Annotated in this window: 41 protein-coding genes and 2 pseudogenes (2 of these 43 running past the window's edge); 33 read left to right on the top strand and 10 right to left on the bottom strand. The window is 48.9% G+C overall.

What is annotated here, in order from left to right; translation table 11 throughout:
* Positions 1 to 1525, top strand: partial view of a 3-hydroxyacyl-CoA dehydrogenase NAD-binding domain-containing protein gene (locus SBL51_RS04650; RefSeq protein WP_317929531.1) — the 3' portion only. 617 nt of this gene lie to the left of the window's left edge; only the last 1525 of its 2142 coding nucleotides appear in the window; its start codon lies off the left edge, out of view; the stop codon is at positions 1523 to 1525.
* 81 nt (positions 1526 to 1606) lie between these two features.
* Positions 1607 to 2776 carry an acyl-CoA dehydrogenase family protein gene (locus tag SBL51_RS04645; RefSeq protein WP_317929530.1) on the top strand — a complete coding sequence of 390 codons (1170 nt, stop codon included), beginning with the start codon at positions 1607 to 1609 and terminating at the stop codon, positions 2774 to 2776.
* 363 nt (positions 2777 to 3139) lie between these two features.
* Here SBL51_RS04645 and SBL51_RS04640 read toward each other — a convergent pair whose 3' ends face one another.
* Entirely contained in the window at positions 3140 to 4873 is a 1734-nt protein-coding gene (locus SBL51_RS04640; protein ID WP_317929529.1) for an AMP-binding protein, read from the bottom strand.
* Between the two features lie 482 nt (positions 4874 to 5355).
* Positions 5356 to 6390: a helix-turn-helix transcriptional regulator gene (locus SBL51_RS04635; protein ID WP_317929528.1), complete on the bottom strand. Its 1035-nt coding sequence runs from the start codon at positions 6388 to 6390 to the stop codon at positions 5356 to 5358.
* Positions 6391 to 6965: 575 nt separating this feature from the next.
* Between SBL51_RS04635 and SBL51_RS04630 the strand changes: the two genes are divergently transcribed.
* The 3 genes from SBL51_RS04630 (at position 6966) to SBL51_RS04620 (ending at position 11871) form a co-directional block, all read left to right on the top strand.
* A complete protein-coding gene (locus SBL51_RS04630; protein ID WP_317929526.1) occupies positions 6966 to 8162 on the top strand; it encodes an acyl-CoA dehydrogenase family protein in 1197 nt (398 codons plus the stop codon).
* Between the two features lie 23 nt (positions 8163 to 8185).
* Positions 8186 to 9316 (top strand): acyl-CoA dehydrogenase family protein, encoded by a 1131-nt coding sequence (locus tag SBL51_RS04625; protein ID WP_317929524.1) that lies wholly within the window; start codon positions 8186 to 8188, stop codon positions 9314 to 9316.
* Positions 9317 to 9822: 506 nt separating this feature from the next.
* Complete coding sequence (locus SBL51_RS04620) at positions 9823 to 11871, top strand: TonB-dependent receptor (RefSeq protein ID WP_317929523.1); 2049 nt, start codon at positions 9823 to 9825, stop codon at positions 11869 to 11871.
* Positions 11872 to 12121: 250 nt separating this feature from the next.
* Here SBL51_RS04620 and SBL51_RS04615 read toward each other — a convergent pair whose 3' ends face one another.
* Positions 12122 to 13225, bottom strand: coding sequence for a P1 family peptidase (locus SBL51_RS04615; RefSeq protein ID WP_317929522.1), 1104 nt, complete (start codon positions 13223 to 13225; stop codon positions 12122 to 12124).
* Between the two features lie 484 nt (positions 13226 to 13709).
* Positions 13710 to 14654 (bottom strand): LysR family transcriptional regulator, encoded by a 945-nt coding sequence (locus tag SBL51_RS04610; RefSeq protein ID WP_317929521.1) that lies wholly within the window; start codon positions 14652 to 14654, stop codon positions 13710 to 13712.
* Between the two features lie 640 nt (positions 14655 to 15294).
* On the opposite strand from SBL51_RS04610, the gene SBL51_RS04605 reads away from it, so the two are divergent.
* From SBL51_RS04605 to SBL51_RS04565, 9 genes are all read left to right on the top strand, one after another.
* Positions 15295 to 16362, top strand: a complete 1068-nt coding sequence (locus tag SBL51_RS04605) for an ABC transporter ATP-binding protein (protein WP_317929520.1) — start codon at positions 15295 to 15297, stop codon at positions 16360 to 16362.
* On the top strand, positions 16362 to 17234 hold the full coding sequence (locus SBL51_RS04600) for an ABC transporter permease (protein ID WP_317929519.1): 873 nt from the start codon (positions 16362 to 16364) through the stop codon (positions 17232 to 17234). The genes SBL51_RS04605 and SBL51_RS04600 overlap by 1 nt, the downstream gene beginning before the upstream one ends.
* 1 nt (position 17235) lies before the next feature.
* On the top strand, positions 17236 to 18060 hold the full coding sequence (locus tag SBL51_RS04595; RefSeq protein WP_317929518.1) for an ABC transporter permease: 825 nt from the start codon (positions 17236 to 17238) through the stop codon (positions 18058 to 18060).
* Complete coding sequence (locus SBL51_RS04590; protein ID WP_317929517.1) at positions 18029 to 19114, top strand: extracellular solute-binding protein; 1086 nt, start codon at positions 18029 to 18031, stop codon at positions 19112 to 19114. Before SBL51_RS04595 ends, SBL51_RS04590 begins: the two co-directional genes overlap by 32 nt.
* Before the next feature lie 374 nt (positions 19115 to 19488).
* Positions 19489 to 20748, top strand: coding sequence for an NAD(P)/FAD-dependent oxidoreductase (locus SBL51_RS04585; RefSeq protein ID WP_317929516.1), 1260 nt, complete (start codon positions 19489 to 19491; stop codon positions 20746 to 20748).
* Between the two features lie 79 nt (positions 20749 to 20827).
* Positions 20828 to 21247: a RidA family protein gene (locus tag SBL51_RS04580; protein WP_317929515.1), complete on the top strand. Its 420-nt coding sequence runs from the start codon at positions 20828 to 20830 to the stop codon at positions 21245 to 21247.
* Between the two features lie 11 nt (positions 21248 to 21258).
* The gene (locus tag SBL51_RS04575; RefSeq protein WP_317929514.1) at positions 21259 to 21930 is read left to right on the top strand and encodes a DUF1028 domain-containing protein; all 672 of its coding nucleotides are present in this window, start codon (positions 21259 to 21261) and stop codon (positions 21928 to 21930) included.
* 39 nt (positions 21931 to 21969) lie between these two features.
* Positions 21970 to 23124 carry an acetylornithine deacetylase gene (gene argE / locus SBL51_RS04570; RefSeq protein WP_317929513.1) on the top strand — a complete coding sequence of 385 codons (1155 nt, stop codon included), beginning with the start codon at positions 21970 to 21972 and terminating at the stop codon, positions 23122 to 23124.
* Positions 23125 to 23275: 151 nt separating this feature from the next.
* Positions 23276 to 24676 (top strand): aminotransferase, encoded by a 1401-nt coding sequence (locus tag SBL51_RS04565; protein ID WP_317929512.1) that lies wholly within the window; start codon positions 23276 to 23278, stop codon positions 24674 to 24676.
* Between the two features lie 317 nt (positions 24677 to 24993).
* On the opposite strand, the gene SBL51_RS04560 is transcribed toward SBL51_RS04565, so the two are convergent.
* The gene (locus tag SBL51_RS04560; RefSeq protein WP_317929511.1) at positions 24994 to 26475 is read right to left on the bottom strand and encodes an aldehyde dehydrogenase; all 1482 of its coding nucleotides are present in this window, start codon (positions 26473 to 26475) and stop codon (positions 24994 to 24996) included.
* A 950-nt stretch (positions 26476 to 27425) separates the two neighbouring features.
* On the opposite strand from SBL51_RS04560, the gene SBL51_RS04555 reads away from it, so the two are divergent.
* Positions 27426 to 27791: a cation transporter gene (locus SBL51_RS04555; protein ID WP_317929510.1), complete on the top strand. Its 366-nt coding sequence runs from the start codon at positions 27426 to 27428 to the stop codon at positions 27789 to 27791.
* Between the two features lie 608 nt (positions 27792 to 28399).
* Entirely contained in the window at positions 28400 to 30640 is a 2241-nt protein-coding gene (locus SBL51_RS04550) for a TonB-dependent receptor (protein WP_317929508.1), read from the top strand.
* A 146-nt stretch (positions 30641 to 30786) separates the two neighbouring features.
* On the opposite strand, the gene SBL51_RS04545 is transcribed toward SBL51_RS04550, so the two are convergent.
* Positions 30787 to 31347, bottom strand: a complete 561-nt coding sequence (locus SBL51_RS04545) for a TetR/AcrR family transcriptional regulator (protein WP_317929506.1) — start codon at positions 31345 to 31347, stop codon at positions 30787 to 30789.
* A gap of 159 nt (positions 31348 to 31506) precedes the next feature.
* Here SBL51_RS04545 and SBL51_RS04540 point away from each other — a divergent pair, with 159 nt between their 5' ends.
* From SBL51_RS04540 to SBL51_RS04515, 6 genes are all read left to right on the top strand, one after another.
* On the top strand, positions 31507 to 31818 hold the full coding sequence (locus SBL51_RS04540; RefSeq protein WP_317929504.1) for a 2Fe-2S iron-sulfur cluster-binding protein: 312 nt from the start codon (positions 31507 to 31509) through the stop codon (positions 31816 to 31818).
* A gap of 73 nt (positions 31819 to 31891) precedes the next feature.
* Complete coding sequence (locus tag SBL51_RS04535; RefSeq protein ID WP_317929503.1) at positions 31892 to 33163, top strand: cytochrome P450; 1272 nt, start codon at positions 31892 to 31894, stop codon at positions 33161 to 33163.
* Positions 33164 to 33201: 38 nt separating this feature from the next.
* Positions 33202 to 33963, top strand: a complete 762-nt coding sequence (locus SBL51_RS04530) for an SDR family oxidoreductase (protein ID WP_317929502.1) — start codon at positions 33202 to 33204, stop codon at positions 33961 to 33963.
* Between the two features lie 78 nt (positions 33964 to 34041).
* Complete coding sequence (locus SBL51_RS04525; RefSeq protein ID WP_317929501.1) at positions 34042 to 34488, top strand: hypothetical protein; 447 nt, start codon at positions 34042 to 34044, stop codon at positions 34486 to 34488.
* 135 nt (positions 34489 to 34623) lie between these two features.
* The gene (locus tag SBL51_RS04520) at positions 34624 to 35391 is read left to right on the top strand and encodes an SDR family NAD(P)-dependent oxidoreductase (protein WP_317929500.1); all 768 of its coding nucleotides are present in this window, start codon (positions 34624 to 34626) and stop codon (positions 35389 to 35391) included.
* A gap of 182 nt (positions 35392 to 35573) precedes the next feature.
* The gene (locus SBL51_RS04515) at positions 35574 to 36947 is read left to right on the top strand and encodes an aromatic ring-hydroxylating dioxygenase subunit alpha (protein ID WP_317929499.1); all 1374 of its coding nucleotides are present in this window, start codon (positions 35574 to 35576) and stop codon (positions 36945 to 36947) included.
* 439 nt (positions 36948 to 37386) lie between these two features.
* On the opposite strand, the gene SBL51_RS04510 is transcribed toward SBL51_RS04515, so the two are convergent.
* Positions 37387 to 39576, bottom strand: coding sequence for a TonB-dependent receptor (locus SBL51_RS04510; RefSeq protein ID WP_317929498.1), 2190 nt, complete (start codon positions 39574 to 39576; stop codon positions 37387 to 37389).
* 543 nt (positions 39577 to 40119) lie between these two features.
* On the bottom strand, positions 40120 to 41583 hold the full coding sequence (locus tag SBL51_RS04505) for an aldehyde dehydrogenase family protein (RefSeq protein WP_317929497.1): 1464 nt from the start codon (positions 41581 to 41583) through the stop codon (positions 40120 to 40122).
* A 922-nt stretch (positions 41584 to 42505) separates the two neighbouring features.
* On the opposite strand from SBL51_RS04505, the gene SBL51_RS04500 reads away from it, so the two are divergent.
* From SBL51_RS04500 to SBL51_RS04455, 10 genes are all read left to right on the top strand, one after another.
* On the top strand, positions 42506 to 43747 hold the full coding sequence (locus SBL51_RS04500; RefSeq protein ID WP_317929496.1) for a cytochrome P450: 1242 nt from the start codon (positions 42506 to 42508) through the stop codon (positions 43745 to 43747).
* 63 nt (positions 43748 to 43810) lie between these two features.
* Positions 43811 to 45154 carry an amidohydrolase family protein gene (locus SBL51_RS04495; protein ID WP_317929495.1) on the top strand — a complete coding sequence of 448 codons (1344 nt, stop codon included), beginning with the start codon at positions 43811 to 43813 and terminating at the stop codon, positions 45152 to 45154.
* Between the two features lie 490 nt (positions 45155 to 45644).
* Positions 45645 to 46220: a helix-turn-helix domain-containing protein gene (locus tag SBL51_RS04490; protein WP_317929494.1), complete on the top strand. Its 576-nt coding sequence runs from the start codon at positions 45645 to 45647 to the stop codon at positions 46218 to 46220.
* Positions 46221 to 46708: 488 nt separating this feature from the next.
* Positions 46709 to 47605: an SMP-30/gluconolactonase/LRE family protein gene (locus SBL51_RS04485; RefSeq protein WP_317929493.1), complete on the top strand. Its 897-nt coding sequence runs from the start codon at positions 46709 to 46711 to the stop codon at positions 47603 to 47605.
* A 46-nt stretch (positions 47606 to 47651) separates the two neighbouring features.
* Positions 47652 to 48416, top strand: coding sequence for an SDR family NAD(P)-dependent oxidoreductase (locus tag SBL51_RS04480; protein ID WP_317929492.1), 765 nt, complete (start codon positions 47652 to 47654; stop codon positions 48414 to 48416).
* A 55-nt stretch (positions 48417 to 48471) separates the two neighbouring features.
* Positions 48472 to 49221 (top strand): 3-oxoacyl-ACP reductase family protein, encoded by a 750-nt coding sequence (locus SBL51_RS04475; RefSeq protein ID WP_317929491.1) that lies wholly within the window; start codon positions 48472 to 48474, stop codon positions 49219 to 49221.
* A gap of 27 nt (positions 49222 to 49248) precedes the next feature.
* Complete coding sequence (locus SBL51_RS04470) at positions 49249 to 50463, top strand: cytochrome P450 (protein WP_317929489.1); 1215 nt, start codon at positions 49249 to 49251, stop codon at positions 50461 to 50463.
* A gap of 192 nt (positions 50464 to 50655) precedes the next feature.
* Positions 50656 to 51690: an LLM class flavin-dependent oxidoreductase gene (locus SBL51_RS04465; RefSeq protein ID WP_317929487.1), complete on the top strand. Its 1035-nt coding sequence runs from the start codon at positions 50656 to 50658 to the stop codon at positions 51688 to 51690.
* Between the two features lie 187 nt (positions 51691 to 51877).
* A complete protein-coding gene (locus tag SBL51_RS04460) occupies positions 51878 to 54433 on the top strand; it encodes a TonB-dependent receptor (protein WP_317929485.1) in 2556 nt (851 codons plus the stop codon).
* 40 nt (positions 54434 to 54473) lie between these two features.
* Entirely contained in the window at positions 54474 to 55469 is a 996-nt protein-coding gene (locus SBL51_RS04455) for a hypothetical protein (RefSeq protein ID WP_317929484.1), read from the top strand.
* Between the two features lie 63 nt (positions 55470 to 55532).
* On the opposite strand, the pseudogene SBL51_RS04450 reads toward SBL51_RS04455, so the two are convergent.
* Positions 55533 to 56682 (bottom strand): annotated as a pseudogene (locus SBL51_RS04450) (IS4 family transposase).
* 237 nt (positions 56683 to 56919) lie between these two features.
* On the opposite strand from SBL51_RS04450, the pseudogene tnpA reads away from it, so the two are divergent.
* Positions 56920 to 57364, top strand: a pseudogene (tnpA, locus tag SBL51_RS04445) (IS200/IS605 family transposase).
* A gap of 94 nt (positions 57365 to 57458) precedes the next feature.
* Here the strand turns inward: tnpA and SBL51_RS04440 are convergent.
* Positions 57459 to 57671: the 3' portion of a MaoC family dehydratase N-terminal domain-containing protein gene (locus SBL51_RS04440; protein ID WP_317929483.1), read on the bottom strand. Its footprint extends 954 nt past the window's final position; the window shows 213 of its 1167 coding nt (coding positions 955-1167); its start codon lies beyond the right edge, outside the window; its stop codon occupies positions 57459 to 57461.

Raw genomic sequence — 57671 nt, 5'->3', positions numbered from 1 at the left:
TCCCGCCGCTTGTAACCCCTGGGATGTTAAGGGGTTCAAAATTCCTGGTGGTGACTACCGCAATCCCAAAGTGGCGCAGATGATACAAGCGGGCAACCCGATGATGTTCAAAAAAAGTCGTGGCCTGGTACCTGCACCGCTAAAAATATTGGATGTTATTAACAGCGCAATTCACGTTGATTTTGATACGGCGCTTGATATCGAGTCGCGTGTTTTTACCAGCCTGGTGACCACTGCGCAGGCCAAAAATCTGATGACCTTTTTCCTGCAGATGAACCAGATCGACGGTGGGGTCAGCCGGCCGCAGGGTGTTGAAAAGTCCAAGGTTAAAAAGGTAGGCATACTGGGTGCTGGTATGATGGGCCAGGGGATAGCCTATGTTTCGGCGATGGCCGGTATTGACGTGGTGCTCAAGGACATCAGCCAGGAGGCTGCCGATAAAGGTAAGGCCTACACCGGGCAGTTGCTGCAAAAACGGGTGCAAAAAGGTCGTATGCAACCGGAAGCCGCTGAAGCGGTACTGGCCCGTATTTGTGCTACAGCCGATGCCAATGATCTGCAGGGTTGTGATCTCATTATTGAAGCGGTGTTCGAAAATGTGGATCTGAAGCACCAGATTAACACGGAGCTGGAGCCCCAGTTGGCGGCGCACGGATTTTGGGGGAGCAATACCTCCACTCTGCCAATCACCTTGCTGGCTGAGTCGTCCAGCAAGCCGGAAAACTTTATCGGTATCCACTTCTTTTCACCGGTCGACAAAATGCCGCTGGTGGAGATCATTGTTGGTGCTGCCACTTCAGCCGAGACGCTGGCCCGCGCCTTTGACTACACCAAGCAGATCAAAAAGACCCCCATTGTGGTGAATGATTCGCGCGGCTTTTTCACCTCCCGCGTATTTGCCACCTATCTCGATGAAGGGGCGCTGTTAATTGAGGAGGGTGTCGACCCGGTTGTTATTGAAAACCTGGGTAAAGCCATAGGTATGCCGGTTGGCCCATTGGCGGTGCAGGATGAAGTCAGCCAGCAGTTAACGGTTAAGGCCAACGAAGCCAATTTCGATTTGGATAGACGTCTCGACCAGGCTCACACCAAAGACAACGCTGCCTACCGTTTAGCGAAACGCATGGTGGCCGAGGGGCGCGCCGGTCGATTCCATGGTGGTGGTTACTATGAGTACGGTGCTGGCGAAAAAACCTTGTGGCCGGACATTTACAGCTGGTACTTCAATAGTGATGTCTCGCTGCCTATTGACGATATCAAAGACCGTCTGTTGTTTCGTCAGGTGGTCGAAAGCCTGCGCTGCTTTGATGAGGGGGTTATGAATACGGTCGCCGATGCCAACATTGGCTCGATTATGGGTATCGGTTTTCCGCCCCACACTGGTGGTGTCTTTCAGTTTATCAACACCTACGGTGTGCAGGCCTTCACCGATCGCTTGCAGGCCTTGGCTGAACGCTATGGTGAGCGGTTTGTGCCGCCCAACATTCTGTTGGATAAAGCCGCCAACAACGAACTGTTTATGTGAGCATGCCAACTACTCACACCGATCATTTGGTCAAAATTTATGCCGCTGGTAGCTTACCGGCTGCAACAGAAGGAGTTAGCAATGCTTCCGCGTAATTTCACCGAAGAACAGGTTATGTTCCGGGATGCGTATCGCAAGTTTTTGGAAAAAGAGATCGCGCCTCACGTAGAGCGATGGGAAGAGCAGGGTATTGTCGATCGTGAGGCCTACACCAAGGCTGGTGAGCAGGGATTTCTGATGGTATGGCCAGAGGAAAAATATGGCGGTATGGGCGATAAAGATTTTCGCTTTGAACAGATCATCATTGAAGAGACGGCCAATATCTTTGCCGGTGACTGGACCAACACGCTGCACAGCCGCTTGGTTGGCCCCTATCTCACACGCTTTGGCAACGAAGAGCAGCTCGATCGCTTCCTGCCAAAATGTGTTACCGGTGAGTGCATACTGGCGGTGGCTATGACCGAGCCGGATGCCGGCTCGGACCTGGCCGGTATTCGTTCAACCGCCAGGGATATGGGTGATTACTGGTTGTTAAACGGTACCAAGACCTACATCAGCAACGGCATCAACGCCGACCTGGTTATTGTCGCAGCCAAAACTGACCCGGAAAATCCACGGGCAATGGGTCTCTTCCTGGTGGAGCGGGGTATGGAGGGGTTCGAGCGGGGCCGCAACCTCAAAAAAATGGGGATGAAAGCCCAGGATACCGCCGAACTCTTTTTTACCGACGTGCGCGTGCCGAAAGCCAATGTATTGGGTGACCCGAAAAAAGGTTTTCACTATCTGATGGAAGGGTTAGCGGAAGAGCGTTTGATCGCCGCTTGTGGTTACATTGCCAGTGCCCAAAAAGCGTTTGAAATTACCCGTGAGTTTGCCCTGGATCGTAAATTGTTTGGTAAGCAGTTAGCCAACTTCCAAAACACTCAGTTTAAGCTGGCCGAGCTGCGTACGGAAATCGATATTGCCCAAACCTTTGTCGATGCCTGTGTGGCCTCTTTCAATGCCGATAAATTAACCTCGGAGGATGCCGCGCGAGCTAAGTTGTACACCAGCGAGGTACTCTGCCGCATGGTGGATGAAGGTGTCCAGCTGCACGGTGGTGCCGGTTACATGGATGAGTATCGTATTTCGAAAATGTACACCAGCGCTCGTATCACCCGGATTTTTGCCGGTTCTTCCGAGGTAATGAAGTTAATTATCAGCCGTGAGATATTTTCTGACGCCTTTGTCAGCTACGTGGATCGAAACTAGTTGACTTAATGGTTACTGGCGTTGGTTAAATATTTCTGAATCCTATCTCTACTCTCTTGTGACCTAGGCCGGCTCTTTTGAGGCCGGCCTTAATCTGTTTTCCCTCCCCAACACGCTTACCACTTTAATTATCTTAAATAATTTGTCTATCTGTCGTTGGGTGGGTTAAATCCCAGAGCTCAGACGCCTGCACTGTTGCACTGAAGTGCTGGTCACATCAGCTCAGAAAGCTGACTTGGCAAGTGGGCCAATAGCGCATAGAGAATCTGCTTAGGTGGAAATAAATTAAGCTAGAAATAGGCAGGGGAAAGAACAGCGATAGCCCGACCAGCTTGAGTGTAGCTTAGGGTCGGGCAGTGTTGATTATTCCCAAACGACGGGTTTCTTAGCGGCAAACCACTGGCCGATTTTGGGCTCGTAATATTCATCGATACAGTCGCGTTTTACCTTCAAGGTAGGGGTGACCAATCCCAGCTCCACGGTCCAGGGTGTGCTGCCGATGGCGATAAAGCTTAACTGCTCGTGATCTTCCAGGTGGGCGTTGGTATGCTCAAGTAGCATTGCCAGGTCAGATTCAATAGCCGTACGTTCCGCTTCACTGCTGTGCTGCACTTCGGGCGATAGGGTAACCAGCGCAAAAGGCTGAGGATGACCGCGGCCGGTAACGCAGACGGTTTCTATACCCTGGTGAGCCCCCAGCTCATTTTCAATCGGTACCGGAGCAACAAATTTACCTTTGGCCGTTTTGAAGAGGTCTTTTACCCGCCCGGTTATTTTGAGCTGTTTTGTTTTGCCATCGATAACACCCTTGTCACCGGTTCTGAAAAAGCCGTCGTCGGTTAAACAGGCGGCGGTCATCTCCGGCTGGCGGTAGTAGCCCAGCATTTGGCCGGGGCTCTTGACCAGAATCTCACCGCTATCATCTAACCGGCACTCAACCCCCGGATGCGGAAAGCCAACAAATCCCGGGGTAATCTGCCCTACGCGTGTACCGTGGGAGGTGGCTGCATTTTCGGTCATGCCGAAGAGTTCTATCAGTTCCAGTCCCAGACTTCGATACCAGCTGACAATTTCGGCGGCCAGGGGAGCGGCGGCGGTCATGCCCAGACGGGCGTGATCTAACCCCATGCCTTCCAATATTTTCTTTTTGATCCTTTTAGAGATAAAGGGCAGAGCAAAAAGAATGCGTTGTTTCCAGGGCGGTAACTTGGCGTTAACAGCCTGATAAAACTTGGTCCACAGACGGGGTACCGAAAAGAATGAGGTGGGGCGCGCTCGCTTCAGGTCGGCCGGAAAGGTGGCCAGTGAATAGTTGAAATAGATTTGAAACCCAAAATAGAGCGAGGGTATCTCCACGGCAACGCGTTCACCAATATGGGCGAGCGGCAAATAGGAGAGCACACGGTCGTCGCTTGAAGAGGGAAGGTAGACTTCAGGGAATTCACAAGGGGCGCAGATTGAGCGGAAGCAGTGCATAACCCCCTTGGGTTCACCGGTGGTGCCAGAGGTGTAGACAATGGTGGCCAGGGCCTCCCGGTCGCGCAGATGGATATCCGCAATGGGTTGGTAATCTGTTTGTATCTGTTGCCACTGTATTGCACCCTGCAACGGTTTGATATGGGGAGCGTCGGGCAGACAAAATATAGCAGTATCGGAGGCTATCGCCTCAGCAACTTCCTGGAAGCTTGCCGAGTTTTCATCCATTCGGCCAATAATCAACAGTTTGGCCGCACTGTGTTGCACTATGTAGCTGAAGCTTTTGCCATTAATGGTGGGGTATATCGGTACCGACACATGGCCACTCATCCAGATGGCCAGGTCGGCAATAATCCACTCCGCCGCATTCTGACCAATCAGCACGATATTGCTCTGTTCCGGTAGCTGTAGCGATTGAATATAGGCGGCGATTTTCCGAGCCATTATTCCAGCTTCTGCCCAGGTGTAGGTAACGACTGTACCGTCGGCTTGTGGTTGGGTTAACCAAACCACGTTGGCCTGCTCTTGTTCCCAGTGTAAGAAGGTATGCAGTGGTGTGGTTGGCGTGGAGTGGGCGGCACCGGCCGGGTTTAAGCGTTGGGGTTCTGTTTTAGAATTCATGGATTAGCTTCGCTGAACGGGTATTTTATTATCTGGATGACCAATTATCGGGGTGACCAGCCGCTCGGTATTGTCAATAGGTATCAGACTTGATCAGTGGTTAATTTTGATAAGCTTTGGCTGCCACCGCGGTAATTCCAGCTCAAGCTGGTGTTGCAATGGGTCCAATCCCGAGCGAATAAATCGTTGTTATAAAAACCAATAGGGTGGCGACTGGCTTGGTTTGTCCACCACCTATGGTAATTGTGCACTGATTAATTGCCAGCCCTGCCATAAGCTATTTGTCTGTTGCTGGCCGGTTCCTGGCGTGCCCAGCAACTGATTTGATTGATGGGACAAATGTGTCGTCGGGTTGGAGCTCGAACCGACTTGCAACAGCAGCTAGTGTGCTGATCACCACAGTCCAGACAGATAGACCTATCTGCCCGGCTGCAGCTATGGAGGGTTTTGACTGCTGAAATGATTAGTGAGTGCAGCGGTAGCTAATGTAGCGCTGATTCACGCATCGAAAGCTGTAATTCGCGAAACTTACCGGGCGTTTGCCCGAACCAGCGTTTGAAGGCTTTGTGGAAGGCGCTCTGATCGTTAAACCCCAGCTCTGAACAGATCTCCAGGAAGCCTTTATTGGGGTCTGCAATTAGGGCTTTGGATTGCTCCATACGTGCCTGGTCCACTAAATATTTAAAGCTTGTGGATATCGCCGTCAGGCGACGTTGCAGTGTTCGCGCAGTCAGACCCATCTCCTCGGCAATGCTCTCCAGCTTGGGTGTGCCGTTACCCAGGTGTTTGCGGATGGAGGCGGTCACATCTTTGATCAAGCGATCTTCCAGTTGCAGTTGTACCAACTCCTGGCGCGCTTCATAGAGCAGTTTTTCGTGGATGGAGGGGTGGGGGTAGTCGGCCGGGCGCTCTAAAAAGTGCGCATCAAACTCCACACAATTGACGTCGCTGCTGTAGCAAACATCGGCTTCCATCCGTTCGGAAAAATCGGAGTGTTGGCCGGGGCTGGGGTAGGTTACGTGGATCACTCGAGCGGCACACCAACGCTGCAGTGCACTTTTGTTTACCTGGTACCAACTGGCAAAAAAGTACTCAACAACATGGCGGGATGGCAACTGCCGCTCTGGTATATCCCACACCAGACGACATTTCCCATCGGCAGTGGATATAAACTCGATATCACCGTGATCGATCAATAGTTTGTGAAATTCGATAACAACTTCTATGGCATCTTTGGTGCTCGCGGCACTCATGCCCAGATAATTAACCAGGCCCCAGGCCCGGCGTGGAGAATGGGTACCGGCATTAGCACCAAAATCCGGATCTTGCAGCAGCCGGCTGCCGGTATCCAATAGAATTTCAAATAGCCGTAGCGAGAGGCGTTTCTGTTCATTGAGGTGATCGGTAAGCGTTAGCCCCAGCACGTTGTTGAGTTTGGCTTCGCTAATACCACGTTTGTCCAAGAAGTCGAGTACATTGCGTACGTACTCTTCGCAGACGGTCGGAGTTCTCATCATTTGCCTCCTGCTGTACTTTTTATTAGCAACTTATTAGCAGCGGATGTTATTGGTTTGCCGGCATTGCTACCGAGCTTCTATCGCTTGTGCATCGCAAGCTAACACAAAGCTATAGATAATTCTATAGATGTAGAATCAAGTAAATGTTAAGCCGCAGATGGGTGCCTGAGAGGCCCCAGTCGAGTTGTAGTGCCCCTTGCTTTCCAAATCGCTTTCCACATCGCTTTCCACATCGGACAGCTTTTGACTGGCTGTGACGCCACTGAACAACGTCTGACGTGGACCGACCTTGTGACCGCTCAGTCGGCTATTCAATAATCCTCCCAACCTTCTTTTACCGTTGAATTGGCTGGAAAATTCTGATTTCCAGCGAGTCAATCGAACATTTGGTGTCTGATAAAAATTAACAATATTCTGAGGCGGAGCTTATCTAATCGGGACAACCAACGGCGCTCATGTGAGTCTGGGTGGGCCTAACGCTGAGCTGATTACGGTAGCGGGCCCTACTGTATTTTTGTTGCTCTAATTTCTGTTGTTCTGTAGCCAAGTAATAGCCTGAAGGGCGGAGAGTTTTAATGGTGAATGATATCGACCTGGAGGCGTTTCGCCAGGAAGTAAAACAATTTTTAGCGGATAACGCCCGACCAGAAATATTAGAGGCTGGGCGTAAAAGTACCAGCGCTTTTGCGCCGTTTAAAGAGGTTATGGCCTGGCAAAAAATATTGGCCGACAAGGGATGGGCGGCACCCTCCTGGCCGAAGGAGTATGGTGGGCCGGGTTGGAATATTTTTCAGCGCTATATTTTTTCGGAGGAGTGCGCCCGGGCACGTATGCCAACCCTGTTGCCGCAAAATGTGCAAATGATTGGGCCGGCCATTATCGGTTATGGCACAGCAGAACAGAAAGCTCAGTATTTACCCCGCATTTTGACGGGCGAAGACTTCTGGTGTCAGGGCTACTCTGAACCGGGTGCCGGTTCCGATTTGGCCAGCCTCAAATGCAAGGCAGAGCGCGAGGGTGATGAGTTTGTGCTCAATGGCTCCAAAACCTGGACCACCTACGCCCACCACGCCAACAAAATGTTTGCCTTGGTGCGCACCGACTCCACAGGTAAGCTTCAACGCGGCATCACTTTTATTCTGTTGGATATGGACTCACCAGGCCTGGAAGTTCGGCCGATGTTGGGGCTGGATGGTGAGTATGAACAGTGTGAGGTCTTCTTTACCGATGTTCGAGTGCCGGTGGCCAATGTTATTGGCCAGATAGACGATGGCTGGAGTGTTGCTAAATATCTGCTCGAGTTTGAACGTGGTGGCAGTGCCTATGGTGCTGCGCTGGTGCCCGCCTTTGAACGACTATTGCAGGTTTGCAATAAAGCGGATAACCGTGGCCGGCGAGCGATGGATAAACCCGGTGTACGCCGGCAGATGAGTGATCTCTACATTCAGCTGCGGGCACTGGAGCACACTGAAAAGGCGGTTAACAGTAAATTGAGCCACGGCGATAACCCAGGGCCGACGGCGTCAATGCTGAAAATTTTGGGCACCGAAGTTATGCAGCTCTTTTCCGAAGTGCAGGTTCGGGTTGCCGGTTTTGATGCTCTGCCATTGCAAACCGAAGCGCTACACGTTGGCTCGCCAGTGGCGGAGATAGGCAGCGGCGATTTTCTCACCGCGATGCCCTACTACCTGAATAGTCGCGCGGCTTCGATCTATGCCGGTACTAATGAGATCCAGCGCTCCTTGCTGGCAAAAGCCATCCTGGCGCAATAGCAACGCTGAAATAAGGTACGTGAATGCACTACAACTACAATAGCGAACAGGATCTGTTCAGAGATAGCCTGCGCAAGCTGTTCAAACAGCAATACAGCTATGAGTTTTTCCGGGAGCAGATTAAATCCAAACAGGAATCGGCGCCGGCAATCTGGCAGCAGTTGCTGGACTTTGGGCTGTTCGCGTTACCCTTTGGCAGCGACTTTGATGGCCTGGGCGATGATCCGGGTTACGCCTTAGCCGCCATGGAGGAGCTGGGCTATGGCCGGGTATTAGAGCCGGTACTGGCGACCATATTAATGCCGGGTGCCTTGCTTAATGCCGCCGACAACTCGTCTATAACCAACGGTCTGATCCCACAGTTTATGGCGGGGGGCAGCACAATCGCGGTTGCCTGGCAGGAGGCGGCAGCCGGTTTTAAGCCCGAGGAGATGGCCACCTCTGCCACTGCCGAGGGCGATGAGATCACCATTAATGGTGAGAAGGTTTGTGTGCTTTCTGCTCCGGCCGCGCAACAGCTGATCGTCATTGCCGTTGATCAGCTACAGCAAGCCAACGCCTACCTGCTGGATGCCGATGCGCCCGGCGTGACATTAACAGCCTATCAAACGGTAGACGGGGCCTCTGCTGCCAACATTACTCTCCAGAATGTTGTTATCAATAAATCAGCCCAACTCTTTAACAGTGCGCCGTTGCATAAGCTGCAGAGTGTATTGGCTTACATACACCTGGCGCTGGGTGCAGAAGTGGTAGGCATGGCCGAGCGGTTAATGGAGATCACAGCCGAATTCTGTAAAACCCGCTTTCAATTTGGCCAACCCATTGCGGCCTTCCAGGCGGTGCAACATCGTTTGGCTGACATGCAAATCGCCACGCAAAAATTGCAATCGCTGTTTTGGTTTGCGCTGGATGCCTATGCCGCCGGGGATTATATCCCGGTGAATATGCTGAAGGCGGAAATCGGCGCCTCTGGCGTTGCCATTGGCCAATCCGCTGTGCAATTGCACGGCGGCATCGCCATGACAGACGAGCTGAGTGTTGGTGCCTATCTAAAGCGCATCCTGGCGATTGAACTGACCATGGGGCAGCGCGAAGAGCACTTGGAGTCGATCGCCGGCTCTTTATCCGGCGAATTGGAACAAGCGCCCGCCTGAGGTAGCCAGGGTGTAACTGAGTTTCACCTGGCCTGGCTGAGCCGCTTTTTGGCTACTGCCAGGCAAAACCCCCGACCCGATGTGAACTCCCTCAATAGCCGCCAGGCTGCAAGATACTTATACCCGCGTAATAATCCACATCCGATTACCAGCCAGAGCCGCGGCAAGATAGCTGTTTGATGCCTGCTGCTGAAAACACCCTTTGCTGCTGCTTGTGTGTAGTCTTGAACGGCAGGTTAACTTGCCCCAGACGGAGACAGCTATTATTTTCGTTCTTTATGCTCCGTAGGTGACCCAGGTATAGGCCTTGGCGGAGGGGATAGTATCTGGTTAATTGAATTGTTTTTAACTTGTACCACATGTCGGAGCTGTTTGATTCTGCTCCTGGCCTTCTGGCGCTTAACGGATACAATAGCCACGGCGAAATCACGGGTGCTGTCGCGGTGAAAGTTATATCCGTGTGGTTGTATGCATTTCAAAGCAAAAGATTTGTGGTTGGTGGTGTTATGAAAAATAAGTGTGCTCTGTTGATCGCAGCGGTTGCTGCTCTACCGGTGGCTGTAGCCCAGGCAGAAGAGGTTGCGTTAGAAGAGGTGTTTGTTACGGCTACGCGCATGGCGGAGCCAATAGCAGAGGGGGTAGGCAACCGCGCATTGATTAATAGCGAGCAGCTGAAACTCAATGCCCACGATCACATCCAGCAGGTGCTAAACCAACTGCCCGGTGTCGATTTCAGCCGCAACAATGGCCAGGAGTACCTGCCGGCCATACGCTCACCGGCACTCAGTGGTGCCGGTGCCTGCGGAAGTGTGCTGATGGCGGAAGATGGCATACCGCTGCGCCCGGCCGGCTTTTGTAATATCAACGAGTTATTCGAAGCGCACAGTGAGCAGGCACAAAGTATTGAGGTAATTCGCGGTCCGGCCAACGCTCTGTTTGGCTCCAATGCGCTGCATGGTGTGGTCAACGTGATTGGCCCGGCCGCTTTTGAGCGTGCGGTAACCTTGCGTATGGAAGGGGGGCCGGATGATTTCGGGCGGCTGCAATTTGCCTGGGGCGATACCACCAAAGCGGTCGCTTTTACCGGTAGCCACGAGAACTCCTTTCGCGAAGCCGCCGGTGTCGATCAGCAAAAGCTGAGCTTGGGTTTGCGCTCCAATTTCGAGAGCTTCAAGGTCACCACCGGCATTACAGCCGTCAATTTAAATCAGGAGACGGCCGGCTACATTGAAGGTACCGATGCCTACACAGATGACGACCTGATCAAAACCAACCCCAACCCGGAAGCCTACCGCGACGCCAAAGCGTTGCGCCTGTGGAGCCGCTTTGAGGCGGCTGAACAACAGCCAGGCTGGGTGGTTACCCCTTATGTGCGTTATAGCGAAATGGCTTTTTTACAGCACTTTTTGCCGGGTCAACCGCTAGAGGAGAACGGCCAGTCGAGCATTGGCCTGCAGAGTGCTTTCTATTTTTATGGTGATCACAGCCAGGTAATTGCCGGCCTGGATTTGGAATATACCCAAGGCTGGTTGGAGCAGTACCAAGCGTCAGCCACAGTGGGCTCTGCCTTTTTGCAGGCGACGATTCCCGCCGGTTACCAGTACGACTACGACGTTGACGCCACACAAGCGGCGCCCTTTGTGCAGTGGCAGTGGTTGCCCAATGAAAGTTGGAAATTCACCGCAGGGCTGCGTTACGAGAATATGCGCTACGATTACGACAACCAGATGGTTGATGGCCGCACCCGGGAAGATGGCAGCGAGTGTGGTTTTGGGGGCTGCCGCTATACGCGCCCGGCCGACCGCGCAGATACCTTTAATAACTGGTCGCCAAGCCTTGGGGCGCTCTACCATTTAGGGGATAATCACCAACTGTTTGCCACCCTGGCGCGCGGCTTTAGAGCACCGCAAACCTCAGAGCTGTATCGATTGCAGCGCGCACAAACGGTAGCGGAACTCGATTCCGAACAACTCGATAGCCTGGAGTTGGGTGTGCGTGGCTCGGTCGCCAGCCTGCGTTACGAACTGGTTGCCTATGCCATGCATAAGGACAACTTGATCTTCCGCGACAGCGACTACTTTTATGTGAACGATGGTGAAACTTCCCATCAAGGTATTGAGTTGGCGCTTGCCTATCGCGTTAATGAGCACTGGGATATGTCTCTGGCGGCCACCAGCGCCCGCCACCGCTACGACTACTCCGAAATTTTAAGTGGTATCGATATCGATGGTAACGACGTCGACACCGCACCGCGACATTTTGGCGTTGCCAAATTGGGTTGGAATATTACTGCGCGCGCCCGTACGGAGTTGGAGTGGGAACATATGGGCAGCTACTACACCGACCCGGAAAATCTGCACCAATACGAAGGGCACGATGTTGCTAATCTACGCGCTCGCTGGCAGGTTCTGCCGAGTTTGACACTGTCGGCGAAAGTACTGAATCTGTTTGATACTGAATACGCCAAGCGTGCCGACTACACCACCTTCTCTGGGGACCGATATTTCCCCGGGCAGCCGCGCAGCTTCTATTTTGCTGCTGAATACAGCTGGTAGCATAGGCGCGCAAGCTATATACAGTTAAGCCCATCTAAATCCAATCTTTTGGCAGTTAGTGGAAAACAACAGTTCCACCACTGGCTGCCTGGTTCGACTGCAACGCACGGGCAGCTCACCAGAAGCAAGCGGGTTAAATCTTGTTGTTGATCGATAATAGTTAGCCAGCCATGCCATCTCTTAATTCTCATATGAGCGCCGCTCTCCAGCAGGCTACACGAGCACTGAATATCTATTTCATCGCTATTGGCTATTTATTGGCTATTAATCCTTCGTAAAAGCGCGAGACCAAATTAGCGAGTTGGTTCGGGTCTATGGCTTTACAGATGTTGGTACCGGAGGGTTTAAAGACCGGGGCATCCTCTGCGGCCACCATGGCGTTGATGACCGACTCTTCAACGGCATCGACCGCCGCCAGGTAGAACTCATCAAACAGTTCATCGTTAAGATACTCCATTGTGCCTATGCTGCCGGCAAACTGGGGTAAGGGTTGTGTGTTGCCGGTACTGAAGGCCAGGAAGATATCGCCTGAGTTATTCCCTCCCGGTGTGCCGTTGCGGCCGATACCAAGTGCAGCCCGCTTGGCCATTCGCTTAAGCTGATGGGGTTGCATTGGGGCGTCAGTCGCCAATACCACAATAACGGAACCTTGTTCTTTGCTTTTTAGTTGTTCCGCTTCCAGGAATCTGCCGACCGGTGCTCCACAAACGGTGAGCCAGGGTCGAATACCATGGTTGGCCTGTACCAGGGCGGCCACTGTGTAGCTGCTGTTTTCGATATTGATTATTCTAGATGCCGTACCTGTGCCACCTTTGTAGCCATAGGCAATCATGCCCGTGCCACCGCCAACATTACCCTCAGCGATGGCTCCGGATGCACTATTATCCAGCGCCGAGAGTGCATGCTGTTCGGTTACATGCTGCGCATTAATATCGTTGATAACCCCGTCGTAGGTTTCGGCAACCACCGGCATGGCCCACAGATGGTGCTCCTGCCAATAGGGCCGGTATTGGCTAATCATCCACTTAATAGCCGCGTGGTGCACGATGCCGACGCTATGGCTATTAGTCAGCATAATAGGCCCGGTAAAGTAACCTCCATCCTCAATCCAATGTGTGCCGGTCATCTCGCCATTGCCGTTTAAGGCATAGGTCCCCGCCCAAACCGGTTGCGGCTCTGTTGTTTTGCCTCGCGGTAATATCGCGGTTACCCCGGTCCTGGCTGGGGAGTGGAGGTCATCTTTTATCAGCGTGGTATAGCCTACCTCGACACCCGGTACATCGGTGATGGCGTTGTTTGGTCCTGGCGTACCATGGAAAGGCAGGCCGTAATCGCGTGCGCGTTTTTTTGTCATTAATGAATAACCTTAATTAGGATATGGCGAGATGGGCAGTGGGTAGTGCTCAGCTTGAATAAATAGCCGCTATCGCAAATAGCTTTCGATACAGGTATATCCGGTTTATGAGTGCGTAGGGCCTGTTAACACTAATTTAGCACCTCTGTTGAGCTTGAAATGAGTTCGATCTAGGCGCGAGCCGCGTAGTTTGGTGGGCCCAAATCAGCGGTGAGCAACAACGAGCGAGCTCATTTCAGGCTCAACCCTTCGGGCTGGGGTCAGTTTTTTGCCCAGCGTTGTTGCCAGCCGCTTGTGTAGGCCCACTACATGGCACGTTTGGCGCCTAGCTGGACAAAAAACTGACCTCCAGCAGTGGTGCTAAATTAGTGTTAACAGGCCCTAGGGCTGAGTTTTGTCTGGTAGCGATAATGGAATCTGTTTGGTAAACCGTGAAGAGCATTTTAGGCAGATGGGCATTCACTCGAAAACAGTGGCGGCCTTTTTAAACAACCTTTTTCAGTTTTTCATGATTGGCGGGCGAGAGAATCTGCTTGGCAAAGTGTTCCAGTTCGTCAACAAATGCCGAGCCGGCTGGTGTCAGATTGGATTGGGCCAATTTTGCCACGCCCATGGTCAGTGGCATTAAATCTTCTTCCAGAGGAATGGAGAGGAATTTGGTACCGTCTAAGGCAACGTTGCTATGCACTGGCGTATTGAATAGTGAATAACCAATCCCGTTGGCCACCATGCCCCTCACCATACCCAAGGATTGGGCGTTGTAACTGATGTTGGGATCGATTCCCTGGCTGATAAACAGCGACAGAAAATATTCCCGGCTCATCGGCCAGTCGAGCATCACCATGGCATGGCCCGCGAGTTCATGTATTGAAAGCGAACTGCGGCCGGCCAAGGGGTGATCGGTGCTGACCACCGCATAGGGCGGCAGCGTGATTAACGGAATAAAATCGATACTCTCTGGCAGTTGCATATCGTAGGTAATGGCAAACTCATACTTACCGTTAATCAACCCTTTAATAATTTCCTGTTGGTGCTTCTCGTCACACTCGACGTTAACGGCTGGGTATTTCCCGACATACTCTTTCAACACCGTTGGCATGATCAGCGAGGTAAATGTAGGAAAACCAACCAAACTTAATGAGCCGGAGATCTCTGTGCCTAAGGTATGGGCAAATTGTGAGAGGCCATCCGCTTCATTCAGTAGTGACTTGGCTTTGTAAAAAAATTGCCAGCCTTGTGGGGTAAGGGAGAGCCCCTGGGCATGGTGCCGAACAAACAGTTGCAAACCGGTGCTCTCTTCGAGCTGCTGAATTGCCGAGGAGATTGAGGGTTGCGAGACATGCAGCAGCTCAGCGGCTTTGGTGACACTGCTGTTCTCTCCGGCAACTACAAAATATCGCAACTGTTTTAACGTGAATCGTGCAGACACTTCCTGCCCTCGGTTTGCTTGAGTGTGCTTATCTGGTGAGCCCCTAGGATGAATCAGTAAAATTTATTCAGTGTATAAATAGGCTCCGAAAAACAAATGCAAAAAGCTGGCCACTTGGATAAATTGGTGATTTTACAGGCAGTTGATGAGTTATTAGGATTCTCTAATGGTCATTTATGGGTGATTTTGTAGCAATTTATTAGGCATATATTCTAAAAGTGCACAGGTTTGGTGCCTAATTTGGGGCGGTGGCGTGGCAAATGGAGGCCTGTATGGGCTATGGGAGGGGGTTGGGCAGAGATCTGAGAGGGGGTTTTGGGGCTGGCGGGAGGCTTGAGTCGCCCTCACCATTAGGGACTAGAGCACCGGTGTAAGCAGGCAATCGCTACTAAATTTTGTTTGGAAAAATGTCACTGCTGTTTCGTTAAATTTTCGAACGACCAATCCTTGTGAACCGGCTCACCGCCTGCCTCGGCAAGAGAATACGCGGCGTTGAGCACTGCATAAATAAATTTGATTTAGAGCATAAAAATATAGTGGCTTATTAGTGGCGATGGCCGCTTCTGATCTGTGGTATACATTTTTAAGCGTTGCTAACACGAGCTCTGTTTCGAGCTGTACACCACACAGATCAGTCGATATGAAAGCAGTCATTGAAATTAAAAATGTTTCGAAAAATTATGGTGATTATCAGGCCATTAACGATATCTCTTTCGAAATTTTTGATAACGAATTCTTCACCATACTTGGCCCCAGTGGCTGTGGTAAAACAACCCTGCTGCGCATGATCGCCGGCTTTGAGCTGCCCACCAGTGGCACCATTTCACTGCAAGGGGAAAATATTCAGGGGCTGCCGGCACACAAACGCCGAGTTAATACCGTTTTCCAGAATTATGCACTTTTCCCCCATATGAACCTGGCTGAGAACATCAGTTTTGGTTTGGAGATGCTGGGCTGGGGGGCAGAAGAGCGTGCCGAGCGCGTTAATGAGATGCTTAAGCTGGTGCATATGGAGCAGTTTGCCAAACGCAAACCGGTTCAACTCTCCGGTGGGCAGCAACAACGGGTGGCGTTAGCCAGGGCGCTGGCGCCCAAGCCGGAAGTGTTGCTGTTGGACGAGCCGCTCTCGGCGCTCGACCATAAACTCCGACAGACCATGCGCGATGAGCTACAGGCATTACAGCGGGAAACCGGCATCACCTTTATTTTTGTTACCCACGACCAGGAAGAAGCGCTGGCCATGTCGGATCGCATCTGTGTTTTGGCCCATGGTGAAATACAGCAGCTGAGCGACCCGGTTGAAATCTACGAGCACCCCACCAATCGCTTTGTGGCCGACTTTATCGGCGAGACAAATTTTCTGCCGGTAACGGTTAAATCGAGCAGTGACGAGGCCCTGCTGGTTGAGACCTCTCTGGGCATTGACGTGCGCCTGCCACCGAACAGATTTGCAGAAGGGGAGACGGCGACCATGTCGATTCGCCCGGAAAAGATCTCCATTAACTCGGAAGCCTTGGATGTCAATTTGGCGGGAGTGGTAACCCATCGCCGCTACATGGGCGGCTATACCCATTACACCGTTCGGCTAGAGAATGATACCGAGCTGAGGGTCTCGAAGCGGAACAAGATAAGTGACGATATCAGCTTCCCGCTTAATGAAACCGTTCGACTTAGCTTCGCTGCAAAATCTGCAAGAGTGCTGGGCTGATGAACAAAAATTTGCTCGGCTTGGCACCGGCCTATTTAGTCATGCTGGTGTTGATGATTATTCCGTTGCTAATTGTTGTGGACGTTGCGTTCATGACTTCGGACCCCTATGGCGGCTTTAAGCAAGTCTTCTCTTTGGAGTCATTTCAGCAGATTCTCTACAACGTCGATTGGGATGATAATCTGGTGCTCAATCTTCAGTATCTGAAGATTATTGGTCGCACCTTACTGCTCTCTGCCATCACCGCGCTGATCTGCGTTTGTATTGCCTTTCCGGTTGCCTATTACATCTCCCGTCAGTCTGCCTCTAGGAAAACCGTTCTGCTTTATCTGGTTACCTTGCCTTTTTGGGTCAGTATGGTGGTACGTGTTTACGCTTGGGTATTGATTCTAAGTAACGATGGTGTGCTCGAAAGCGGGCTGCGGCTGTTCGGCCTGGTCGACGATATGGATTCACTGCTCTACAACAACGGCGCCATGCTGGTGGGTATGGTTTACAGCTACATTCCGTTAATGATTCTGCCGATCTACGCCAGTATCGAAAAGCTCGATATTAATTTAATAGAGGCCGCCAATGACCTCTATTCGAATCGACTGAAAACGCTCTATCGGATCATTCTCCCGCTATCTAAACCCGGCATTGTTGCCGGAGCCATTCTTGTTTTTGTGCCCTGTTTAGGGACTGTGCTGGAGCCCATGCTGTTGGGTGGTGGTAAGACCATGATGATGGGGAATTTAATTCAGAACCAGTTCACCATCTCCCGAAACTGGTCGTTTGGTGCCAGCCTGGCGCTGGTGCTGCTGGCGATAGTATTGATATTCCTGATGTTGCAGGCGCTGCGTGCAAAACGTGTTCAAGCCGGGGAGGTGTAACGTGTTGAATTTTCTCAGTGGTGGGGCTAAACGGCACGACGCTAAACACTACCCAGGTTTTGGTTTGATTGGCGTACTCTTTTTTATCTTTCTTTACCTGCCCATTCTGGTGATGATCGCCTACTCGTTTAACAGTAATAAAATTGTTTCGGTATGGCAGGGCTTTTCTTTAAAGTGGTATTTCAGTGCCCTGCAGAATGATGGCCTGATGAGCGCGGTGAGAGTCTCGCTGACGGTGGCGACCGTGGCAACGGTACTGGCAACACTGATTGCCATCTCTGCCGCGCTGGTGCTCTCCCGTGGTAAGGATGTTAAGGGGGCGAAACTCTCTGAAACAGTCATCAACCTGCCATTGATGCTGCCGGAGATTGTTTTTGCAGTTGCGATTCTGATTCTGTTTTCCCAGTTGGGTGTGCAAAACGGTTTGTTGAAGCTGATTTTAGCGCACACCTGTTTCTGTATTCCGTTTGCTTTTCTGCCTATTCGTGCCCGCCTACAGGGGATGCACACCAATTTTGAGCAGGCCGCCCAGGACCTCTATGCACCGCCTTGGGTTGCCTTTAAACGAATTACTCTGCCGCTCATTATGCCTGGGATATTTGCCGGGGCTATGTTGAGTTTTGTTATCTCTATGGACGATTTTATTACCAGTAATATCGTCTCCGGCGGCGGCGCTACAACCTTGCCCGTATATATCTTCTCGCTGGTCAAGCAGGGAGTGTCGCCAGAGCTCAATGCCATTTCAACCCTGATTATTGCAATTTCGCTACTGCTGGTGACGCCTTGCTGGCTGATTGCGGAGCGAAATCGGGATGCCTCTTTGTAACTCACTAAGTAAGGAAAACAGCTCCATGAAACACATGAAGAAACTCGTGTTAGCCTGCGTTTGTTCGAGCCTATTCACGATGACATCGTCTGCCGCTGGCAAACTCAATATTTACGCTTGGGCTGAGTCATTTGACCCAGACCTGATTGCCCAGTTTGAAAGTGAGACCGGCATTGACGTTACCATCGATGGCTTTACTTCAAACGAAGATCTGTTGGCGAAGTTGAAATCGGGCAGCAGTGATTATGACCTGGTAACGCCCAGTCAACACTTTGTAAAAATTATGATTCAAGAGCAACTGCTTGAGAACATCGGTGCTAGAGAGCTGCCTGCCTACAGCAATGTTGATGCTAAATGGCAGCAACAGTGGTGGGACCCTACTGGTGAATACTCAGTACCTTTTGTTTACGGTACGGCTGGTTTTACCGTTAACCGGGATAATTACAAAGGGCCTGCGACTTCGTGGCAGGAATTCTTTGAACCGGCGGCGGAGCTGAAAGGAAAGATAGCGGTGTTCAATACACCAGACGAAATTATTCCGGCAGCGCAGATCTATCTGGGTGTAGAGAATTGCACCGAAGACAGCTCAGAGATGAAGCGGGTATTTGATCTTCTGAAAAAACAGAAAGAGAGCGTGGCTGTGTATAGTTCCGATAACATCAACTCCCGTATTGCCAGTGGTGAAGTCTATATGCACAGCTGGTGGGATGGTGACTCTATGAAAGCCCGTAAAGAGGATAACGCGCCTATTGAGTATGCCCAGCCGAAAGAGGGTTTGGTGGGCTGGCTGGACTCTATGGTTGTTCCTAAAGGTGCGAGCAATATCGACAGCGCTAAAACTTTTATTAACTGGATGAGCGAGAAAGAGCACGCCACCGCTGAATTCAATTACTACGGTCATACACCTGCCGTTGGCATTGATGACGCTCAAGCAGTTCATAAGCCAGAGAGCTCACCAGAACTTTTTGGTTCGGTGCCAATTATATTTAGCAAGGCCTGCTCGCCGGCGGCACAGAAGCTGGTCGATAAGGTCTGGACTCAACTGTTGCAGTAATCGCTTGTAAAGCCATGGAATCATAACGAGTTAAAGCAGAGCCTGTTAACCGCTGTTGATGGCTTTTTAACTCGACTTAATCGCGCAGGGACGCGCGACGTTCATTCAGTGTTAGTTCTCGTCGGTTCTGCTCTTTAGTTTTCTTTGCCGTTTTTTCTTTAACTTTTTTCGGTTCTTTGGCTTAGTGACAATTGGGTTACCTGCATAGAAAAACATTATTTAGATTACTGGTAAATTATATTTTATTTATGGCTTGGTTCTTCATAACCTTTGGTAATGGGCGATCCTAACAGCGCACCGGTACACGACCTGCGTTGTAAAAAATAGAGAACGCCGGCTGAAAGTGATTTGAACAATTAGGTAAGGTCAACACTATGACGGTAGAAAAAATAGATACGCTTGTGGTTGGTGCCGGGCAGGCCGGTATTGCCGTGAGTGAGCATCTGGGCAGCCTCGACGTACCCCATCTGGTACTGGAGAAAAGCCGCATTGCCGAACGCTGGCGTTCAGAGCGCTGGGATTCCCTGGTTGCCAATGGCCCTGCGTGGCATGATCGCTTCCCCGGTTTAACATTTAAAGAGTTTTCGGCGGATGAGTTTGTGCCCAAGGAGAAGGTTGCCGATTACTTTGTCGAATACGCCAAAATGATCAACGCTCCTATTCGCACCGGTGTTGAAGTGAAGTCGGTAGTACGCAATAGCGACCGCCCGGGTTTTACTATTGAAACCTCCGAAGGGGTGATTGAAGCCAACCGTGTGGTGGCTGCTACCGGGCCTTTCCAAAAGCCGATAATTCCCGCAATTATTCCAGCCGATGAGTCGCTGCTGCAAATCCACTCGGCCAACTATCGCAACCCAGAGCAGCTGCCTGACGGGGCGGTGTTAGTGGTGGGAGCCGGCTCATCAGGGGTACAGATTGCCGATGAGCTGCAGCGCTCAGGCCGGCAGGTTTATCTCTCTGTCGGCCCCCATGATCGGCCGCCGCGCGCCTATCGCAAACGGGATTTTGTCTGGTGGTTGGGTGTGTTGGGCGAGTGGGATGCAGAAGCGGTTAAGCCCGGTGCCGAGCACGTCACTATCGCGGTGACCGGCGCTCAGGGGGGCCACACGGTGGATTTCCGCGCGTTGGGTCAGCAGGGCATTACTCTGGTTGGCCGTACCCAATCCTTTAAAGAGGGTGTGGTTACGTTTCAGCCTGACTTGGTCGAAAATGTGAATCGCGGTGATGACAACTACTTCTCTTATCTGGATGCCGCCGACGCCTACATCGCCCGCAATGGTCTTGATCTACCGGAGGAGCCAGACGCGCGTAATCGGCTGGCAGACCCGGAGTGCATGCTTAACCCAATTCTGGAGCTAGATCTGGCGGCAGCGGGTATCACCACCATCATCTGGGCCACAGGTTTTAGCCAGGATTTTAGCTGGCTACAGGTCAACGCCTTCGACGCTAACGGCAAGCCGGCCCATCAGCGTGGGGTTTCCAGCGAGCCGGGTGTTTACTTTGTGGGCTTACCCTGGTTATCGCGTCGGGGTTCTACTTTTATTTGGGGCGTCTGGCACGATGCCAAACACATTGCCGGACATATTGCCACGCAGCGTACGTATATGGCTTATCAGGAGTCTGTTGAGCCGTAGTTTTTTGGTACCAGGTTGAAGCGTCATTAATGGTGATGGCGCTACTCTATTTTTTGCACTCCATTTCAGGAAAGCACTCATGCCAACACATACTCGAATTCGTATGTTTAACACCAAAGAGACCTACCCGAATCAATCGCTCGATAACGATTTATGCCAGGCGGTAAGAGCCGGTAATACGGTTTATGTTCGCGGCCAGGTGGGTACCGATTTCGATGGCAACCTGGTGGGGCTGGGTGACCCCGGGGCGCAGGCCGAACAGGCGATGAAAAATGTTAAGCAGCTGTTGGAAGAGGCCGGTTCGGATATTACCCATGTGGTGAAAACCACCACCTACATCACCGACCCACGCTACCGGGAAGCGGTCTATCGCGAAACCGGCAAGTGGTTAAAAGGGGTCTTTCCAATCTCCACAGGTCTAGTGGTGCAGGGCCTGGCTCAGCCTGAATGGCTGATGGAGATTGATGTGATTGCAGTTATTCCGGACGATCAGGCGTAAGGGGGGCGGCAATGACATTTTCTATCGCCGGTTTCTGTGCCGATACCGGTATGTTGGGTTGTGCCATCAGCTCATCCAGTATCTGTGTGGCCAGCCGTTGCGCCTTTGTGAAAAGCGCAACCGGGGTCGCCTTAACGCAAAATATTACCAACCCCAATCTCGGCCCCTTAGCACTCTCACTGCTGGCTGAAGGTCAATCGTTGAGCCGGGTGATGGCTTCGCTGGCCGTCGCGGATAGTGACGTGCAGTGGCGGCAGTTGGGCGTGCTCAATAACCGGGGGGAGGGGGCCACCTTCAGTGGTGCCCAGGCGCTTGGTTTGCACGCCACCGCCGAGGGTAAAAACTGTATCGCCCTGGGCAACCTGTTGGCCAACACCGGTGTACCCGCTGCGATGGTTAACCATTTTGAGAACAGTACCGGCCACCTGGCCGAGCGCCTGTTGCAAGCCCTGGAGGCGGGGTTGGCCGCTGGTGGTGAATTGGGCCCGGTGCACTCCGCCGGCCTGTTGCTGTGTGCCGAGCCCGAGTGGCCGGTGGTGGACCTGCGGGTGGATTGGCATGATGAACCCATCCATCAATTGCGGGCGCTTTGGCAAAATTATCAACCACAGATGGCCGCCTATATTACCCGCGCACTGGACCCAGCCAACGCCGAGTCCTACGGCGTACCCGGCGACGAATAGCGCAGTGCAACTTACCGGTAGAGCCAATTCGGAGCGCCCATGGCCAGCACACTGACACTTGAGATCTTAAATCGTTTAATTGGCTTTGATACCACCAGTGCCAAATCCAATTTGGAGCTTTTGGCCTACGTTCGCCAATACTTGGCGGATTGCGGCGTAGAGAGCCATTTGGTGTTTAATGACGAGCAGAGTAAAGCCAACCTCTACGCAACCATTGGCCCGGTCGATAAGCCAGGCATTATGTTATCCGGCCATACCGATACCGTGCCGGTCGCCGGGCAAAACTGGAGTAAAAATCCCTACCAGCTGAGCGAAGATAACGGGCGCTACTACGGCCGTGGCACAACCGATATGAAGGCTTTTCTGGCGGTGGTGCTGGCGGCGGTGCCGGCATTGTGCCAGCGTGAATTACATACGCCTATCCATTTGGCCTTCTCTTACGATGAGGAGATCGGTTGTATTGGTGTCCGGCGCCTGATTGAAACCATGCAGGGCCACCCGGTTAAGCCGGCTATTTGCATTATTGGTGAGCCGACCCTTATGCAGGTGGTTACCTCCCATAAGGGTAAGCTTGCGGCACGGGTTAGCGTGCGCGGCAAAGAGTGCCATTCCGGAATGGCGCCGCATGGGGTTAATGCGGTGAACTACGCGGCACGTTTAGTCTGCTGGCTGGAAAACCTGGCCGGTGAAAAAGCCCGGCAGGGCCCCTTTGAAGAGGGCGGTGAGATCCCTTACAGCACGGTGCATACCGGGACGATAAGCGGCGGTACGGCACTGAATATCGTGCCTAAATTGTGCAGTTTCGACTTTGAGATCCGCAACGTTGCTGCCGACGACCCGCAGCAGATGCTGTCTGAGTTCAGCGCCTACGCCGCGGAGCTAAGCCGCGAGATGCAACAAACCTACAGTGATACCGGTATCGATATCGCGGTGCTTACCGAATATCCCGGTTTGAAAACCACCGACGACCTTGCCGCGATTGAATTTGTCAAATCACTGACTCACGGTGAGACCGGTAGTATCAACTTTGGTACAGAAGGGGGGCTGTTCAGCCGTGAGCTGAATGTTGCCACCTTGGTTTGTGGCCCTGGCAGTATGGAGCAGGGCCATAAACCGGATGAGTACATTCACGTTGATCAAATCGAACGATGTGAGCGTTTTATGCTGAACCTTATAGCAAAGGTATCGGGTTGAAACGCTGTTAATGTGTTGTAAAGGAATAATTTATCCAATGGCAAGAAAAACACTGTTTTAACTTTTCAGTGGTAAGCGGTACCCTGAAGCATACCTCTATATTTTAGAAATAGAGATGTTAGTAATTGGAGCGATTTAGGAGCCTAAGTAAATGTCCTCGAAAAATCCAATCGATATGAAAGATGTGTGGCAAAAGGACATAGATCACTATATTCACCCCTGGACAGACTTCTCAACCTTTAAACAGGAAGGGTCGTTGATTTTGTCGGATACCGATACCGATGGTGTATCGGTGATTGATGGTGACGGCAAAAAATATCTGGACGGTATTGGTGGTCTCTGGTGCGTTAATATCGGTTACGGTCGGGAAGAGGTTGCCCAAGCCGCTTTCGACCAGATGAAGCAGATGCACTATTTCTCGGCATTTGGCCACCACACCAGCGCGCCGGCAGCGCTGCTGGCCGCCAAGCTGGCTGAGCTGGCACCGGGTAATCTGAACCACGTCTTCTACGGTTGTGGTGGCTCGGTCGCTAACGACACCGCGGTGCGTATTATCCATTTCTATTTCAACCAGTTGGGTAAGCCTACCAAGAAAAAAATCATCTCCCGCACTGATGGTTATCACGGTAGTACCTACATCTCTATGTCGATCACTGGGGTGAAGTTTGACCACATTGGTTTTGATATCGATAAAGAGCTGGTTCACCATATCTCCTGCCCGAACCCTTACCGTCGCCCACACGGGATGAGTGAAGAGGAGTTCTGCGATCTTAAGGTGCAGGAGCTGGAAGATAAAATTCTGGAGCTGGGCCCCGATAACGTAGCGGCTTTTTTCGCCGAACCGATCATGGGTGCCGGTGGCGTGATTGTGCAGCCGAAGGGCTACCACAAACGTATTCTGGCGGTTTGCCGCAAGTACGGCGTGCTCTATGTATCTGATGAAGTGGTTACAGCCTTTGGCCGTTTGGGCCATATGTTTGCATCGGAAGATGAGTTTGAAATTGTTCCCGATATCATCACCTGTGCCAAGGGGTTGACCTCGGCCTATATGCCGCTGGGCGCGACTATCCTCTCCGATGATATTTACGAAGTGATCAGCAAGCCGCAGGCGGATGGTGCCATCTTCACGCACGGCTTTACCTATTCTGGCCACCCGGTGAGCTGTGCGGTGGCACTGAAGAATATCGAGATCATGGAGCGTGAAAATATTTGCGGCCATGTGCAAGAGATCGGTCCCTACTTTGAAGCGCAGCTTAAGACGTTGAGCGACCTGCAGATTGTGGGGGATGTGCGTGGCTGTAAATTCATGATGTGCATTGAGAACGTTGCCAACAAAGAGAGCAAAGAGTTGATCGATCCAGAGGCCAAGGTGGGCAATCGTATTGCCGACCACTGCCAGAAACGGGGTTTGATTGTTCGGCCGCTGGCCCACATGAATGTGCTTTCGCCACCGCTGGTGTTAAACAAAGCGCATGTTGATTTTATGGTACGCACACTGCGGGAGAGTATCGAAGAGACCACGGCCGATCTTAAGGCTGAAGGGTTTCTCTAAATTTAGCCTGTTAAGGTTTTAGCTGTGGTAACCAATCAGCTAAAGTCTGGTAAATAGGCAACAAGTGAAATGGCACCCGGCTAACACCGGGTGCCATTTTTTTTGCGTTCAATTTAAGGTGAGCCGTTTAACTACTGATTGCGCAACCAGAGTTTAAATTCGGGCTGCTTTATAGAATCGCCAGGTGGCAGGTTTGGAATGCTGAAATATTGGGGCGATAATCAATAAGGCAGCAGGAAACAGATTGCGAGTCAACCAGCGAGATCTTTTCATCTCACTGGTTGACTCGGTCACCTGGGCAGAAGAGGGGACTTGGTTTAGCCGAGCTTGATCCAGGTGGTTTTCAGTTGGGTAAACTTATCCAGAGCGTGTAGGGAGAGGTCGCGGCCAAACCCCGACTGCTTGTAGCCGCCAAAGGGCGTGGAGAAATCCAGTGCATCCATGGTATTTACCGATACCGTTCCGGCTCTAAGGCGGGCCGCGACACGGTGAGCGCGGTTAAGGTTACTGGTCCAAAGCGACGCAGCGAGACCATACACCGAGTTGTTCGCCAGGGCGATGGCCTGCTCTTCGCTATCGAAGCTCATCACCGCCGCCACCGGACCAAATACCTCCTCTTGGGCGATGGTCATGGTTTCCAAAACATTGTCCAGCACGGTAGGTGGTACTGTAGCGGTGCTCTCATCGCCTGGGCCACCGGTTAACAGCGCGGCGCCTTCCTCAAGTGCCTGGCCAATATATCTGCGGACGTTGGCCGCATGTTTGCTATCGATCAGGGCACCAATCTGGGTGTCGCTGGCGAGCGGGTCGCCCACTTTCATGGATTGGGCTTTGGCAATAAACTTTTCAAGAAATTGCGCTTTGATGCTGCTCTCAACCAGAATACGCGAGTTGGCGGAGCAGACTTCACCCTGATTGAAGAAAATTCCCATCGCTGCGTGTTCTACTGCGGCGTCCAGGTCGCAGTCGGCAAAGATCAGATTCGGGCTCTTGCCACCGGTCTCCGGCCAAACCTGTTTCATATTGGATTGCGCGGCATAACCCATAAATAGCTTGCCCACTTCGGTGGAGCCGGTGAAGGTGAGGCAGTCCACCTCGTTATGCAGCCCCAACGCCTTGCCCACAATATGGCCATAACCGGTTACCACATTTAACACCCCATCGGGAATACCGGCTTCTTTCGCCAATTCCGCCAAGCGTAGCGCTGTTAGCGGGGATTGCTCCGCCGGCTTTAAAATCACGGAGTTGCCGGTGATCAGGGCTGGGGCGAGTTTCCAGGCGGCGATATCTAGCGGGAAGTTCCAGGGGATAACCGCTGCCACAACACCCACGGGTTCACGGGTGATCATGGCAATATTGTTGCGATCTGTGGGTGCCACCTCACCGTAGAGTTTATCAACCGCTTCGGCATACCATTCGAAACAGGCAGCAGAGCCCGGTATATCGACGTTCAGCGCATCCATAACCGGTTTACCCACATTCAGGCTCTCCAGCAGCGCCAGCTCTTCCAGATTTTCATTAATTAACTGAGCCAGCTTTTTGATAACCGCCTTACGTTCTGCGGGGGCCTGTTTTGACCAAACTCCACTCTCAAAAGTACGGCGCGCGGCCGCAACTGCCCGATTAACATCCGCTTCGTTACAGGCGGCAATATCGACCAGGAGCTCACCGGAAGCAGGATTAATCGTTGGGTAGGTATCGCCGTTACTAGAGTTGGTAAACTCACCATTAATGAACGCTTGGGTTCTTAGGGTTATTTGCGTTCTCTTGGCAAGCCAATAGGCTTTATCTTTGCTCATTGATCTGATCCTGTTAGTACTTTCGCTGTTAAAGGGGCAGCCTGGGTGCAGTTTACTCAGCGCTGATGACTCAATCTTTGGATTCCGGCTTTGCATTCGTTACTTTTGAACGCCTCACCATAGCAATTCGCTAAAGGGACTCCAGCAAAGCAGAAGCCTAGAAAAAAGCCAAGGCCGGGTAAAATATTAAATAACTCTTTAATGGATTGGGGAAATGTATGCAGTGTTGTTAGGCTCCTGGAGCCTCTCTTCGATTACCTGGCCCGGTATTGGCAAATCGATCGCCGGTGGACAGGCGACTTGAGAAAGAGCGCTTCTCCTAAGATACGCATGCATTGCATTCTTGCTCCAGTCAAGCGCTTTCCAGAGTTGGATTTTTGTAGCTCGATTCGGTCTGCATTTTCAGTGTGTTTCAGGTCCGCTCATTATGAATATCAATGCGCCATCGAATGAGTATAATGACCTGATAAGGTCGAATAAACTAGATCCTCAGGATAAAGAGTCGTTGAGTTATAACGGTTGTCAAGCTCGAGCTATTTTATCGCCGGAGTTGGTTTTGACCCAGGGGTGACTCTGCGTCCGGGTTATTCGGAAGCTCTTTTTGATGGTTTGATAGATTGCTTCGCTATAACGCTGTGCATCAATAATCACAGACATTATTAAAGGTTCGGAAGCAATTACGAATCGAAATGTTTGCATAGAGGGTCTGTATCAGATGCCGGATTTCAATTTATCTAAGCGCAGATGAAATTAACGCACTGGTGTTCTGTTGGGCATTGCGATCAGAAGAATAATTGACTAGGCAAACTATCAGCGGTGGTAGGTTGGAGGTTTGATCCAAGAGAACGGAAAGCTGCAGGCTATTGCGCGGGCTTTTCCTCAATCCTAGTATCGTCAATCATGAAAGTCACTGTTACAACAAGCTGCCATATTGGTAAAGGAGGATGAAAATGAAAAAAGAAGAACATCGTCCAGGAGTAAATGAAGTCAATCTCGTTGTGCGCCATTTAAAACTAGAATCATCGCCCGATGCGAAAATAGCTGAGGCAATGACAGAAGTCGACACGCTTTATGGCCTGGATGCTTTGTCATTTGATGAGCGATCGCAAGTGTTGAATCTCACCTATGATGCATCTCGGCTTGGTCTGGATGGGATCGAAGAGGTGCTGGCTAAATATGGGGTTGAAATTAGCCACGATTGGTGGACTCATTTGAAAGAAGGCTTTTACAAATTTATCGATGAGAATGTACAGGAAAATGCAAAGCAGCCGCCATGGGATTGCCATCAGCGATATCAACAGAACAAACATAAATGATAAGTCAAACTCTTGGCTAGTGACCTTTAGTCAGTAACACAAGCGTAAAAGGCATTGAGTTATGCCGGCTTTTATCAGGTTGTCAAATTCCCAAACATAACATTGATCTGCAGTTACGATTTTGTCGTCTGTGCATAGCGATTGGTTATTATCTAATCCATCACGAGTATCGGGGCCTGTACTTATTTTGGGTATTTAGATTGGCCCGTTATGCCCATTGGCTATCCGTGCAGAGCCACCAATCTCTTAGCACGGGGATTACTCTCCCATCTTCGCCAACTCCCTCCCGGTTTCTGACGTTATCCACTGACAGAAAGTCGCCCTCTCGAGGGGCTTACTCCATACGCCATTTTCTGCCCCATTTAGCTCTGCACGGAGCTTTCGCGCAAACAGTTGACAGGATCGGTCAAGTCAACATACGCTACACAGTGTCGCATATCTGGTTGAAGTGGTTCCTGTGCCGTGAGATAGCCGTTACAAGTAATTCAAGGATTGGATGGCGCGTAAGCGTAAATAGATTCTTGTTTGGCAGGCCAGTGGTCGAGGTATTTAACCGGGACGGCGACAGATCACTTTAAGTATAAAAATATTGATCTGTGAGAATAATAATGAATAAGCACATCAGCATTCCTGCACCCCTATCTGCTATATGCAGAACACCAAAGCAATTACTTGCTACCTTAATATCACTTTCAGTCGTGCCCGTTGTTTTGGCTCAGCAGCAAGAGGCTCCTATTTTGGAAGAGATTGTTGTGACCGCTGAGCATAAAGAAGCATCGCTCCAGGATACGCAAATTTCCATTACTGCACTCTCATCTGCAGATATCAAGGAGATGGGCATCAACAGCACTCGAGACCTGGGTGATTTTGCGCCCAACGTTACTATGACCACCTATCAGGGCGGTAAGGCTGGCATCGGTGTCAATATTCGTGGTATCGGCCAGAATGAAACCATTATCTCCTATGATCCGGCGGTAGGAGTGTATGTCGACGATGTGCTGATCTCGAAGAATGTCGGTGCGTTGACCGACTTGCTGGAACTGGAGCGGGTTGAAATCCTGAGGGGACCGCAGGGGACTCTCTATGGTCGTAACACCATGGGGGGGGCTCTGAACTATGTGACCAAGAAGCCGAGTGATGAATTGGAGGGCAGCGTTGTCGGCACTCTGGGGAAATTCGGGCAGAAAGAGATTAAGGGCATGATCAATCTGCCCCTGGTCGGTGCCGACAGTGCCATCGGGCCTGTGATTCTGAGAGTCTCCGTTGCCCAGATGACGCGGGATGGACTGATCGACAATATCAACCCCGGCGCTGCGGACTCAGAGCTGGAGACCACGGACCGCAATGCGGCCCTGGCGCATCTCAGTTGGCAGCCCAGTGACTCAGTGAGTGTGCTCTACTCTTACGACAGGACGCGTATTGATGAAACGCCGTCAGTGCCGTTTACCACGGTGACAAACCCGAACAGAACAGTCGGTGTCCTATTGGCTCCCTATTCCATCGGAGCAGGAGCAGATCGCCCCGACGAGATATCTGTCGACCGAGCCGGTTTGGGTAAAACCAATGTGGATGGACACTCGCTGCATATTGATTATGAAATCTCACCTTCGCTGACGTTTAAGTCGATCACCGCGAAGCGCGAGATGGACAACTACGAAACCGGAGATTCCGATGGTTCACCGTTGCCCATTATTGCCACCAACACCTCCAATGAGCTGGATCAGTTCACCCAGGAGTTTCGTTTTATCGGAACCGCAATGGATCAGAGATTCGATTATTCGACGGGTATTTTCTATATCGAAGAAAAGGGAGACATTGTGAACGGTGTTGAAGTGTTTGGAACCGACGCTTACACCACCGGCAAGATGGATAACACCAGCTGGGCTCTGTACGGACAGGCCACCTACGCGTTGACCAGCCAGTGGCGGCTAACCTTGGGCGTCCGTTATACCGAGGAGGAAAAGAAACTCGAGAAAGCCGAATATAATCTGGGCTGGGTGCCGGGTAACAATGTGAGCTATGACCCCGCCTCTGAGGATTACAGCCAGGTTTCGCCGATGGCCTCAATCAGTTACGACTGGAGCGATTCGGTGATGACCTATTTCAAGGTCAGCTCTGGCTATCAGTCCGGTGGGCTCAATGTTCGTGATGCCAATCCGGTCACCTTTGCTGAAGGCTATGATAAAGAGACGTTGATTGCCTACGAACTGGGTATGAAAGCCGATCTCACCGACCGTATGCGGCTTAATACGGCCCTGTGGTACAGCGACTATTCCGATAAGAATATTAATAACTTTAATGCGGAAACACTTGGCAATATTGTCACTAACGCAGAGAGTGTTGAAATATATGGTCTTGAAGTGGAGTTTCTGGCCCTGCTCACCGACAACCTGCGCGTCGGCGTGAATTACGGCTATCTACATCCGGAGTTCAAAAAATACGACTACGTGGATCCAGGCACCGGCAATACGACCAATCTCTCTGATACCACCAATTTCGTCAACTCTCCAGAAAATACCGCCAGTGTCTACCTTAGCTACGATTACTCGTTTGGGTTTGCTTCGTTAAACACCCGCCTCGACTGGTCCTACAAAGACGATTACCACTTCTTGGCGCCTCAACCTGAGCTCAACTCCCAGCAGGCCTATGATTTGTGGAATCTCCGCGTGAGTCTTGATGACATCCAGTTGGCAGGGGATACAAAAATGCGGGTTTCGCTGTGGGGCAAGAACCTGACGGATGAGTCTTACTACACCACCGGTGTAAACATCTACCAGACCTTTGGCTTCGACATTAACTCCTACGCAGAGCCGAGAACCTACGGCATCGACTTGGAAGTAATGTTCTAAACTGTTGAGCGTGTGTCCTATTGTCCGCTGCTTTGGGGTGAATCGTTCGACGGTCCGCCCCGCTTTTTCCTCTTGGATATTCACCTCAGCAGTTTATCTGATCTCAATGCGAATGCTGCGGGCTTTGTGTCTTTGGTGAGGAAGCATCACAGGTTCGAGCGTGATTCCAGAGCCGAATAAATCATGCGATCGAGATATCGTGCGAGTGTCTCAATGCTGACTGACCCCTTGGGCTGAGCCAGCCACCAAGCTAGTGTTTCGACTATGACACTGACGCCACCAATGACTACCAGTTCTGCAGGTATTTCGTTATCGCTGGGTATACGGTCTTCGCCGGGCGCCTTGCACAGACGTATCAGCTCTGACTTTAGCGTTTCGGCCGCACCCCCTGTCAGTAGTATGGTCCACAGGCTGCGGTGTTCATCGACATAGCTGCACAAAGCAACGTGCACCGAGTGGCGATCGGATCCATAAACGACCGGCAGCATCAGCTCTACCACTTGGTTGATCTGATCCGCGGCTATATCGTTTAGCAACGCCTCCTTGGTCTCATGATGACGAAAGAAAGTTGCGTAGTGTATACCCGCCTCAGCGGCGATTTCCCGGATTGTCACATCTTGCAGTGGCTTGCGCTCTATCAGCGAGAGCAGTGCATCCCGGAGGGCCTGCCGGGTGCGAACGATACGGGCATCCTTTGTACTTGACATAATTTCCTCAGCCTATTTATGCTACACAGTGTCGCATATCTTTATGGGTCCATTGAGTTGTGCCTATGGCAGGAGTCTGAACGAGCGCTTGGCGATTTGAAACAGGATTATCCCCAATGAGGCACAAATACGACGATATTAAACAGCAAGGAACCGGATATGGTGGCAATAGTAGTAACTGACAGGAACGGGAATGTACAAACACTTGACGCTGCCCCTGGGTACACGTTGATGGAGGTCATACGTGATACCGGAGATCTGATGGCGCTGTGTGGCGGTATGTGCTCCTGTGCCACTTGCCACATCTACGTCGATGCTGATTTCGTAGATCGTTTGCCGCCGATGAGTGACGATGAAGTCGGCCTGCTCGAGGGCACAGGGTACCGTCGGCAATCTTCCCGCTTGTCCTGCCAAATTCCAGTGACCGCTGAGATAGACGGGTTGCGAGTGACTGTCGCGCCCGAAGACTGATCCGGCTTCAGGCGGCCACATCCCAAACACTGAGAATGCGCGATAGCGCGCACATCTGATCAGGAATCTACGTATGACAACCGAGAACATCGAATCGCGTGACTATTTTACGGACCAGTCTGTGCTGCTGGATCCCAATCAATATTTTAAGAATATCTTTAGCCAAGGCCCAGTCTACCGGATACCCGGCAGGGACTACCTGATGGTGACGGGTTTCGATGAGTGTGTGGCGGTGGTTAGAAACACCGACGATTTCTCGTCGATCTTTTCGTTTTCTCCTTATGGTGCCGGCACTCCGCTGCCCTTCGAACCCAAAGGGGATGACATTTCAGAACAGCTTGAGGCTTTCCGTCAGCCCACGGATTTGCTGGTCACCCAGGACGGGCAGTTGCACGCGGCTAACCGGTCGATTCTCGCCAAACTGTTTACTCCTACCAGGCTGCGGGACAACGAAATCTTCATGACCGACTATGCCAGAGGTCTGGCTGCCGATGTGGTGGGCAAGGGAGAATGTGAGTTTATCCAGGATGTTGCCCTGCCGTTTGGTACCAATGTCATCTCCGATCTGCTCGGCGTTCCCATGGAGGACCGCCAGTTGTTTATGGACGTGATCTCGGCTTCACCGCCGCCGGGGGCCGTCAAAAGCGATGACGTGCGAACACAGATTCCACATTTTGAATTTATGTTGGAGTTTTTTACCAGCTACATCAAGGACCGTCGCGCTAACCCCAGACCCGACGTGCTGCATGAGCTGGCGACCGCCCGCTATCCTGATGGCTCGATTCCGGACCTGATGGAGATTGCCAAACTCGCCATGTTTCTGTTTGTTGGTGGGCGGGGCAGCAGTGCAAAGTTTCTCGCCACCTGCTTGATGTTTGTCGCTGAAGACCCCGGCATACAACAAAAATTGCGTGTCAATCGAGAGCTGATTCCCACGTTTATCGAGGAAGTTCTGCGCCTGCAGGGAACCACCAAAGCGACGTTTCGGCTCGCGCGCAGAAAGACAAAAATTGGTGATGTAGATATTCCAGCCGGCACTAAAGTCGTGCTTCTGCTCGGGGCTGCCAATCGTGATCCTCGACGTTGGGAGAATCCGGATGAGTTCCAGATGGGGCGGCCCAAGATAAGGGAGCATCTGGCATTTGGTCGCGGCGCACATACTTGCGCGGGTGCCCCGCTGGCGCGCACCGAAGCCCGGGTTGTTATCAATCAGTTTCTGGATCACTGCTCGGATATTAGCCTGAATGAAGCCGCACACGGCAAGACTGGCAATCGCGATCTTCAGTTTGAACCCAGCTACATTGTCAGAGGGTTGTCCAGCCTCCATCTGGTGCTGACTCCCTAGCGTATGGCTGTTCAAAATCCTAAGCTGGCGAGACCACAATGAAACGACTCGAAGGTAAAGTAATTTTAGTTGCTGGTGCGGGAAGTATCGGCAAAGGGCTGGCAATGCACTATGCCACAGAAGGTGCTCGTGTGGTGCTGGGTGACATTGACCTGAAGTCTGCAGAGCAGATCGTTAGCGACATTGTGACAGCGGGAGGCGTGGCTAAGGCGGTTTATCTCGATGGTGCCGATGAGCTCTCAGCGAATGACGCCGTTGCGAGTTGTATAAAAATCTACGGTGGGTTGGATGGCCTGCACGCCAATTTTGCCAGCCTTGCCGATAGCAATCGTGAGCAGGGTGTTCTGGAATTGCCTCTCGATATATATGACGAGACACAGCGAGTGAATGCTCGGGGCTACTATCTGTGTACCCGAGCGGCGTTGCCGGCCCTGATTGAGCACGGTGGTGCCATTGTCTATACCAGCTCCATTGGTGCCTACACTGCAGGTGCCTCACAGGTCGCTTATGCCATGAGCAAAGCAGCAAGTCACGCGCTGATGCGCCATGTGGCAACCCGATATGGCCCTGTGGGTGTGCGGGCGAATACCATTGCACCGGGCCTAATCCTTGATGCCAAGCGGGAGGCGGAGTTGCCTCAGGATCTGCTCGAATGGTGTTTGGCAAGAACCAGTCTCCGATCGAGAGCTGGTAGGCCCGACGATATCGCTAGCCTCGGAACACTATTGTTGTCGGAGGAAGGAAGCTACATCACAGGGCAGGTTTTTTGTGTCGATGGTGGTACAACGATGCGCAGCTGAATTTTGGTTCATGAACGAGCCTTTCCGGAATGCAATGTCACAACTTCTATTTATAAAAGCAAAAAAGAGAAAGTAACAATGACCACACAAGCCAACCGTGGCGAACGCCTCATCAAAATTGTCCGTAACTGGGCTGACGACTATGAACAGATCTGTAAGCAAACGCAGGATCGTGAATGTACTGCGGAAGACTTCGATCCGATCGCAGCGGTTATTGCAACCGATGTATTTACACGTATCGGTGTTTTCAAGGATGAGGCGGATTGGCCTCTGTGTCTGGAGAAATATCTGCAGTTTGCCGGCACTTCCCTGTGGACGGGGAAGTTGCGCTTCATACATGCCATGGACAATATAGTTTTTCAGGAACTTGAGGAAACCATTACCCGGCCGCATGGAGAAAATGTGGTTTATACCATGTCCGTGTTTGAGTTTAACGATGATGACAAGGTGACTGCTCTCAGGGTGTACATGCAACAGGCACAGCAAGAAGAGAACGTGCTGATCCTGGGCACTGAAAAAAAATAGAGTCGCTATCCCTGTAAATGGATTGGCAAGTCCGTCTGTTGATTTCCTGGCGTGTGCCGGGGGGGCAATTCAGGAGGTGGTAGATGATGTCGTGTCGTTATTGTTGCTAACTTGCAAAATAATACAGGAACAATCATGGCTAAAATTCTGGAAGGAAAGACTGCGCTGGTTACCGGGGCATCGCGCGGCCTGGGTCGTGCGATAGCCGAAGAACTGGCACGGCAGGGCGCATTGGTTGCTATCAACTACGCGACAAACGATACAGCTGCGTATGAAACCCTAACCGTTATAGAGGCGGAGGGTGGGCAAGGGTTTCTGCTCAAAGGCGCACAGGGTAGCCTCGCTGCCGCGGAGCAATTGGCTGCCGAGCTCGATACACAGTTAAGCGACCGCACTGGTAGCACCGGCCTGGACATACTGATCAACAACGCAGGTGGTGGCCCCATCGCCGATATCGACCATACTACGACGGAAATTTTTGAGCAGGTCGTCTCGGACAATATGCGGGCACCATTTTACGTGACAAAAGTGCTGAAGCCGAGGCTGCGCGAAGGCGGTAGAGTTATATTTATGAGTTCACTCGGTGCTCGACACTCACGCCCTCAGTTTGTCGTCTATGCCATGAGCAAGTCTGCTGTTGAGACCTTTACTTTTGTTATGGCCAAGGAGCTGGGGCCGCGTGGAATCACGGTGAACTGCATTATGCCGGGGCTGATCGCGTCGGATGCCAACGCTGATCTGCGCGCAGATCCTGTGGCTCGAAAACATTTTGAGGAAAATGTGTTGTTGGGGCGGTTGGGGGAGCCTTCCGACCTCTCCGGTGTCGCGCTGGCGCTGGTCTCACCACAGATGGGGTACGTAACAGGACAGGTAATCGAAGTCAGTGGCGGCCTGTTTTTTTAGATGGCGAAATTTTTACGATCATTGTGATGAGCTAACCAGCAAGCGACGGTGGTTGTCACCTGGGGTTTGTATGTGGTTGATACAGCTGCATGAGAAAGTTCGTTGGCGAGTTTGGTGCCGTGAAAGGGTAGCACTGGACTTTGATCGTGACATTGATTCGAGAATGCAATTTGGAGGGAACTATGAACAACTCCCATTCAGGTGTGGAAGCAAAAATTGGCACGGTGATTGTTCCCGCTGAAGCCTATATCTCCCCTGAGTACGCTCGGGCGGAGGGTGAAAAGTTGTGGCCTAAAGTCTGGCAAATCGCTTGCCGAGTAGAGGAGCTTGAGAGTGTGGGCGACTACGTTACCTACGACATTCTCGATGAATCTATTATCGTGGTGCGCTCCGCAGTGAACAAAATTTCAGCCTACTACAATGTTTGCCAGCATCGGGGGCGTAGACTCACAGAAGGATGCGGCCACTCCAAACGATTTTATTGTCGCTTTCACGGCTGGTCCTGGAATCTCGATGGCTCCAATCACTCTGTGCTTGATGAGGAGGATTGGGGCGGTACGCTAGACACTGAGGACATCCGGCTCCCGGCAGTCAAGGCGGACACCTGGGGAGGCTGGGTCTGGATCAACATGGATCCAGACAGTGAATCTCTTGCTCATTTCCTGGGTGAGGCGAAAGGTTTACTGGATCCATTTGATCTGGACAAAATGCGTTTCAAGTGGCGTCAGTGGCTCTATTTCCCCTGCAACTGGAAAACTGCGCTGGAGGCGTTTAGCGAAAGCTACCATGTGCACGCATCCCATCCACAGCTGAATCGCTGGGTAAGTTACAAAAACTGGAGTCGTGCAGTGGGACTGCATGGCCATCATGGTGTCCTCCGGCCTCGCGACAGCGGTGATCCGCAACAGGGCGGCTCCGGTTTTCTTGGCGTTAATGTTCGTGGTGATGCGGATGCACGTGTCGCTGCCATCGAACAAATTGAGGAAATGGTGCGTACCCTTGATGCGACCACTCCCCGCGGCGTTGTTGATGCTGCCAGACGTCTTATTGATGAGCTGCCTGAGGGAACATCGGCTGCGGATGTTTCTGCGCATCTGATGGCTTCCGCCAGACGCGATGATGAGGCACGTGGCATACACTGGCCGGAAATTACTCCGGAGCAGCTGCAAGCGGCTGGCTATGATTGGCACCTGTTTCCGAATTCGGTAGTGCTGCCGAGCTTAACCTCTGCACTCTGCTACCGCGCTAGACCCAATGGCTATGATCCCGACAGCTGCATCTTTGAGGTCTGCGCTCTGGAGCGTTTTGCTGAGGGTGAAGCGCCGGAGACCGAGTGGGTATATGAACCCGATCAGAGTGAGGAAAAGTGGCGTCTGATTCTGACCCAGGACTTCAGTAATATGCCTGAGGTCCAGCGGGGCATGAAGTCGAAAGGCTATAGTGGTGCGAGGACCAATCCTGTGGAGGAGGTCGCCATCTCCCATTTTCACGAAGTCCTGTCGCGTTACATGGGTATCGGAGCTCCTTCCCCCGTCAAACAGCGCGACAGCCAATAATGTGTGGCTGTTGATGGAGGCGTTGGAGGAGCATCATCGCAGCTAAGATTGCTGCAATAAAAATAATAAAGTGAAGCATATATTAAGATTTGACTTTGTGGGTATAAAGAAAAGCGTCGATGGATACCTAGATAGAGCCGCGGGGCATGGGGTAATTTGTTGCCTGGTGCAGGAACATTTCGAGCTCTAGTCAAAAAAGGAACGACACATAAAGAGGGTTATCGTTTAGGCAGGTGTGCGATCCATACAATCCTGCTCTGCTGGCGTTGACGCAACCCGTAAAGTTGGGGTTAATGTTTGACGTGCGAGCTAAGCTCATAGGATGGGCTAAATGGTAGTAGCAGTGGAGCCCCACCTACATTGTTTTTCCTGTAGGCAGGGATTCAGTTAATGATTCTACTTTTATTTATTTAGCCCAATTGAGAAGAACCACTTTTACTTAGAAATAGTACCTACCTGATACTCCAAGCGTACGTGGTGCCCCCCAGGTAGATAGCGCCCCATAATACTGTGGTAATAGCGAGTTGACGTAGTCTTCGTCTGTTAAATTGTCGCCATAGAGTGCGAAGGAATAGTGTTCCGAAGGCGCTGTCCATTCTGCTCTTAAGCTCAACAATTGATACGATTCTTGCTCATACACCTCGGATGTATCAAAGTAAAAATCTGAGGTGTAATAAAGGTTGCCAGACAGTGCTAAGGAACCGTCGGCGATGGTCGTTAAGTAGCTGGCCCCGAGGGTTGCTGTCAACTCTGGTGAACGCATCATCTCATTGCCAGAGCCATCTACGTAGGCGGGCAAAAATAGGCCAAAAGCACCGCCGCACTCAGCAGCCAAGCATTGAGTCCAGGTTTGCGAATCCTGGTAATCGTCGTATTCGGCATTTAAATAGGCAATGCCTAAATTAACTTCCAGCTGTTTGGTGACTGCGAGCCGGCCCTGAAATTCAATACCTTGTACACTAGAGCTGGCTGCATTGTTGACGATGGTGTCAGCTCCAGCATAGCTAATAGCTTGAAGGTCTGTGTAGTCGTAATAGAAGGCGGCTACATCCAAAGTGGAGCGGTCACCGCTAAATTTATAGCCCACTTCATATGCCTGAATTTCCTCTGGTCGCACGTCAATATCATCTAGCGTTCCGCCGGCGAGGTTTAATAAACTAGATTTAAAACCCTCGCTATAGGACACATAGACGCTACTGTTTTCGCTAAGGCTATAACGCAGCGCTATGCGGGGTGTGAGCTTACTATCCTCAACATCGGGTGCAGCCACTTTCGTTCGAACGGGAATGTCCTCGTAAAAATATGCATCGGTTAGTTCGTCTTTGCTATAGCGCGCACCGACGGTGAGATAGAGCGCTTCAGTTAACGCGTAAGTTATGTCGGTAAAAACGGCTATTGAGCTTGCATTGATACCGGTTCCACCTAACACATTAAATTCAAATGGCTGTACAGCAATACTAGCCGCCTGGTTGTTTGGGTAGATGGTATCGTTGTCCAAATAAAATAGCCCAACAGTCCATTGCAGTGGTCCATCACTATTAGAGGACAAGAGAAATTCTTGGGTAAAAATCGTATCTTCCGTTTCAAAATGGTAGTGATAGATGTCTACGGCAGAGGCATCAAAATCATAATCGTGAATGCCAAGCTCATCGCGGTACTGACTGTAGGAAGTTAAAGTCGCGAAGCCCAGATCTGAGCGGACACGCAGTTGATACGCTTTACTTTCCGAGGTGTAACCAAATGGATAGCTATTGGCTAGTTCTCTTGGGTCGCTCGAGATGGTTGCACCAAAGGTCGTCGCTGCATAGGACTGCGGCACACCGTTTATTTCTAGAAAGTTAATCGAAGTCTGAGATGGATCATCAGAGTCAGTTTGTGTATATCTAAATAACACTGAAGTTTTATCTGTAACGTCCCATAAAATGCCTAGGCGAGCAGCCCAGTTCTCATATTCACCGACATCGTCTCGGCTTGTAATAATATTCTCTAGGTAGCCGTCTCCAGAGCGATGTACAGCAGAAAAATCCATAGCGAGGCTATCGGTAATACCGGTAGTAACATACCCGGCGTAGCGTTGAGCATTGTAGCTACCAATTGAAGCTTCCAAATTTGCCTCTGCCTCATGGCTAGGGTCTCTGGTAGTTACTAAGATCGCACCACCTGTTGAATTTCGCCCGAACAACGTTCCTTGTGGACCCTTCAAAACTTGAACACTTTCGATATTGAGTAGTTCAGAATCAGCTACTAATGGGTTAGGTGAGTAGAAACCATCGGTGTAGACTGCGATATTCGAACCAGCGCCAGCCATTACCACGGATGAACCAACACCACGAATTGTTGGTTGGGCGTTTCCTCCTTGACTATCAAAGCGCAGCCCGGGCGTAAGCTTCATGATGTCTCCGAGCTGCTGAACATCCCCTTTACCTAGTTGTTCCGAACCTAATGCAGTTATTGCAATAGGTACATCCAGGGCGCGTTCATCGCGTCTTTGTGCAGTGACGGTAACTTCTTCCATAACGAAGCCAGAGTTGTCCCTCGTGTCGTCAGCACTGGCTGTTGCCACAAAGCTTGTTGCGGTTACGGTGAAGGTAGAACAAAGGGCTGACAGATACACTCGTCGAAAATTCATGTTTGATTCTCCGCTGTTTTTTTTATTTGGAAGAAGGATGTTCTTTATAATTTCTAAACAAAGACAGAAGCCGGCATTGAAGTTAATGAGAAATAGATTTTGTAACGCGGGAATTTTAACGAAGGGCAGTCTGTTTGCCTGCAATCTGAAAAGATAGAGAGCGCTTTTTTGTAGATTTTTATATCTGGCATAACACTACCCAGCGTGAGGTTTATTATTTATTGCTTGGTATGGGAAGTAGTTCAGGCTTTAAAAGTTTTAAAGTTTAATTGTTGCTTGCCGATTACAGCTTCCTCAAATGCTAACACTATGACGAACAAAGGCGCAATAAAAAAATCTTGTGGGTTTAAAAGTATTTTTGATGATTGCTATTCAGCGGGATGTGCGCAGTTTTAAACTGCTACAGAGGGTTTTATCAGTGTCATTCTTACGGACGGTGTGGGCGGATTCTAGGCAAAGCTAATGTAAATATTAGCAGAGAACTTGGATGATAGCTTTTGACTAGCTGCATCGATAATTTAGATGCAGCTAGTGGTGAAATATTTAGACAGAGCTGGCGATCACTTTGGTATCCAAAAATTCTTGTATACCTTCAACTCCCCATTCACGCCCCATGCCACTGCCCTTGAAGCCGCCAAAGGGAAGGTCGCCAGTAATGCTCATGCCGCCGTTGACGCTAACAGCTCCTGCAGAAATTCGCTTGGCAACTTTCATGGCTCGCTCTTTACTGCCGGTAACCGCGCCCCCAAGCGCATAATTACTCTCGTTTGCTAAACGGATAGCATCTTCATCGTCTTCAAACGGAATTACTACCAATACGGGACCAAAAATCTCTTCTTGGGCGATACGCATCTTGTTGTCTACATCGACAAAACAAGTTGGTTCGATAAAATAGCCGGTGCCTTTATCCGGTCGGGATTTACCACCTACCAACAACGTTGCTCCTTCTTGTTTACCGAGCTCAATATAGCTTAAAACTCGATCATGTTGTTTTTGAGAGATAACAGGGCCCATCATTTGCTCAGGCGAGTCCATATTTCCCCAATTGTCAGCAAAACCAGCATAGGCCATTTTTAATGCTTCAACGGCTTCGGTGTATCGGGATTTCGGGACTAATAACCGTGTTGGAATAGCACACCCTTGTCCGGCATGGAAAACTACGATAGAGCGCATTACTGCCATGGTAAAATCGGGAGCATCGTCAAGTATAATATTAACGGACTTTCCTCCGAGTTCCAGAAAAATGCGCTTCAAAGTGGCAGCGCCAGCTTCCATAATTCGTTTACCGACTGTTGTGGAGCCAGTAAAGGAGATGACATTTACACGCGGATCTGCCACCAGCAGCTCACCCACCATAGCTGGGTCACTTGAGGTAAGAACGTTAAACACGCCTGCTGGTAAACCTGCCTCTACAGCGAGCTCCCCCATGATGGATGCCATTTTAGGCGTATCTGGTGCAGGCTTTAGAATGACAGTGCAACCGGATAGAAGCGCGGCGATGACTTTGCCGATGTTTACGTAAAGCGGTACATTCCAGGGAGTTATCGCCCCAACCACACCGAGAGGTTCGTGTACAATGATCCGTTCTGAATCGAAGCCAAATTCGCTTTTAACGCCACGATCTTCTTCCCAGCATACTTTATTAAAACACTCCAACAGTTCCTTGCCGCCATTTAATGCCCCGTCGACTTGGGCGAAGCAAGCAGCTCCTATTGCTGAACCAGCTTCGAGCCTAGCGATTTGAACCAAACTATCGCGGTTGGCTACCAATAAATCCATAAACTTAGTGATTAGTTGTAAGCGAAGTGGGCGGTTGTACGACCAGTCACTTAGGTCGAAGGCATTGCGTGCGGCCGCAATAGCTTCTTCTACATCGCATTCTGTTGCCTCTGCTGCGATACCTATAGGTTCGCCGCTCCACGGGCTTACGTTAGGAAAGCTTTTGCCATTGGATGAAGGGCGTACTGTGCCATTGATAAGCAAATTTGCATCCGAAAGGGTATGCACTAACAACTCCTTATTCTTCTTGTTGGTGATATAAGAGTACGTAAAATTCAATAAGAAATCGAATAATAGTAGATATAGTTATGGATTAGATAATTAGTCTACCTAGCTTCTTTAATGCGAGTGAACATGGACAACCAAATTAGGACTAACGAATATGACTCGCGATTATAGTAAACGCTAACATAATGACGAACGCCTGGCAATGTCTATTAGAAGGTCTTTCATAGCTACTCAACAGCTGTCTCTGAAGGTCTGTGAGGGACATATATATCGGCTATTGATATTGGCTATACATTAACGCTATCGATACTGGTGGGTAAGTATAAATACTAATAAAACAGTAGGTGCTTATACCACTTTTTGAAACTATTGAATAAATTACTTCCTTAATCGTCTTGACCTATGAGCTGTGTTTTAAATATCATTTGCTAACAATGTGACGAACTTGGTGATGACGCCCAGGAAAATCTATAACACTTTCGACCGGCTGCCATATAAAACTAGCTATGCTGATGGGTAAAGTTGGGATATGAAGTTGGGTTATGGGTAGGCAGTATCGTCAATGATATAAAAATAAGCAGAGGTCAGTCTGTAATTTGTGCATTCATGCAGTCCTGTTCAGATGTCGCTGTGTGGGCCAAAAAAGAGGAGGGCAAGGAATGCAAGTTGGTGAATTAGACTTTTCCCACCACTAAGTCAGGTGCCCCCTAGTTATGCATCGTCACGCACATTAGGCGCATCGTTGCGCTATTGTATGTAGTTTGTTGCGCAGTAAAGTTAAGCCACCGACACAATAATCCTCGATACAAATATCTGTAGAGTTATCTAGAGGTCTTTCAGAAGGGAGTCAAACTTCCCAAGAACACTAGTGCACAAAACTGTATAGCGTATAAATTTAAAGCAATAGAATATGAGGTGGAAAATGAGTGAGCATTCTACAGCATCAAAAACACCAATTCCTGAACACGTTCCTCCAGGGTTGGTTTATGACTTTGATATGTTTCATGATGCGGAATATGTTCTGGACCCTCACAAAAAAGTAGAGAAATTAATTAAGGAGGCTCCGCCGATATTTTGGTCCCCTTATAATGGTGGACACTGGATACTGGCCGGGCACAAGGCTAACTTTGAAGCAGCTAGAGATACAGAATCATTCTCTAGTGAGATCATTCCAAATGAGCAGCTTTTGGAGATAATCGCCAGTTTGCCACCTGACATGGAGCGTATACCTCTTTCCTATCCAATTAATCTCGATCCGCCTAAGCATGCTAAGTACCGACAGCCGCTGCAAAAAGTATTTTCGCCCAAGTCTATTCAAGACCTGTCAACGAGCATTCGTGAACTAGCGGGTGAATTGATTGATAAAGTTGCAGCTAAAGGTGGATGCGAATTTATGTCATCGATAGCTGAGCCTTTACCTGTTCAGGTGTTTTTAAGAATGCTCGGCTTGCCATTAGATAAACAGGATGAATACAGAAAGTTGGTGCGAGATCATCTGTCCCATACCGATGAAATGTCGCAATTACTTACCATGCAGAATGTAGCTGCGGCAATGAGGGAAACTATTCTGGCAAGAAAGGCTAGGCCAAAAGACGACATTATTAGCCTATTGTGGTCTGTAGAAATAGACGGGCGCCCTACAACACTTGACGATATTGAAAATTATGGGGTTCTACTCTTTGTCGCAGGGCTAGATACTGTCATGCAGGGAATGGGCCATGGTATGCGCCATTTGGCCGAGAACCCTGAATTACAGCATCGTTTACGTGAGAACCCCGCATTAATTCATGAAGCAACGGAGGAGATGCTGCGTCGATATACATTTACTGTCCCTCCGCGACGTGTCGCAAGGGATGTAATCTTTCACGGCGTAAATATGAAGGCTGGCGATAAGGCTATGCTGTTTTTACCGGCGGCAAATCTTGATCCGGAAGAATTCAAAGATGCCGATAAATATCAGCTGGATCGTGATAAGAAAGTGCATATCGCTTTCAATGCTGGTCCTCATCGTTGTTTGGGGTCTCATTTGGCTAGAGTGGAACTCGAGATACTTTATGAGGAGTGGTTTAAGCGAATTGGTGATTTTTGGTTAAATCCTGATAAGCCAACGATATATCATTGTGGGCACGTTATTGGTGTCGATAGTTTAAATTTATGTTGGTAGGCATATCTACAGATATATGGCCAGTTAGATTTTATTTTAAATTATAAGAATAAGGATGGGTATATGAACATGAACGATATGGTGATCATCAGTGTCGATGATCATATTACTGAACCACCGGATATGTTTGACAAACACTTAACTGGTAACGATTTGGAGTCAGCGCCTAAATTTGGTACGGATGAAAATGGCAAAAGTTTTTGGACCTACCAGGGTATGTATATGCCATCTGTGGGCCTCAATGCGGTGGTAGGGCGGCCACTTGAAGAGTATGGCATGGAACCCAACTCGTTAGAAGAGATGCGTGAAGGTGTTTATAACGTCCATGCTAGAATTGGCGATATGAATGCTAATGGCGTTGCTGCTTCATTAAATTTTGGTACTTGTGTTGGCTTTGATGGAGGAAAGTTTCACCAGGCGCCAGATAAGAATCTCGCACTTAAACATCTAAGGGCGTATAACGATTGGCATATTGATGAATGGTGCGCGGCATATCCCGATCGATTTATTCCATGTGCGCTTTTACCTACTTGGGATATGCAAGCTACCGTTGCAGAGATTAAACGCATTGCCTCTAAGGGATGTTCATCAGTATCGCTAAATGAAAATCCAACTAAGCAAGGGCTACCCAGTATTCACAATGAATACTGGCAGCCAATGTGGCAGGCCATAGCCGAAGCTGACATCACCATGTGTTTACATATTGGAGCTGGTAACCCTGTTCCTCATGCTTCTATGGAAACACCTATCGAAGCATGGATAACCACAATGCCGCTATCGAGTGCTGTTGGCGCTGCGGATTGGTTACATTTGTCGGCTTTGAGTGAGTTCAATTTAAAAATTGCACTGTCTGAAGCGAGTATTGGATGGATTCCATATTTCCTAGAGCGAGCAGACTTCTCTCATTCTCGTCATAAATTTTGGACACATAACCACTTCGATGGGCTTACGCCTAGCGAAAGATTCAAAAAACACTTTATGGTCTGCTTTATAGACGATGCTTACGGTTTGAAGAACCTCAACGAACTCAACGAAGATCTAGTGGCGTACGAGTGTGATTATCCCCATTCGGATACTTTGTGGCCAGAGTGTCCAGAGCATCTATGGGAGCAGTTAAAGCATCTGTCTGAGTTACAAATCGATAAGGTTACACACTTTAATGCTATGAATTGGTTTCGTTTTGATCCATTTAAAAACACCGCTAAAGAGCAATTGACAGTCGGCGCACTGAGAGCCAGAGCAATACATGATGGTGTAGACACCACTCCAAAATCTTTAGGGGGTGAGAGACCATTAGCAATGGATGAGGTGGCTCGAAGGGTTACTTCCGGTGATTTGGCAAAAATGTTTGCTCGACATGGCCAAGCTGACGAAAAGTCAAAGTCCGCTTGGGGTATGTCTAAATAACTACAAATTTACGCGTTTGTGGTATTTATAGGAAGTGCTCACGCACTATAGCCAGTTGATAGTTCACCTCATTAAACTTCTGGTTTTTATCTGGCTCATCGGCCGATGCTTCTATTAATGATATCCGAAAATAAGTTCCTTTCTAGAGATGAATTTACGCTATTCAAGGCTGTCGCTGTTAGTGAAGTGCAGTAAATTGGTTAGATCATAAAAATTCGTCACCATGATAGTAGGGGTGGTAAACTATAAAACACTTCTAATAAAGCATTTGGTATACATAAATAGTTCAGGAATTTTTCTATGGCATGCTTTTTGTAGGGTTTTGCTTGACACTTTGGAGGGTAAAATTCTATGCTTGCTGCCAACTAATATAGATAGGTATATCAGGTGGTATAAGGCGCTCGAAGATGTGTTGTGAGATCTCAATATTGCCGCTAACTAAGGAGCGGGCACATGTCGGCACAAAAATCTAAAATATCTAGGAGATAATATGTCTTCTTCCACGCGAAGAATGGGATCAATTGATTCTGAAATGGCGGAATCAATGCTTGATGCAACCGAGGAAATTCTAAAAGAAGAGGGCTATGCAGCATTAACATCGAGAAGAATAGCAGATTATTTGGGCGTTAAACAACGGCTACTGTATTACTATTTCCGTACCATGGATGATTTAGTATTAGAGTCTTTTAAACGATTATCTGTACGTGAGCTAGCCCGACTAAAAGATGCGATTTCTTCAGATCAGCCTCTTCCAGAAATTTGGAAAATATGCACAAACACTAGTGACGCGAGACTAGTATCCGAGTTCATGGCCATCGCCAACCGAAATGAAGGAGTACGGGAGGCTGTAATCGAATATATCGAGGAATCGCGTAAGTTACAGGTGAAAGCCCTAAAGAAGGCCATGGCTAAAAGTGACGTTTTTGACCAAAATTTACCCGCCGAGGTATTGGCTTTTATCGGTACAAGTATGGCGTTGGCGTTGAATAGAGAGGCTTCTCTTGGCGTCAAGCTCGGTCATGCTGCTATTAGAAAGACTCTTGAAAACTTCTGGGAAAAATTGTAACCCTATCTAGCAGATTCATTCCCATATCGGTATTTAAAGTTCTACATCTAATGAGAGGCCTGTGTCAAAAGGCTCGGGTCCTTCATTCTATCTATCCCGCTTTATTCCTTCTGTAGTTCCCATATCATTGTGATCTCATTAAGTTCATACCTTTAGTATCACTGTTAATTTCAAATAAGCGCACATGTTCTTATTCTTCGTAGTTTTAATCTAAGTTTATTATCTTTGCTTTTTACTGTTTTCGAACGGCTATTGTCTTGACAATATTGCTCTCTGCTGACATCCTGACGAACACGTGTCGGGAGCTAGATTAAAGTTATGATATTGTTATGAGCCCACTTATTCGTATTTACAATTTCTAACGCTGATGTTTGTAGAATATCACCCGAATTCACTAGCTATAGTCGCGTATTTGACTGTAATAAAAATTGATTCAATAGCTGGGCGGTTGTTGTAGCAGATAACAGCAATTGGATTCTGGAGAGTTTATGCATAAGCCGATGCTCGAAAATATAAAAAATATTGCAAATGGTATCTACTTAGAAGGTTTGGCTGTAGACAGGGTTTCCAACTTGGTTTGGTTTAGTGATGTTATCGGTGGTGGCATCCATAGTTTAAATAGCAGCGGTGAAATTAAAAGCTATGACGCGGATCGCCAATGGACTGGCGGTATTCTATTAAATAAGAACGGCGTGGTATTTTCCTCAGGACAGTATGGTATTAAATGGCTGAATCCTCATGTTGGCTCCTCTGGCTGGTTAATAAATGAAGTTTCCGGTGAGCCGATACCGGGTGTAAATGAAATGGCGCCTGATTATCGTGGTGGAATGTTTTTTGGAACTTGCGATATTGAAAGCGTTATTGCCAGCGCTGCTCCACGACCAACAAAAATATTTCATTTGTCTACAGATAATTCAGTCAAACTGATCGCCGATGACATTGGCTTTGCTAACGGGCTGATGTATGACCCAACCAAAAACAAACTCTATTGTAACGATACATTTAGCTGCTCATGGGTATTTGATTTAAACGATGATTTGGCAGTTATCGATAGAAGGGTGCTCATTGAAAAATTGGATGCCGATGGCATGGCTTTGGATTGTGATGGAAATGTATGGATAACCGGATATCGTTCTAGTGAACTTCTGCAAGTGAGCCCGAAAGGTGATTTGTTAGCATCCATCGAAACTCCGGCCAGTGCTATTACGCAAATTCGTTTCGGCGGCCAGGATATGAAAGATATTTATATAAATAGCGTTCCTAGAGATGGTGGTGATAGCCTCAAGGAGGGTGAAATACCCACAGAGAGGCAATCAGTTCTGTTTAAAGGCCGATCAAATGTTGCTGGCATGAATATTCCTCAAACAGAATTATTTATCAAATAGTACCTTCCACTGTTTAGACAATAATTAAAATTATCGGAGAAATCGTATGTCTTCCTCCAAAAGACTTCTTGATAGAGTGGCTATTATAACTGGTGCTGGCCAAGGTATCGGGGAAGCTATTGCCAAGGCTTATGCCGCTGAAGGCGCAAAGGTTGTTTTGACCGGTCGGACATTGGAGAAGCTGGAAAAAGTAGCTGTAGAAATCAAAGAAAGCGACGGTGAAGCGTTGGCCTTAGTGGCCCACTCAGGTAACGAAGAACATACTAAAGCTGCTGTTCAAAAGACTATAGATACCTGGGGGCGTATAGATGTTGTTGTTAACAATGCACACACATTTACTGATTATCTACCGCTAGAATCACCCGATATGTCTCAAAATGTACGTGTTGATCTGGAGACCGGTTTTATTGGCTCGCTTCAATTTATGCAGCAAGCATTTCCGCACATGTGTAAAGTTGGTGGTGGTTCAGTAATTAATTTTGGATCAAGTTACGGTATTCGTTGCGAACCTGGTTTTCTCGCCTATGCCGCTAGTAAAGAGGCGATTCGAGCGTTGACCAAAACTGCCGCTAGAGAATGGGGTAAACACAAAATTCGCGTGAACACCATTCTTCCATCTGCTCTTTCGCCTAAGGCGATTTGGTATCTGGAAGAGAGTGGTAGTTATGACCAGGAACTGCAGAAAGTATCGTTGGGGTACTTCGGTCAGCCAGAGGACATAGCACCGCTAGCAATATTCTTGGGGTGTGATGAGTCGGTTTACATTACTGGGCAGACGATCGGTGCGGACGGTGGCAGTACCATGCTTTGACCATAACTTCGATCAATTACGACAAAATTATTTAGCGGATGTGTGTGATTAGACAATGAATCAGAAAGTAGCGTTAGTAACTGGTGCTGGCTCTGGAATGGGGGCATCAACAGCCGAAAGGTTCGCTCGAGAGGGTATTGCGGTCGGGGTACTAGACATCAACTACTCTGCAGCTAAATCTGTTGAGGCTGAAATTGTAAAGAAGGGTGGCAAAGCCATTGCGCTAGAGGCTGATGTCTCTAATCAAAAGTCTGTTATTACTGCCGTAAATGCGCTTCGGAAGGAATTGGGTGGTATCACCGTTTTGGTGAATAACGCCGCCGTTGAAGAGTTTTGTCCGTTCGAATCAATCACTGAAGCGAGCTGGGATAAAATAATGGATGTGAATTTAAAGGGTGTTTACCTCGTTACGCAGGCGGTGTTACCGGACATGGTAAATAGTGCATGGGGGCGGATTATAAATATTGGCGCTTTTGGTGCCCAAATGAGTACTCCTAGTATGGGCCATTATTACGCTAGTAAGGGTGGTATGTTTTCCCTAACGCGCTGTCTTGCTGCGGAATTGGGAAGTAAAGGCATCACAGTCAATACCGTTTCTCCGGGTTTTATCGATACGCCTATGGCTAGGCGAGCTATTGAAGAAGGTAAGTTTCCTGTTGCGCCCGAGATTATTTACGGGGCTTACCCAATCCCTCGAATGGGGAAGCCCGAAGAAATCGCCGCAGCTTGTGCCTTTCTAGCGTCTGAAGACGCCGGTTATATTACGGCACAGTTGTTGGGTGTAAATGGTGGTGCGGTTGTATAGCCGTAGTTAAAACTTTAGAGAACTAATATGCAACGGCCAACTGACCTCCATCTGCTTGATTTACCCATTGGTGAACAAATCTTTGCCGATAATCCAGATCCATATATGGTGGAGGCTAGAAAGCATCACCCGTGGTTAGCAAATAGCACTTTCGGATTAGTATTGACTGAGAGAGATGCTGTCGACGAAGTGCTTAGGTTGGATGAAAAGCTAAAAACACCGGCCAGCCATATCGTAGAAATCATGGGAGGAGAGGGCACCAATTGGGCTAGATTTCAACATGAGTGCTTGATTGCCCGTGATGGTGATATTCATGATCGGATTCGTAAAGCGGTGGCTCAGGCTTTTCGACCCGCTGCGGTCATGCAATATAAGCAAAGAATCCAGTTAGTTATCGGGCAATTGTTGGACGAATGGGCACCTAAGGGTGAATTCGATTTTGAAGAGTTTGCATCTCGCTTCCCGGTCGCGGTTATGTTTGGTCTTTTGGGAATACCTAGAGATAGGATCGAAGACGTAAAATACTGGTTGGAAATGCTTGGGCAAAGTTTCTGCCTAAATAAAGATCTCTTTCCGGAAATCAATTCTGCTTTTAATGGACTATGGGATTTTGCCGATTCTTTAATAGAGTCCAGATTCAAAGCTGGAAATAGTGAGCCTAAGAACGATATTCTCGATACGCTAGTTTCAGCTGAAACAGAAGGTGTATTGTCCCGCAATGAGGTGCTTGATTTAGTTCTTTTTATGTTCGCTGGTGGTTACGATACATCGAAGAATCAATTGGGTCACATAATGAACTTTATGCTGGACAGACCCGAGATGTGGCAGCGTTGTGCTGAAGATCGTGATTTCTGTGATCGTGTTGTTGATGAAACTCTACGCCACTCTGGCGTAGCGACTAGTTATCGTAATGTGGATACAGAATTTATCTATCGTGGGGTCACGATTCCAAAAGATACCATGCTTATTTTTCCTTTGGGTATTGTTTGTCGCTATAGCGGTCCATTTGATGATCCCAGTGAATTTAATCCAGAACGAGAAAATGCAAAACGACACACCGTATTCGGACGAGGTATGCATTTGTGTTTGGGGCAGTTCCTGGCTCGATTGCAAATGGCAGAAGGTATTAATTTAATGGCCCAACGCCTACAAAATCCTACTAGAAATGGTGATTTAGTCTGGCGATTATTTCCCGGAGTTTGGGGGCCTCTACATCTTCCAATAAAGTTTGATGCTAAATAGCTAAACAAGCCGGTCATGATCTTGGTGTGCGGGTTTCTTAATACTATTTAGACAAAAATCTAAGAATAAAAATAATATGGTAGTATCAATGAATAATTTTAGTTCCTTATCCTCCTGTAAGAATAGTAATCGATCAATCTGTCATCTACTACATGTCAACATAGATCACAAATTATTGGGCGCGGTGTCGGTATGAAATTTGGTGTAATGGTGTCTCGCCATCTGGTCGATAGAAATTCATCTCAGCCTTTCAATAAGTTGTACCGCTATATTGAAGAGATGGAAGATTTGGGCTATGACTTGGGTTGGTGTGGACATCACCGATTTTCAGACACAACAGCATTCGGTGGAGAATTTGCGAGTGAGCCATCGGCACCGATGGTTATGCTTGCAGGATTGGCAGCGCGTACAAGTCGAATTAAATTTTGTACGAATATCATGATACTTCCGGCGTATCATCCTATTGAGGTTGCCGAGCAGATCTTGACGCTCAATGAGATGTCCAATAATCGCTTTATTCTCGGCGCGGGAATCGGCTACAAACCTGAAGAATTCGAACAGGTTGGCTGGAAGTTTAAAACTCGTGCTCGCCGAATGGAAGAGTGTTTACAAGTTCTTCAAAAAGCTCTAACCGGAAATCGATTTTCCTACCACAGTGATCACTTCGATATTGAAAATTGTGCCTTGGCTCCATCGCCGTTGAACAACTTTGTTCCGCCGATTTGGATTGGTGCTGTAAGTGAACCTGCGATGTTGAGAGCTGGAAAGTTTGCCGATGGCTGGATTGTAAGCTTCGCCGAACATATTTTAGAGCTGCAAGCCAAGATTGATAAATACAAGGCTACAGCAGATGAGCATGAGCGTCCCTCAACAGTTTGTCTTATGCGTGATGTGCACGTGGTTAATAAAAAAGAGCAGATAGACCCAAATTTCTTGCCGAATGTGGTTCGCGTCTGGCAAAGCTATGCTAATTTGGGGGCAAATCCCGATCGCGATGAAGAATCCAAAAACGTAATGTTGGGTGGCAAGGCTATTTCGCTTGATGATTTCGCGCCGCATCGTGCGGTGGTTGGAACGCCCGATGATTGCATTGCAGAGCTTCAGCATATTCAGACAGCTATAAACCCAGAGTATCTTTTTCTCACGCCGACCGGCGTTCCTAATCCAGAACAACAAATTAAGGAGCTTCGTTTATTTGCCAAGGAGGTAATGCCCCACTTTAAATAACACTCGAACTACCTTTGTAAAAATGTGATTAAATGAAAATCACACATAAATTTGAAATGACAGATGTTAGCAACTGTATGCCAAGGTTTAGCGACTGTTATTTAATACTTTAATGTAGTAGGTATTTTATTCGCATAAACACTAAAAACTCCGAGGCATAATAATAATAATTTTGGAGATTGTTATCATGAAGAAGCAATTCGCGCTGTTTCTCGCTACCGCACCAGGACTATTGTCAATGTTCTCGAGTTCGAGCGTCTTTGCACAATCATCGCGGGACGATTTTACCTTGGAAGAGATTGTCGTTACCGCTAGACGACGCGAAGAAAGATTACAAGATGTACCTATTTCTATGTCTGTGCTTTCCGAAACACAGATAAAAAATGCAAATTTAACCAATGCCGCGGATATCGCACTTTATACTCCTTCTTTAACAGCAAACCGCCGATTTGGCGATGATCTAACATCGTTTGCAATTAGAGGATTCACGCAGGAGTTACGCACTACCGCTTCGGTTGGTGTATATTTTGCCGATGTTGTTTCTCCACGCGGTTCAAATTCGCAAGTTTCGGGTGATGGTGCTGGTCCCGGGATGCTTTTCGATCTTGAAAATATTCAGGTATTGAAAGGTCCTCAAGGCACCCTCTTCGGTCGAAATACCACTGGTGGGGCCGTGGTATTAACGCCTAAAAAGCCATCACAGGAGTTCTCTGGCTATGTCGAAGCGACGGGTGGTAATTTCGATTTACAGCAAATTCAAGGTGTATTTAATTTTCCTATCAACGATTCACTTGCTATTAGAGCTGGCGTCGATAGTAAACAGCGTGACGGATATTTAAATAATGTGGGTGATGTTGGACCAGATGACTTTGGAAATGTTGATTACACATCAGGACGATTGAGCGTACTTTGGGGTATATCTGAAAAAGTTGAAAATTACACCATAGCTACAGCCACTGAATCTGATAACAATGGCACGATCCCAACGGTAACACATTGTAATACGTCGGCTAATGGTGGGGGCTTGTTCGGAGGCTTTATTGGTGATTTATGTCAAGCGCAGTTGGATAGGCAGGCCGCGGCCGGTAATGACGACTTTTGGGATACGGCAGTAAGTGTACCTAATCCAAAAAGTGAAATATCAGAGTGGCGTGTTATAAATACCACTACGTGGGAAATTAATACCAATGTAACTTTGAAAAATATTGCTGCTTATGCGGAGCTTAATACTATAAACAATTCATCTATTTGGGGGACAGATTATAGATTTCAGCCTTACCTCGCCCCCGAAAACGACGTCGCTTTTGTATTTGCAAATTCAGGTGCGCGTGGTGACGGTGTAGATATTACTGACAATGCGACATATGTTGAGGAAATTCAACTTCAGGGTATGGCATTTGACGGACATTTAATTTGGCAGGGAGGTCTCTATTATGAAAGTACCAAACAGAATAATAATGTTGGTCAGTCTTCTCCGTCATTAATAGCGTGTGATTTTAAAAGTGTAGAGTCTGGAAATATTTCGGATTGGCGTTGTAATGATGTCTTAGCTGGTGCGACAGTGTTGGGTCTAATTGTTAATGGCGCTTTGCCATTTGCGGCCTATGGAAACGAAGAAGCATACCTAGGAACTCCTGTACGCGTCGGTAGTATCTCGCTTACAGAAGATCGACTTGAATATACTAACCAGGCGATCTATGCCCAAGCAACTTACGATTTTAGTGAAAAACTTAGTTCTACTTTAGGCTTACGTTACACTGTTGATGAAACCAAAGGCAGGCAAGATCGTACTGTAGTATATTTCCCTTACGATCCTCTAAACGGTGGTTACTTTGCACCTGAAGATACGTTTATTTCACCTAGAAAGGATGAAACACAAAAAAGCGAAGCTCCAACTTGGGTGATCGGAGTAGATTACAAACCCACCTCCGATGCTTTACTCTATGCTAAATACTCCCGCGGGTATCGGCAAGGGAGTGTCAATGTCTCCAGCCAACCAGGTTTATTGGTTCACGATCCTGAAAAGGTTGATACTTTTGAAATCGGAACTAAGTTAACCTTTAACGAAAGCATATCAGGATATTTCAATACCGCTCTATTCTATAATGATTTTAGAGACCAGCAACTGCAAAATGGTCTGTTATTGTCACAAGAATATGGCAACGTAGGTTCGACCGCGATCGTTAATGCCGGTAAATCTCAAATCTGGGGGTTGGAGTTAGATACAAGTCTAAATCTGTTCCAAGGTTTCTCTCTCTCAGCAGCTTACACCTATTTGAATTCAGAGGTTAAGGAGATTCAGGATGTTAACGACGTTATTGCTGCTTCCGGTGCTACGCCTTCTACTCTCTCCGCAGAGGTAGGCGATGAACTGCCTTTTGCCCCAGAACACAGTGCCGTTCTCTCTGCCAACTACCGGTTTCCCTTTTCATCGGAATACGGTGATTTAGTATTTGGTATTACGTACGTTTATACCGGTGAGATTCGCGTTGCTGCATCAACTACCTATTCTCCGCTGGGTGTATTACCAGATTACGAAGTCGTCAATTTTAATTTAAATTGGAACTCCGTATTGGGAAGCCCCGTTGATCTGTCTCTATTTGTTAATAATGCGTTAGAGGAAAAGTACTACACCTATGCCACCGGAAACTATTCAACACTCGAAAATGAAACCGGATTACCAGGACAACCACGTATGTATGGCGCGCGGGTCCAGTATCGGTTTGGAAATGGATCTCTTTAATATCAGTATTTTGATTAAGTAATTATATGAGGACGGTTTAATGGAAAAAATAGTCGATCATATTGATCATGCGGTATGGCTATCCTCCCCTGAAAATCTCAGTGCGAATGTCGAGATGCTAGAAGTCATGGCAAACACAAAGCTCGTTCGCTTCGAGCGAGAAGACATGGGGTTTATTATGTACATTTCTTGGGCTGCGGGTATTGAACTCGTTTGTCCAATGGAGCATCCCACTGAATTTAATGAGATGCTCAGAGCTCAGCTTGCCAAACGTGGCGAAGGGCTAATGGGTGTGGTCTTTGGTGTAAATAGTCTTGATGGTCATGCCAAGCGTCTTGCTAGTGAAGGTGTTGCGGTAGGCCCGTTAATGGACGATCACGTAGATTCACCCTGGCACCAGGACTTAAAGCTTCAGGAGCGATTGGCGGGGGAGGTAATGAATAGCTGGTTTATTCTTGGCGATATTGATTACAAGCCAGGTACAATCAATTTTGTTGATGCCAAAAATCCTCATGACTCCCATTTACCGCATTCAAAGTTGAAGAAATTTGTCAATCATGTCGATCACGTAGTGTGGCTATCTAGACCAGAAAATTTAGAAGCAAATGTCGCAAAAATCGAGCAGCTATCCGGGGTTAAGTTAGAACGTTGTGACCGATCCGATTTGGGCGTAGTTCTATATCTAAGTTGGGAGGCTGGGCTAGAAGTTATAGCGCCCTTTGGCGAAGAGACCGAATATAATGTGCAACTCAATTTGGGATTACAGTTCCTAGGAGAGGGCATTCTAGGTGTAGTCTACGGTGTAGACCATATTGAAGATCAAGAACCTAGGCTGAAAGCAGTTGGTCAGGAATTAGGTATAGAGTTGCTTGATGATCCAAATTCTCCTTGGCGACACAAGCTGCTTGTTCGTGAAAGAACCGGCCCAATTGTGATGAATGGTTCTTTTATGTTCGGCGACGTGCGCTATCCCGAAGGCATGGTTAAATTTCAAGGGTCCGTAAACTCGGAATCTGTTGATAGCGTTAGCGCTTAATTTTTTACTTTAACAACAATAAAAAAGCCCCTCGCTGAGCACTGCTGTCCCACAGTTTGGGACTCAAAAGACCAGCCTCATTTGAGGCTGGTCTTTTTGCTTTGGGGAAGGGCTTGGTTTGAAAATTTCCGGCAATATCTTTCGCTCAAAGAGATTGAGTTGTAATACTCTGAGCATCCGTTGAACTGTCCAGCCCGCTTTAGCGCTGTGGCGGGCAAACGCCACTAGCATATAGACCATCAAGGCAATCCACACCTGGGTGAGCACACCATTTTTTGAGGTCCCTACAAACGCTTTGATTTTCAGGTTTTGTTTAATAGCTTTGAAGAAAAACTCTACCTTCCAACGATCCTTGTATATGGCAGCGATGGTGGCTGCTGATAAACGAAAATTGTTGGTCAAAAACTCGTATAGACGCCTCGTCTCTGCGTCGTAAAAGCCTACCCGTCGAAGCTTGGGGGCGCCACGCTTGATCGCATGTGCACTGCTCAACTCAATGATTTGGTCGCTTGTGACACCGGTTTGCTTGTCTACAGGCTTGCTTTCCAGCACCCGGTAAACCGCCTTGGCGCGAAGTCGGGCAACAACGCTAATCCCTTGTTTTGTAAGGCTCCCAAACCACTCGTAGTCGACATATCCCTTATCAAAAGCGACGATACTGCCTTTAGGAAGCTAAATTTTCTTCCCTCTACCATGTCATTCTCATTGCCGTCACTGAGTGCAACAAACTCGGGAATATCCGTGGCGCGATTCAAGCCAACACTCAGCTTCACATTCGCTGTGTCGTCCCGGTGGGCGGCCCAGGGAAACAGCTTTATCGACAAATCCAAGGCAATGGCATCCAATGAATAGAGTGGATTTTTGAAGCGAAATTTGTGCTTGCCGGGTTGAGCTGAGCACTGACCCAATAGCTTGTAGAAAAGTGATTCTACAGCTCAGCGGGTTGTCTTTCGTTGAGTCTTGCTAGCGTTGAGTGGGCAATAGGCTTACTGCCCAAGTGATAAAGCTTTTGCCGCTGAGCTTCCAGGTTGGATTGAATATCTCGAAGACTCTGCCGGCCAGAAAGCTGAGACATCGCCATGCCAATAAATTGATCCCAGCGAGACGCAGAACGTAATTTTTGCCCGTAATGGTGTGCTCTTGCCAGAGACTCAAAATCATGTCTCGGCAGCGGTTTGAGCAGTTGCTGGAAAGCAGTGTTATGATGTGTCAAAGCCTGAATCTCTTGCTGTTCAATAGTTTCTTCACAGATCCATTGTAACAACAGAGATTCAGGCTTTCTTAGTTACCGCTTACTGTGGGACAGCAGTGCTCGCTGAGGGGCTTTTTATTATCAGCCTAAAACCACTTTCTATGGAGGTGGTGAACGATTACTCGGGGCTATGCCTGTAAAGTGCCCATGCTAGATACTCCCTCGTCTGTTATCAGCAAATGAAAAGGGGTAAATAGCATGAGCCGATATGAATCCGCATCACACGTATTCTATCGATGTCAGTATCACATCGTTTGGACGCCGAAGTATAGGTACAAGATACTGGAGGGCAAGATCGGAAAGCAGCTTTATCGTAGCATCTACATATTCTGTAGCATAATGAAATGTACGGTTGTTGAATTTAATATCCAAGTCGATCACGTCCATCTGGTGGTGAGAACACCGCCAAGGCTGAGTGTTTCACAATTATTGGGAATATTAAAGGTAAAACAGCAATTAGGCTATTTAATAAATTTCCCTATCTTAGAAAGAAGAAACTGTGGGGTAACCATTTCTGGCGGCGTGGCTACTTTGTTGATCAGTTGGTGCTAATGAAGTTGTCATAAGACGATATGTACGACACCAAGATCGAGAATCTAGAGAAGAGGAGGTGCGCCAACTGCTTCTGCATGTTTCAGGTTAGGACAAGCACCCTTATGGAGTGCCAATCAAAGCCACCTGCCATGCAGGTGGATTTTTACTGTCTGTTACTGTGTTCCGCAGAATAGAAGGGCGCGTTATTCGCTAGGCAGAATTACGGCGGCTTTAGCTGTAGCTAAAATAGTGCCATTTTGATTGGTCATAGAGACTTTAAGCTTTATAGATTCTCGGCCTAGTTCATCTTTACTGATTTCGGTAATCTCTGCATTTTGGACGGTAGTATCACCAATAAATACTGGACCTCGATATTGAGAGTTACAGTAGCTGACATAACCCCATTCGCCAGCCCA

It is taken from the genome of Halioxenophilus sp. WMMB6 (genome assembly GCF_033283405.1).
Lineage (GTDB): Bacteria > Pseudomonadota > Gammaproteobacteria > Pseudomonadales > Cellvibrionaceae > Halioxenophilus.
The sequence above is the reverse complement of the archived record's forward strand: the minus strand, read 5'-3'. Positions and strand labels throughout refer to the sequence as shown.

Bases quoted from the DNA above. Each gene is read 5' to 3' on its own strand.
- SBL51_RS04500 (WP_317929496.1), top strand. From the start codon at position 42,506: ATGAGTGAGCATTCTACAGCATCAAAAACACCAATTCCTGAACACGTT.
- SBL51_RS04580 (WP_317929515.1), top strand. From the start codon at position 20,828: ATGCCAACACATACTCGAATTCGTATGTTTAACACCAAAGAGACCTAC.
- SBL51_RS04515 (WP_317929499.1), top strand. From the start codon at position 35,574: ATGAACAACTCCCATTCAGGTGTGGAAGCAAAAATTGGCACGGTGATT.
- SBL51_RS04645 (WP_317929530.1), top strand. From the start codon at position 1,607: ATGCTTCCGCGTAATTTCACCGAAGAACAGGTTATGTTCCGGGATGCG.
- SBL51_RS04455 (WP_317929484.1), top strand. From the start codon at position 54,474: ATGGAAAAAATAGTCGATCATATTGATCATGCGGTATGGCTATCCTCC.
- SBL51_RS04625 (WP_317929524.1), top strand. From the start codon at position 8,186: ATGCACTACAACTACAATAGCGAACAGGATCTGTTCAGAGATAGCCTG.
- SBL51_RS04565 (WP_317929512.1), top strand. From the start codon at position 23,276: ATGTCCTCGAAAAATCCAATCGATATGAAAGATGTGTGGCAAAAGGAC.
- SBL51_RS04605 (WP_317929520.1), top strand. From the start codon at position 15,295: ATGAAAGCAGTCATTGAAATTAAAAATGTTTCGAAAAATTATGGTGAT.
- SBL51_RS04560 (WP_317929511.1), bottom strand. From the start codon at position 26,475: ATGAGCAAAGATAAAGCCTATTGGCTTGCCAAGAGAACGCAAATAACC.
- SBL51_RS04475 (WP_317929491.1), top strand. From the start codon at position 48,472: ATGAATCAGAAAGTAGCGTTAGTAACTGGTGCTGGCTCTGGAATGGGG.
- argE (WP_317929513.1), top strand. From the start codon at position 21,970: ATGGCCAGCACACTGACACTTGAGATCTTAAATCGTTTAATTGGCTTT.
- SBL51_RS04575 (WP_317929514.1), top strand. From the start codon at position 21,259: ATGACATTTTCTATCGCCGGTTTCTGTGCCGATACCGGTATGTTGGGT.
- SBL51_RS04600 (WP_317929519.1), top strand. From the start codon at position 16,362: ATGAACAAAAATTTGCTCGGCTTGGCACCGGCCTATTTAGTCATGCTG.
- SBL51_RS04550 (WP_317929508.1), top strand. From the start codon at position 28,400: ATGAATAAGCACATCAGCATTCCTGCACCCCTATCTGCTATATGCAGA.
- SBL51_RS04465 (WP_317929487.1), top strand. From the start codon at position 50,656: ATGAAATTTGGTGTAATGGTGTCTCGCCATCTGGTCGATAGAAATTCA.
- SBL51_RS04530 (WP_317929502.1), top strand. From the start codon at position 33,202: ATGAAACGACTCGAAGGTAAAGTAATTTTAGTTGCTGGTGCGGGAAGT.
- SBL51_RS04460 (WP_317929485.1), top strand. From the start codon at position 51,878: ATGAAGAAGCAATTCGCGCTGTTTCTCGCTACCGCACCAGGACTATTG.
- SBL51_RS04525 (WP_317929501.1), top strand. From the start codon at position 34,042: ATGACCACACAAGCCAACCGTGGCGAACGCCTCATCAAAATTGTCCGT.
- SBL51_RS04635 (WP_317929528.1), bottom strand. From the start codon at position 6,390: ATGATGAGAACTCCGACCGTCTGCGAAGAGTACGTACGCAATGTACTC.
- SBL51_RS04620 (WP_317929523.1), top strand. From the start codon at position 9,823: ATGAAAAATAAGTGTGCTCTGTTGATCGCAGCGGTTGCTGCTCTACCG.
- SBL51_RS04535 (WP_317929503.1), top strand. From the start codon at position 31,892: ATGACAACCGAGAACATCGAATCGCGTGACTATTTTACGGACCAGTCT.
- SBL51_RS04485 (WP_317929493.1), top strand. From the start codon at position 46,709: ATGCATAAGCCGATGCTCGAAAATATAAAAAATATTGCAAATGGTATC.
- SBL51_RS04495 (WP_317929495.1), top strand. From the start codon at position 43,811: ATGAACATGAACGATATGGTGATCATCAGTGTCGATGATCATATTACT.
- SBL51_RS04490 (WP_317929494.1), top strand. From the start codon at position 45,645: ATGTCTTCTTCCACGCGAAGAATGGGATCAATTGATTCTGAAATGGCG.
- SBL51_RS04545 (WP_317929506.1), bottom strand. From the start codon at position 31,347: ATGTCAAGTACAAAGGATGCCCGTATCGTTCGCACCCGGCAGGCCCTC.
- SBL51_RS04510 (WP_317929498.1), bottom strand. From the start codon at position 39,576: ATGAATTTTCGACGAGTGTATCTGTCAGCCCTTTGTTCTACCTTCACC.
- SBL51_RS04640 (WP_317929529.1), bottom strand. From the start codon at position 4,873: ATGAATTCTAAAACAGAACCCCAACGCTTAAACCCGGCCGGTGCCGCC.
- SBL51_RS04480 (WP_317929492.1), top strand. From the start codon at position 47,652: ATGTCTTCCTCCAAAAGACTTCTTGATAGAGTGGCTATTATAACTGGT.
- SBL51_RS04540 (WP_317929504.1), top strand. From the start codon at position 31,507: ATGGTGGCAATAGTAGTAACTGACAGGAACGGGAATGTACAAACACTT.
- SBL51_RS04470 (WP_317929489.1), top strand. From the start codon at position 49,249: ATGCAACGGCCAACTGACCTCCATCTGCTTGATTTACCCATTGGTGAA.
- SBL51_RS04555 (WP_317929510.1), top strand. From the start codon at position 27,426: ATGAAAAAAGAAGAACATCGTCCAGGAGTAAATGAAGTCAATCTCGTT.
- SBL51_RS04615 (WP_317929522.1), bottom strand. From the start codon at position 13,225: ATGACAAAAAAACGCGCACGCGATTACGGCCTGCCTTTCCATGGTACG.
- SBL51_RS04585 (WP_317929516.1), top strand. From the start codon at position 19,489: ATGACGGTAGAAAAAATAGATACGCTTGTGGTTGGTGCCGGGCAGGCC.
- SBL51_RS04630 (WP_317929526.1), top strand. From the start codon at position 6,966: ATGGTGAATGATATCGACCTGGAGGCGTTTCGCCAGGAAGTAAAACAA.
- SBL51_RS04520 (WP_317929500.1), top strand. From the start codon at position 34,624: ATGGCTAAAATTCTGGAAGGAAAGACTGCGCTGGTTACCGGGGCATCG.